The sequence below is a fragment of the Bradyrhizobium sp. UFLA06-06 genome (genome assembly GCF_054820065.1).
Window position 1 is genome coordinate 1 of sequence record NZ_JADFUD010000068.1, and the last position, 42,924, is coordinate 42,924.

At 58.3% G+C, this 42,924-nt stretch carries 33 protein-coding genes and 2 pseudogenes; 19 read left to right on the plus strand and 16 right to left on the minus strand.

Annotated elements, in window-relative coordinates; all coding sequences use genetic code 11:
* Nucleotides 1–391: 391 nt before the first annotated feature.
* From aepX to IF803_RS35690, 13 genes are all read left to right on the plus strand, one after another.
* Nucleotides 392–1,303 (plus strand): phosphoenolpyruvate mutase, encoded by a 912-nt coding sequence (gene aepX / locus IF803_RS35630; protein ID WP_461195473.1) that lies wholly within the window; start codon nt 392–394, stop codon nt 1,301–1,303.
* Nucleotides 1,304–1,531: 228 nt separating this feature from the next.
* Nucleotides 1,532–2,722 carry a pyridoxal phosphate-dependent aminotransferase gene (locus IF803_RS35635; RefSeq protein WP_461195442.1) on the plus strand — a complete coding sequence of 397 codons (1,191 nt, stop codon included), beginning with the start codon at nt 1,532–1,534 and terminating at the stop codon, nt 2,720–2,722.
* 46 nt (nt 2,723–2,768) lie between these two features.
* Entirely contained in the window at nt 2,769–3,563 is a 795-nt protein-coding gene (locus IF803_RS35640; RefSeq protein WP_461195443.1) for a phosphocholine cytidylyltransferase family protein, read from the plus strand.
* 7 nt (nt 3,564–3,570) lie between these two features.
* Nucleotides 3,571–4,176: a CDP-alcohol phosphatidyltransferase family protein gene (locus tag IF803_RS35645; protein WP_461195444.1), complete on the plus strand. Its 606-nt coding sequence runs from the start codon at nt 3,571–3,573 to the stop codon at nt 4,174–4,176.
* 208 nt (nt 4,177–4,384) lie between these two features.
* Entirely contained in the window at nt 4,385–5,932 is a 1,548-nt protein-coding gene (locus tag IF803_RS35650) for a hypothetical protein (protein ID WP_461195445.1), read from the plus strand.
* A 50-nt stretch (nt 5,933–5,982) separates the two neighbouring features.
* Complete coding sequence (locus tag IF803_RS35655; protein WP_461195446.1) at nt 5,983–6,783, plus strand: SDR family NAD(P)-dependent oxidoreductase; 801 nt, start codon at nt 5,983–5,985, stop codon at nt 6,781–6,783.
* A gap of 26 nt (nt 6,784–6,809) precedes the next feature.
* Entirely contained in the window at nt 6,810–7,943 is a 1,134-nt protein-coding gene (locus tag IF803_RS35660; protein ID WP_461195447.1) for an NAD(P)/FAD-dependent oxidoreductase, read from the plus strand.
* A 711-nt stretch (nt 7,944–8,654) separates the two neighbouring features.
* Nucleotides 8,655–9,794: a hypothetical protein gene (locus tag IF803_RS35665; RefSeq protein ID WP_461195448.1), complete on the plus strand. Its 1,140-nt coding sequence runs from the start codon at nt 8,655–8,657 to the stop codon at nt 9,792–9,794.
* Nucleotides 9,787–10,128, plus strand: a complete 342-nt coding sequence (locus IF803_RS35670) for an STAS-like domain-containing protein (protein WP_461195449.1) — start codon at nt 9,787–9,789, stop codon at nt 10,126–10,128. The genes IF803_RS35665 and IF803_RS35670 overlap by 8 nt, the downstream gene beginning before the upstream one ends.
* Complete coding sequence (locus tag IF803_RS35675; RefSeq protein ID WP_461195450.1) at nt 10,128–10,706, plus strand: hypothetical protein; 579 nt, start codon at nt 10,128–10,130, stop codon at nt 10,704–10,706. Before IF803_RS35670 ends, IF803_RS35675 begins: the two co-directional genes overlap by 1 nt.
* 328 nt (nt 10,707–11,034) lie before the next feature.
* Nucleotides 11,035–12,552, plus strand: a complete 1,518-nt coding sequence (locus tag IF803_RS35680) for a DUF2235 domain-containing protein (protein ID WP_461195451.1) — start codon at nt 11,035–11,037, stop codon at nt 12,550–12,552.
* A 365-nt stretch (nt 12,553–12,917) separates the two neighbouring features.
* Nucleotides 12,918–13,571 (plus strand): hypothetical protein, encoded by a 654-nt coding sequence (locus IF803_RS35685; RefSeq protein ID WP_461195452.1) that lies wholly within the window; start codon nt 12,918–12,920, stop codon nt 13,569–13,571.
* 682 nt (nt 13,572–14,253) lie between these two features.
* Nucleotides 14,254–15,699 carry a hypothetical protein gene (locus IF803_RS35690; protein WP_461195453.1) on the plus strand — a complete coding sequence of 482 codons (1,446 nt, stop codon included), beginning with the start codon at nt 14,254–14,256 and terminating at the stop codon, nt 15,697–15,699.
* A 909-nt stretch (nt 15,700–16,608) separates the two neighbouring features.
* Here the strand turns inward: IF803_RS35690 and IF803_RS35695 are convergent.
* Nucleotides 16,609–17,304, minus strand: a complete 696-nt coding sequence (locus tag IF803_RS35695) for a hypothetical protein (RefSeq protein WP_461195454.1) — start codon at nt 17,302–17,304, stop codon at nt 16,609–16,611.
* 115 nt (nt 17,305–17,419) lie between these two features.
* Nucleotides 17,420–17,743, minus strand: coding sequence for a Kazal-type serine protease inhibitor family protein (locus IF803_RS35700; RefSeq protein ID WP_461195455.1), 324 nt, complete (start codon nt 17,741–17,743; stop codon nt 17,420–17,422).
* 710 nt (nt 17,744–18,453) lie between these two features.
* Between IF803_RS35700 and IF803_RS35705 the strand changes: the two genes are divergently transcribed.
* Entirely contained in the window at nt 18,454–18,714 is a 261-nt protein-coding gene (locus IF803_RS35705; RefSeq protein WP_461195456.1) for a DUF3551 domain-containing protein, read from the plus strand.
* A 302-nt stretch (nt 18,715–19,016) separates the two neighbouring features.
* Here IF803_RS35705 and IF803_RS35710 read toward each other — a convergent pair whose 3' ends face one another.
* Nucleotides 19,017–20,138, minus strand: coding sequence for an aminotransferase-like domain-containing protein (locus IF803_RS35710; protein ID WP_461195457.1), 1,122 nt, complete (start codon nt 20,136–20,138; stop codon nt 19,017–19,019).
* 804 nt (nt 20,139–20,942) lie between these two features.
* Between IF803_RS35710 and IF803_RS35715 the strand changes: the two genes are divergently transcribed.
* Entirely contained in the window at nt 20,943–21,767 is an 825-nt protein-coding gene (locus IF803_RS35715) for a class I SAM-dependent methyltransferase (RefSeq protein ID WP_461195458.1), read from the plus strand.
* Nucleotides 21,768–22,212: 445 nt separating this feature from the next.
* On the opposite strand, the gene IF803_RS35720 is transcribed toward IF803_RS35715, so the two are convergent.
* The 9 genes and pseudogenes from IF803_RS35720 to IF803_RS35760 all read right to left on the minus strand — a co-directional run bounded on the left by IF803_RS35720 (nt 22,213) and on the right by IF803_RS35760 (nt 31,175).
* Nucleotides 22,213–23,274: a hypothetical protein gene (locus IF803_RS35720; protein ID WP_461195459.1), complete on the minus strand. Its 1,062-nt coding sequence runs from the start codon at nt 23,272–23,274 to the stop codon at nt 22,213–22,215.
* Between the two features lie 30 nt (nt 23,275–23,304).
* On the minus strand, nt 23,305–24,579 hold the full coding sequence (locus IF803_RS35725; protein ID WP_461195460.1) for an extracellular solute-binding protein: 1,275 nt from the start codon (nt 24,577–24,579) through the stop codon (nt 23,305–23,307).
* An 82-nt stretch (nt 24,580–24,661) separates the two neighbouring features.
* Nucleotides 24,662–25,510 carry a carbohydrate ABC transporter permease gene (locus IF803_RS35730; RefSeq protein ID WP_461195461.1) on the minus strand — a complete coding sequence of 283 codons (849 nt, stop codon included), beginning with the start codon at nt 25,508–25,510 and terminating at the stop codon, nt 24,662–24,664.
* On the minus strand, nt 25,507–26,364 hold the full coding sequence (locus IF803_RS35735) for a carbohydrate ABC transporter permease (RefSeq protein ID WP_461195462.1): 858 nt from the start codon (nt 26,362–26,364) through the stop codon (nt 25,507–25,509). Before IF803_RS35735 ends, IF803_RS35730 begins: the two co-directional genes overlap by 4 nt.
* Before the next feature lie 113 nt (nt 26,365–26,477).
* Entirely contained in the window at nt 26,478–27,656 is a 1,179-nt protein-coding gene (locus tag IF803_RS35740) for an ABC transporter ATP-binding protein (protein ID WP_461195463.1), read from the minus strand.
* 223 nt (nt 27,657–27,879) lie between these two features.
* Nucleotides 27,880–28,610, minus strand: a pseudogene (locus IF803_RS35745) (IS5 family transposase); the annotation flags it as partial.
* A gap of 151 nt (nt 28,611–28,761) precedes the next feature.
* Nucleotides 28,762–29,532: a hypothetical protein gene (locus IF803_RS35750; RefSeq protein ID WP_461195464.1), complete on the minus strand. Its 771-nt coding sequence runs from the start codon at nt 29,530–29,532 to the stop codon at nt 28,762–28,764.
* A gap of 9 nt (nt 29,533–29,541) precedes the next feature.
* Complete coding sequence (locus IF803_RS35755) at nt 29,542–30,624, minus strand: ComEC/Rec2 family competence protein (RefSeq protein WP_461195465.1); 1,083 nt, start codon at nt 30,622–30,624, stop codon at nt 29,542–29,544.
* A 338-nt stretch (nt 30,625–30,962) separates the two neighbouring features.
* Nucleotides 30,963–31,175 (minus strand): DUF2188 domain-containing protein, encoded by a 213-nt coding sequence (locus IF803_RS35760; protein ID WP_461195466.1) that lies wholly within the window; start codon nt 31,173–31,175, stop codon nt 30,963–30,965.
* A 349-nt stretch (nt 31,176–31,524) separates the two neighbouring features.
* Here IF803_RS35760 and IF803_RS35765 point away from each other — a divergent pair, with 349 nt between their 5' ends.
* Complete coding sequence (locus tag IF803_RS35765; RefSeq protein ID WP_461195467.1) at nt 31,525–32,874, plus strand: IS701 family transposase; 1,350 nt, start codon at nt 31,525–31,527, stop codon at nt 32,872–32,874.
* Nucleotides 32,875–33,563: 689 nt separating this feature from the next.
* On the opposite strand, the gene IF803_RS35770 is transcribed toward IF803_RS35765, so the two are convergent.
* From IF803_RS35770 to IF803_RS35780, 3 genes are read right to left on the minus strand one after another with little or no spacing between them, the layout of a single operon-like run.
* Entirely contained in the window at nt 33,564–35,048 is a 1,485-nt protein-coding gene (locus IF803_RS35770; protein ID WP_461195468.1) for an alkaline phosphatase family protein, read from the minus strand.
* Entirely contained in the window at nt 35,048–36,193 is a 1,146-nt protein-coding gene (locus IF803_RS35775; RefSeq protein WP_461195469.1) for an aminotransferase-like domain-containing protein, read from the minus strand. Before IF803_RS35775 ends, IF803_RS35770 begins: the two co-directional genes overlap by 1 nt.
* Nucleotides 36,186–36,698: a hypothetical protein gene (locus IF803_RS35780; protein ID WP_461195470.1), complete on the minus strand. Its 513-nt coding sequence runs from the start codon at nt 36,696–36,698 to the stop codon at nt 36,186–36,188. Before IF803_RS35780 ends, IF803_RS35775 begins: the two co-directional genes overlap by 8 nt.
* Nucleotides 36,699–37,851: 1,153 nt before the next feature.
* Between IF803_RS35780 and IF803_RS35785 the strand changes: the two genes are divergently transcribed.
* The 3 genes from IF803_RS35785 to IF803_RS35795 all read left to right on the plus strand — a co-directional run bounded on the left by IF803_RS35785 (nt 37,852) and on the right by IF803_RS35795 (nt 41,229).
* Nucleotides 37,852–39,051, plus strand: coding sequence for a pyridoxal phosphate-dependent aminotransferase (locus tag IF803_RS35785; RefSeq protein WP_461195471.1), 1,200 nt, complete (start codon nt 37,852–37,854; stop codon nt 39,049–39,051).
* Between the two features lie 35 nt (nt 39,052–39,086).
* Nucleotides 39,087–39,935, plus strand: coding sequence for an isocitrate lyase/phosphoenolpyruvate mutase family protein (locus tag IF803_RS35790; protein WP_461195472.1), 849 nt, complete (start codon nt 39,087–39,089; stop codon nt 39,933–39,935).
* 385 nt (nt 39,936–40,320) lie between these two features.
* On the plus strand, nt 40,321–41,229 hold the full coding sequence (locus tag IF803_RS35795; protein ID WP_461195474.1) for a LysR family transcriptional regulator: 909 nt from the start codon (nt 40,321–40,323) through the stop codon (nt 41,227–41,229).
* 616 nt (nt 41,230–41,845) lie between these two features.
* On the opposite strand, the pseudogene IF803_RS35800 reads toward IF803_RS35795, so the two are convergent.
* Nucleotides 41,846–42,904 (minus strand): annotated as a pseudogene (locus IF803_RS35800) (porin); the annotation flags it as partial.
* Nucleotides 42,905–42,924: the final 20 nt, after the last annotated feature.

The window sequence follows — 42,924 nt, forward strand, 5'->3', positions numbered from 1 at the left end:
CTCTAACCTTGTGGGACTGAGTAAAAATGCGACTGCCCGGCCATGATGCCTGCTGATCGGCTCTGAAGGACCGCCCCCTCGACATTGTCGGCCCCCAAACGTTCGATAGTCCGGAGGTCCGCGACGCGCAAACGGAATTATTACGCGCACAGCGGCCGAAACAAGCAAAATCGACCCAGTTTCCCTCGGTCTCAGCCAAGTTCGCGCGCATCTTGGGCCACAATTTAGGGCCCGGTCAACTACCAAACCTCGCAATTGATTCAGATGACAGACGAATGTCAACTTCACTGCGAATGTCAGCCGTTCAAGCGCCCAAGGAGTTGGCATGCAAGATCAATCCCAATCAGTTCTCGCCAATCGCCCTGATCATTCCGCTGATTCGTCTGCGGAAATGTTGCGAGCCGAGGTCTGCTCCAGCAGTCAACTCTCGTTCCTTATGGAAGCACATGACGGCCTCTCCGCCGCAATCGCCGAGCGCGCGGGTTTCAAAGGGCTCTGGGCATCTGGTCTGTCGATCGCCTGCTCCCTCGGTTACCGCGACGCGAACGAAGCGTCCTGGAGCCAACTCGCGGACGTAATCGAGCGGATCGTGGACTCGACTCGACTGCCTGTCCTCGTCGACGGCGATGGCGGCTTCGGGAATTTCAACAATGCTCGTCTGCTGGCGCGCAAACTCCATCAACGGGGCGCAGCCGGTGTCGCGCTGGAGGACAGCTGCTTTCCCAAGACGAACTCGTTTGTTGGCGATCGGCATCCGCTCGCCGATGTCAACGAATTCTCCGGCCGTCTGCGCGCGGTGAAGGATGCAGTGGCCGAAGACTTCGTTCTTGTGGCCCGGATCGAGGCACTGATCGGCGGTAAAGGGATGGACGAGGCAATTATGCGCGCTCACGCTTATGCAGACGCGGGGGCCGACGCGATCCTCATTCACTCGCGAAGGAGTGCCGCAGATGAGATCCTTGCGTTCGCACGCGCCTGGCAGAACAAGTTGCCGGTCGTGATCGTTCCTACGAAATATTATCGAACATCAGCGTCCGTGTATCGCAAAGCTCGCATCTCCACGGTGATCTGGGCCAATCACTCAATGCGAGCGGCAATAGCGGCAATGCGGCAAGTCTGTCATCGAATTATGACCGAGGAGAACACTGCGAGCATTGAGCCTGGTATCGCGACGCTTGATGAGGTCTTCGAACTGCTAAGATATGACGAACTGGCACGAGCGGAAGCTCGATATCTGCCCGGGCAGCGATGCGGGGCTTTTCATTCAGATGGAGGCATCGATTCCGTAGGACAGCTGACATGAAACCGTCTGCCATACAATGTGGCGCAGGGACTCACAATGGCACGGCAGCTCTTCAGCTAGCTAAGTGGACGGCATGCTTTGGTAGCAATTTCTCGGCCTCTCAGGGGCGATCAAAACCACCGACAAGTCAAATGAATGATGACGTCGGCTTCATGAGCAATTGTCCCTTTTGGTAGCGACAAGCTTCGTCGCAGCGCCAGTGACATGCCGGATTAATGGAGAACGCACATGTTGGCGGAGCGAACAGCCCTGTTCAAATACCCGGACACCGCTGCGGCGTGGACCGCGGCCAAAGCAGCTGCCGTGAGCGCCGAGCATATCATCGATCTGACCGCCGAAGAGATCCGGAGTGATCTAGCGCCGATGGTGCGCGAGGGCACGATCATCGCGATCAATCGCAGCATCAACCGCGACACCGAGACAGGCGCCCCGACGAAGCTCCGAGACGCGATCGCTCGCAGAATTTCCAGCGAGACCGGTCAACCCTGGTCGACGGACGAAGTCGCAGTTACGAGCGGCTCCAAGCATGCTCTCTTCAACGCAGCTATGGTGCTTCTGAATCCAGGAGATGAGGTGCTCATCCCCGTTCCACATTGGACTTCTTTCCCCGCGCAGGTCCTCTTGGCAGGCGGAGCGCCGATTTTCATCGAGACAAGAGATAACAATTACGTGCCGAAGCTTTCAGATCTGGCTTCGGCAGTCACGTCAAAGACTAAAGCGATCGTTGTCAACACCCCGAACAACCCGACAGGCACGATTTACGACTGCGAAACTCTTGCTGAAATTGCGCAGCTTGCGGCTGAGCGGGATCTCTGGATTGTGTTCGATGAATGCTATGGGGCTTTCGCCCATGCTCCATACATCCATCATCCGATCGTCTCGGTCGCTCCTGCGGCGCGTCACCGCACTCTAATCGTTAATTCGTTCTCCAAATCCCTGGCCCTGACCGGCTGGCAGATTGGTTATCTCGCCGGCCCAAAAGCCGTTATTAGCGCCGCGCTGGCGCTTCAACGCGATACGGCCTGCAACCCAGATGTCATTTCCCAGCATGCGCTGCTCCATCATTTGGACTCCGGTGATGACGCCTTCCAACAAAAACTTCAACGTCAGGTCAACGAGGCGCGAACGCTTGGGCTCTCGATCCTCTCGAGCCTGACGTCGATCCCCAAACCTGCAGCCCAGGGCGGATTCCACTTCTATCTCGATCTTAAAGGATGGCGGCAAAGCACCAAGGGGCCCGGCCCCGAATTCAACGCCGATGACGTCGTTAACGTATTACTGATGGACGCCGGTGTCGCGACAGTTTCGGGCACGATCTTTGGCGATTCCGACGGGGTCCGGCTCTCCTATGGGGTTGATCTTGGCTCGCTCGACAAGGGCTTGCGGCGTCTGTCCGCAACCTTGAACACGTGGAACTGAAATCCTGGTGGGTTCGGCGTGCTTGGGCTTGTGGAGGGTTATCACTATGCCCGAATTTCCTCTCCGCGCTATCGTGCTTGCAGCCGGCCTCGGCTCACGCCTGCGGCCGCTGACGGATCTGCGGCCAAAACCACTCGTCGAGGTTAACGGCATGCCGATCCTGCATAACGCCCTGCGGAACCTGGAGGCCGTCGGCGTCGGTGAGGTGACGGTTGTCGTGGGCTACCGCAAGGACGCCATCCAGTATGCATGCGGCAGCCGCTTCGGCGGGGTTCAGATCAACTACGTCGAATCGACGATTTTCGATCGCACCGGCAGCGCTTATTCCCTCTGGCTGGCGCGTGAGGCGCTGCTTTCAGGGGACTGCCTTGTCCTCGAGGGAGACGTTTTCTTCGAGCAAGATGCATTGCGCCGCCTGATCGGCCCAGCGAGCGATGTGGCAGCAGTAGCTCCCTTCGACAAATCGATGGAAGGGTCTGCAGTTCTTTTGTCGGATAACGGCTTCATCACAGGTTTCCGCATGAAGCAGACGGCGGCCAACATTGACACAGCCGGCCCGCAGCTTTTCAAAACTATGAACCTGCTACGATTTTCGGGCCCGACCCTCAAGGCAACAATCGTTCCAGCCCTGGACGATGTTATCGGGTCCGGAGCCAAGCAGGCCTACACCGAGGAGCTCCTTGGCTATCTGGTGGAGAGGCGCGGCCTGCAGCTTGCAGCCGCGCGATGCGATGATCTCAGGTGGTGCGAAATCGATACCGCCGAAGATCTGCGTCTCGCAGAGCGCATCTTCTCACGAGCGCATGCCGCTCGCCAATCGTGTGACCCGCGGGATCAGTGAGGTGCCAATGCTAAGATACCTTTGGGATCCCGCAAACGCCATCACAGCGGGGGGGCTTGTTTTTTCTTCCGCCAGCCTATTCCTCGCCTTGTCCGGGGACCTTGAGCTATCAGTGGCAGTGGCTCTTTGGGCTGTCCTGGCAGATCACCTCGACGGAATCGTGGCCAACCGCACGCCGAACCGCGACCCGGACGTTGCAAGAATGGGCAAGAGCCTGGACGGATTCGGGGATATTATCTATGGAGCCGTCCTGCCCACGGCAATTGTGATTCAGCTCAGCCACGCTTCCATTCTTTCCCTGGCGACGGCCACTGCCCTGCTCCTGACGGGAGCCATCAGGCTTAGCTATTTTGCAAATTTCGGCCGATCGTCGGACGGGCGCTTCTTGGGTGTGCCTTTGTCGTACGACGTGCCGCTCATGGCTCTCTTGTTCCTTTTACAGCCGTTGATCGGAGCCGAACTATTTGAGTGGCTCGTGAACGTCTGTTTCCTGCTGCTTGCCGCCGCTCACGTGGCGTCCATTCGCGTGCCGTCACCCAGCCCGGCAATGTATGCGGCAATCAGCATCTTCGTCGTGGCGTCTTCAGCCGCCTTAGCCAGCCGTTCTCTTTGACAGCCATGGGCAGATTGTCGCGCTACGTGAAGGTGGGCATGATCCGAGCAACTGGCAGGGTTCCTGGCCGGACCTGCTATATTCGGGTCCAGAGCCGCTTGCCTGAACCTTGCTTCTTTCTGAGGTCCGAAACAGCCCGGCATCACGTACTTGGTCGCGAGATACTTATTGTCGAAGCGATGATCGTACCTGCACCGAGGTGGCTGGCATGACCATCCGGCCTGAACTCTTGCAGCGCCCCGATCTGCGTCAACGAGAGCACGAGCGAGGCTGGATCTTTCGGGAAATCGGCGTCGAGCCGTTCATTCAATGCGCCGGTGTGCGCACGTTATATGGAGCAAGCAATCCGAGTGACGAAGTCATCGCGGCCATGAACGCGGCTGCAGAGGCATTCGTCGACATGGATGAATTGGCTGAGGCTGCAGGTCGACGGCTCGCTGAACTCACTGGCGCCGAATGGGGTGTGATTACCGCCGGCACTGCGGCGACACTGGCGCTAGCCACTGCGGCGTGCATCGCCGGAAACAATCCGGAATTGATGTTGCGATTGCCGGAAACATCGGGGCCGCGCAAGAAGGTATTGATCCCCTCTGATCAACGGTTTTCCTATGAACAGGCAATCCGTATCGCAGGCGGCGAGATTGTGAGTGTTGCCACTGTAGAAGGGCTTGCGGAGGCATTGGACGGAAGCGTCGCGATGATCTGCCTGCTCGGCCGCATGGATTCAGCGTCCGCTTTGCCATTGAGCGCAGCCGTCCCTCTCGCCCGTGCCAACGGCGTGCCGATTCTCGTCGAGGCCGCCGGGCTTTCGCCAGAAACGCCTGATCGCTGGATCAAATGCGGCGCCGACCTGGTGGTTTATGCGGGCGGCAAATATATCCGAGCTCCACAATCCACTGCGATCGTGCTCGGTAGTGAACGGCTATGCAAGGCAATCTGGTGGAACGGAGCGCCTCACCAGGCCTTCGGCCGAGCGATGAAGGTGGGCAAGGAGGAGATTGTGGGTGCTGTCGTGGCACTCGACCGCTGGATCAATTTTCGAACTGCAAAACACGACCGTGACCAGTGGCTTCCGCGCTTAAAGCTGATTGAGGCGGAGCTCAATTCCCGGCCCGGCGTCAGAACTGAGGTGCTGTCCTGGCCTGGTTCTGTCACAGCAGTTCGGCTCAAGGTGAGCTGGGACGAGAAGGTCGTTCCATTCAGCGCCGAAGATCTTCGGCTTGCGCTCTTACGGCAGCGACCACGGATTCTTATCCACGATTTTTGGTCAACGCCGACCTCGATCGTGCTTGACCCCGTCAATCTCGGCGATGACGAGGCGGAGATCGTCGGCCGTGCTTTGGCAAGCGCATTTCATGAACCGCGGTGCATTGCTGAACGACCTTCACCGCTTCGGGCAGAAGCCGACGTCTCAGGGAGTTGGCGTATCGAAATTCAGTTCCTTCATGGCTCGGCGACACATCATCTCGATCTTGAGCAGAACGAGATGCTCATATCAGGCGTTCATCACACCGGATCATCTTCCGGCAAGCTTTCCGGAGAGATTCACGGCGACCATGTCCGCTTCGAGGCTGCACACGAGCAGGTACCGATGTCCCTGTTCTATGGCTTCGAGGGCAAGGTCGCCGAAGATGGCACTATCAGTGGAACGGTCCAGCTCGGTGGCAGCGCCAAAGAACATCTCGGACCAGTTTTCAAGGGCCAATACGGTTCGGCGGAATTTCATGCATCGCAACGTTCGCTCAATTCCGGATAGCTCGACCAAGGTCATGGATATTATCGCGCCGAAATCCAAGGGAGATTCAAATGAACGTTCGGACGATCGAAGTGGGATCCCAGCATCCGTTGAGCTTGCATGGCAAAGTGGCGTTGATCGTTGGCGGCTACGGAGCGATCGGCACAACAATCTCCGAAGTGTTGACCCTTGCCGGTGCGACCAGCATTATTGCGGGACGAAATAGAGACCGGGCGTGGGCTCTGGCCGCTGAGTTGGCCACGCGAGGCTTCTCTGCGCATGCTATCGAGCTGGACGCGTGCGATGTCGGCGCGGTGCATGCGCTCTCTGCGTCCTTGAAGCAACAATATGGTTCTATAGATATTCTGGTGAACTGCACCGGCTTCAACAAGGAGCAGATGCTGCTTGAGGTAACGCCGGAAGCCTTCGATGAGGTCTATTCCAGGACATTGCGTGCCGGAATGTTTCTCTCCCAGGCGGTCGCTGCTCAGCAATTATCCGCTGGAAGAGGCGGGAGTCATATTCATCTTCTTTCCGTGCGCTCATCGCTTGGCTTCCGAAACCGCGGCTATAGCGCCTTTTGCGCCGCCAAAGGCGGGCTCGCCGTATTGTTGAAGCAACTGGCAACGGAATTGGGGCCGTACGACATCACCGTAAATGGTGTCGCACCTGGACTGGTACGGACGCAGAAGAATGAAAAAGCCTTCGATGACCCGGCCGCATTCAAGCGAGCCACGGTGAACATCCCGCTTGGGCGATTGGCTACGCCTGAGGATGTCGCGGGAGCTGTGCACTTCTTCGCGTCTTCGCTATCAAGGTTCGTGACGGGCCAGATTCTTCGCATAGATGGCGGGCTGACCGCCAGTACATGAGCAGACTTTCCAGGAAGGAGGAGCCGATGAAAATCGGAGTCGTCGGGGCTGGTATCATTGGCAGCTCCATTGCTTATCACCTTGGGAAGGCCGGTGCGCGTGTGACCGTTTTCGATATTGGCGAACCTGGCAACGGCGTCTCCTCCACATCGTTTGCATGTCTTAATGCGTTTGGGCAAGCCGAAGCCGACCTGCCGCTTAGGCTCGACGCTATCAAGTACCACAGCATGATCGCTCGCGACGTCGGAAGCGAGCGCCACCTCCACACGACTGGAACGCTGCGGCTCGCTTCCTTTGGGAATGATGCTGCAAAGCTCGAACGGAATGCCAAGGCCCTTTCCAAGTACGGAAGTCAGGTGGAGTCCATTTCACCGGCCGCCGCGGGTCGCCTTGAGCCATCTATCAGGACCGAATCGGCCGCCAAAGCAGTTCTTGTTCCGGAAGAAGGATGGGTGAATGCGGGAGCGCTATGCCGGGCTCTGATAGACCGCTCTACCAAGCAGTTTGCGGTTCGGTATCGGCGGGAGCGAGTACTAGGTCTTGAGAGCCTTCAGTCACAGGCACGACTGCGCCTTACGACAGGAATTGAGGTATTCGACTCCCTCGTGCTGGCGGCCGGCAATGACACCAATGCACTGCTCACGCCTGCCGGGTTCACCCCACTTAGATTGACAACGGCACCTGGACCGCTTGTGGACCTCTCTTGTTCGCTGGGCTCGCAAGGCGTGCGACGGGCTGTCTACGCCGACAAGCTCCATATCAGGCCGGGCGACCACGGAGGGCTTCTGGCTGGCGTCGCTGCGGTCGCTGGTGACGCCCCCGAGCACGAGCGAATGGAGGAGGAGCGCCGTTCTCTGATTAGCTCGGCAAGCCAGTGGATCATGAATTTCGCGGAAATGGGACAAAGATGGACAGTTGGTGTACGCCCGATGCCGGCGGATGGTCGGCCGATGATTGGCGCTCTCGACGAAGACCGCACCGTATACGTTGCGGTCATGCACGGCGGAATAACCCTTGGTCCGTTAGCAGGACGCCTCGTCGCGTCTGAAATAGTGGAAGAGAACGAGGCCATCGAGCTAGGCGCCTATCGGCCGAGGCGATCAATTGCGCAAGATGCCGATTGGCGTAAGCAACCGCTGCCACCAGACCGTTCAACGTAGCCACGGAAGCGCTGGAGCAGGATCATGGATACGCATGAGAAAGCTAGAGGTAGTGGTCAGCCGAGCATCGACTTATCGGCAGCCGCCGCCCACAAACTCGGAGACGTTTGTCTCAGGGCGGCATCATGATCGAAGGATTACTGGCGGCGTGCTGTGCGCCCGAATGCCGCGATTCCGGGATCGTAGAAATCGAGCGAAAGCTAAAATGCCTTGAGTTTCCTTGCCACAAAATGCGTTCAGACCCAACCGGCTCCTGAAGCCGACGCGCGGCCCAAGCCCGGCAGAAATGCCATAAGAGCAACGGCAACGGGCGCCCTTCACACTCACGTCGCGCAACCGCTCGGCAAAGCGTATCGCGACGAAGACGAGTGGATTGCGAGGCTAGCCTCCTGCCCGGCGCGGCTCTCCCTCTCCCAACCTGCTCGACCCCATCCGGATCCTTCACAAGCCCGGCGCTTCCGGCTTCTTGCGTTGATGGCATCAACAGCTTCTTCTGCTCGCCGGTTGCCTTGAAAATTCTTGGCGCCCACTTGGCCCATGTGTCCCCACCTCGCCGCCCGGGGAACTTGTCTCCGACTGCAACAAGGATTGGCAGGAAAACGGTCGAAAAGCCCACGTTTTGGGAGGCTCTAGGAGGGATCGGATTGCGCGGACCGGAACGCCCCTATAAGGCGAACAAGCGCGGCGTTCGCGCAGGTAATCCTCCGCTAGATGAAACGCCTCCGAAGCACAGCCAAGATTCAAATCGTCCGCGCGCTGCGGCGTCGGGAGCGGCGCGAGCGACGGCGCCGTTCCCTTCTGCATCTTCGAGCCCTGGCTCGAGCCAATCGTGTAGCGGAGCTGAAGGTTTATCGGGCCGAATTCGAGGCTCAGTTTCGCGTCGAGGCCCCTGAGCAGCAGGCCCGTGTTCCTATTATGATCCCCGCCAAATTCTCGCTCCGCGACAATTATGCACAGAGTGTGGCGGCGATTGAAACCATTCGCGAACTCGTCCTCAACCAGCGCACGCCGGTTTTCCTGTACTTCGATCACCTCAGAGAGCTAGAGCCAGCAGCGGCGCTTTTGCTCGTTGCAGAGGTATTTAGATGCCGCCAACTCCGGATTTGGCGGGGCGGATCTTCCGTGGTCGGGAACTACCCATCGGACAAAAACATCTTCTTTCAATTGCGGGAGATGGGTTTCTTCAAGGTGCTGGGCCTTAATGGGATTGACGAGATGCTCGACGCCCGGCCTCGGGGCGAGCGCCCCCACTTCCTTCGTTTCCTCAGCATGAACTCCGTTCATCCGCAGCTGGCGGCCGACTTCTGCGATCTGGTCGTTCGGAGCGCATTCAAAATGACCGACCTCGCAAAGAACCGCATGGTTGCCGCGCTGAAAGAGGCCATGGGAAATGCACACGAGCATGCCTACGTGATGAAAGGGGATTACGATGTGATGCCGCGGCGATGGTGGTTGGCCGGCTACCTTAACCCTGTTCACAAAGAGATGATGGTGCTTATCTTGGATCAAGGCGTGGGCATCCCCAGGACTTTGCTGCCAAACGCCTTCGAAGCACTCACCGCCATTATGAACATGACCTGGACGCCGACCGACGGGAACATGATTGCTGCAGCGACCGAATTGCACCGGACTTCCACCGCCCAACCTGGCCGCGGGCGGGGCTTCCAGGACATGAAGCGCTTCATTGACACCTGCGATGACGGAGAATTGCGGGTCTGCTCGAACCGGGGCGTCTACACCTACTCGAAGCTAAATCAAACCATCTCAGATTTTCCCACCTCGATCGGGGGAACTCTGATAGAATGGCGGATCAGACACACGGGATCTGCGTTGGAGATCCAGGATGAGTGAACGCAAAATTTCGCTGGCTCAGGATTTCAGCCGCCATATCGGGCCACGCTTCATTAAGCAAGGCCCTTTCAGTGGAGAGAAGTTCAGGAAGGTCCTCGTCGCCGAATTGAAGAAGAATGACGTGGTCACGGTCGATCTCGATGGCACGACCGGGATCGGCTCGTCCTTTCTGGACGAGGCATTCGGTGGGCTCGTCTTCGCCGAAGGGATGACCAAGGCTGACGTCCGGCGCCGCGTTCGCGTCAAGTCGGATCTCGACGAGAGCTATCTGGCGACAGTCAACGAAGCGATCGAGCTCGCTCAGTCGCCGAAGACGGCAGCGCATGCCCACTGATGGCACAGCCGGTCACGATCAACATCGGTCCCGGCTCCCAGACGCAGACCTTCACCATTCAACTGGAACAACGTCCTCCCTCGTGGACGGATTTTGCGATTTACGCCCCGACTGTGCCCGGGCTAATGGTTGCCATTCTGGGATTGTGGGTCGCTCACAGATTTGCAGTGGCGCGCGACCGCAGGAAGGAAATCGTCGACCTCAAGGAGTTTGCGAAAGATGCGCTGACCGCCGCCCAGGAAGCCTGCGTGGCGGCGTGGATTGCCTCTCCCGATGAGACGCGGGTCGAGAAGGTCATGGCTGCCAAAGGCAAGCTTCAAGAGCTAGGCATCGCCGCAACTGATCTTCGCCGGCGAACGAAGCAGGGTTGGATCACAGATATCCGACACGTGTTTATCGACTGTCCCCTAGCGATCAACATCGTTCACGACATCGCGCGACTTCGTAACCTGGTTACAAACGATCCCTTCGACGACCCTCAGCGGCAGGCCGACAATGCCAAGGCCGAGGAAATTTCTGCGGTTGCCAGCGAAATCAGAAGTCGCATCGACTCGCTGTTCTATCAGCTTTACCCCTGACGCTGACGCGTGACGCGAGTCATCCACCTCAGGCACAAATGGGGAGCGGGCCGCCTCGGCGAGCGAACTTGGACAGGCGCCATTCGGTCAGACCCGCCCCAGATCCTTCTCTTCCCAGTGGCAATCGTTCGGCCCTCAGGGCGCTGATCAGTTCTGGCGCTCGCGTGCCTCGTCGTGACTATCGCTTCTGCAGATAGTCACCCGAATGTTGCATGCACGTAGTCGCACGATGCGCAGGATTTCACCCTTTCGTTGGTCAAGACGCGCATTTCTCGCGCGCGTCCATGATATGGATAGCTATTGACGCGCTTTGGGGGAATGGTGTGCGATGCCCAAGAATATCGTGATCTTCTCGGACGGCACAGGCCAGGCCGGCGGCATCAAATTCGACGAAGCCCGGACGAACGTATACAAGCTCTATCGGGCGTGCCGCGTAGGCCCGGACACAAAGGTCGAACCGGCCGAACAGGTCGCCTTTTACGATGTCGGACTTGGCTCAGCATCCGATGGTGGTCACTTCAAAATCGGCTGGATGCGTTGGCTCTACAATCTCGCCAGCATGGCGACGGGGCTCGGCATCACGCGGAACATTGTCGACTGCTATGCGGCAATTATCAGCCTGTACGAGGAAGGTGATCGCATCTATTTGATCGGCTTCAGTCGCGGCGCATATACAGTGCGCTCGGTTGCGGGCGTCATGTCATCGTGCGGTATCCCGCGCAACCTACCCGACGGCTCCCCGTTACGCCGCGATCCGAAAAGCATCCATAAGCTCGCCGAGCACGCGGTAAAGAACGTCTATCAGTTCTGCCCGTCTTATAGCCGCAAGGATACGAAAGGCTACCGTCAATTCCTGCTTGAAACCCGCGACGCGATCGCTGCGGAGTTCAGGAAGAAACATGGCAGTTCGCAGACAGCAGGCCGCACCGAGCAAGCGAACGTATTTCCATACTTCATCGGTGTCTTCGATACGGTGGCGGCTCTCGGGCACAAGTATCTCGGGCCGGCGCTGGTGGTCTTCGCGATCGCGCTCTTGTTCGGTCTGAATTGGGGCGGCAGCCTGCTCGAACCCGTTTTCCCTTGGGCGGGGCTCGCCGTCCGGATCCTGAGTTACCTCGGGGTCGCCGCGGCGGTAATCGCCTTTATCATCAACTATCTGAAGATTGCACCGCCTCTGCCGGGTTATAGCTTCTGGAAGCGAATGCTGACGCTGCACCTGGCACCCCCCAAACACAAATTTTATGACACCACGCTCAACAGGAATGTCGGCTACGCCAAGCATGCGATTTCGATCGACGAGAACCGCGCTGATTTCAAGAGAGTGCCTTGGACGCCGACGGCAGATAAGGAGGACGAGCGCGACGCTCTGGGCAACCTTTACTTTGAGCAGGTATGGTTTCCCGGCGTCCATGCCGATATCGGCGGCGGCTACCTGGAAAACCACGCTCGTCTGTCGGATGTTGCCCTGAACTGGATGGTTGCGGGCGCATCCCTGATTCCACATGGGCTCAAGCATGACGGCAGCGTGTTACGGCTTTCGCCTGATCCCGCTGGTCCCCAGCACAACGAACAGGCGAATGGATTTCTCAGGGCCGGCGTGCGTTACCTCCCGGTGGACCCGAGAACAGGCCAATCCGCCTCACCTATGCACAAGTCCGTCTACGAGCGCTTTGCGGCCGGTTCGGTCCTGCTATACGATCGAATAGGAGAGTATCGCCCGGACAATATGAAGGCCCACGTGGACTTCAGGCACTACTTCGATCAAAGCACGGCGCAGCCGGCCAAGTACGTCGCTGACGATCTCGAACTCAAATGGGAGAAGGCCAACCATGTTGGCCGCCTATAGACCGCGCCTTCATGCTCACCTGCCGTCATGGGCCTTCAAGTTCACGAATTTAGACCACCGGCCAATTCGATCGCCCATGAGCAGCAGCTGTCATAAGCATGTCTTCGGCGCCGTTCGGGTGGAGCGGCTCTATTCGGCCACTTCGCGTTCCGATCAACGAGCGGCCGGCGCCTTCGCTGCAGTAACGAAATTCAGCGCATTGACGCGTCCATGCCTCCAGGTGTTGGGCAACGGCGTTGATGGGCCGCCGGCGACGTCAACAAGTTGCGGGTGATCCGATCCTGGTTAGCGCAGGCTTCACTTGCGGCATCGCCGTGGCAACACCCGCGAACGATACAGCTCCCTAGTGCCCAAAGGAGATTGCAATGCCCGACTCAAATTCGGTGGCACTGATCGGCCTGACCTTGACCGCGGCTGGTTCGATCTTCGGCCTCTATCGGTATTACATGAACAGCGCGCAGGCGAACTTGACCCGACAGCGCGAGCGCGCGTTGGCGGCATCCGAGCAAACCAAGGATTTCTTTGAAGACGCTGATGTACGTTTTGTCATGCGTCTGTTGGATTATGGGAACGCCCCATTTTGGAAGGAGGAAACGCTGAAGGGCCAGATCTTCGACGTGCGTGAGCTGCCCATAGCGCTGGCCGTCCACTGGAAACGGCAGCAGTCCGAGCAAACTGAAACGAATGTATTCACGGACCGAACTCTTGCCGTCCGCTCCGCCTTCGACAACTTTCTGCTCTGGTTGGAACGGGTCGAGCATCTCATACGCCACGATGTCATTGGAGCCGTGGGTTTCGGCGAGCTCTTCTCGTACTGGCTGGTCCTGCTCGGCGAAATTCCGCACCCCTGCGACAAGATCAATCATCTCTCAAATGCGGATCGTGCCGCGCTTTGGGAGTACATCCGAGCATATGAATTCAATTCGGTCGTTCGCCTATTCGCCAGGTACGGTCGCGCCGGGCCGGTTGGACAGGATGGGTTCGTTCCTCGCAAGACAACTTCGAAAGAGAACGTCTGAACACGCGTGCCGTGTCGGCCTTCTTTCGCCGAAACCATCATCTCAAAGCGCTTCGAGCGAAGCGGCCAAAGGTGCGAAGCAGCGGTACGATGGGAGGGTGTCCGCGGGTAGGCGCCGTCCGGCGTTGATCGCGAGCCCCGCAGATCGACGTCGCGTGCGATTCTCCCGTGCTGTCAGGAAGACGCAATGCCGGAGTTCATTTTCGTCTGAGCATCCTCCGACGATCCCGGTGTAAGCCGCTGGTGTATCGCTTGATACCAAGCATCTCGGGAACGCTGTTCTTCAGCGACGAGAATTGAGACGACGTTGAGCGGCGCTTGTCCCCCATTGCCCGGCAGTGCGAATATTGTCGTGACCTCCTCATGCGAATAGGAGCCGAGGAAACTAGGGACTGCAAGCGCGCGATTTCATTGCAAGGCCGGGGGCGTCCATCTCCCGTGCTTTTTTCACGCCGGTTTACCCACCACCGCGCCATTGAGCTTCGGCCTTGACACGATCAACACGGGTCACGCCAGGATTTTGTGCATAACTCAAACGTCACGGCCGGTCCTGCTCGCTCGTGCAGACGGGTACAACTACTATTTAAGGTAGTTTCACTGTTGCATTTTCTTTTCCTTATTGGAGATGGTCGTTGCTCGAGGTTGCAAACGCTGCTCGCATGGTCGTCCGGCGGCAGACCCCAATGGGCCTGATCGAAGTGATCACACTCATCGCTTGTCTTCTCGTAGTTGGCCCATCCAAAGCCGTAGCACCCGATGGTCGGCCCGAACAGGCAGCAACGACGAACGGCGGTGAACCAGCCGGCAAGAGCAGCGCGCAAGCGCCGGCAAGTATAAAAGACGCCGCCAGGGCGGCGCGCAAACCAGTTCCCGATTGCGCGGGCGGCGAGGTTTTCCGAAAGCTCGCCAACACGGCCAACAGTCCGGCGATCATCTACAACGCTAATCTGGTCCCTGCAGGCAGTCTGGTCGATTTCGGGCTCACCAGTTCACTGGACTCGGACGCCCACTATTTTGCGCTCATCGTTGATGATGACAGCTCGCCCCATGATGACAGCCGGCATGGTGCGCGTGCACGCAGAGCCGGTGAGACCGATGATTTGGTCGCACGGCGTCTATTGTCCGCCGGTGACACGATTGTTTCGGTCGATATCCCCGCAAGTGCGGCCGGGTTTTGGACTAAACGCAATTTGTATATCTATCAGTGTGATGCCACGCGAAGGCCGTTCAATGTTTCGTACCTGCCGGTCTATATAAGCCCGCTTACCTCGAGTGCGGTCGTCGCCTTTCTGATCGTGATCGCGGCTTATTTCATTGCTGCGAAGGCTTTCATGCGTGTATCCGGCCAATCTCTGCGAGGCGCACAGGCCTGGAATCCTATCCGCATCACAGCAGGTCCCGACAATCGCGGCAGCCTGTCGGCCTTCCAGGTGTTCTTCTTCACGATCTTGGTGTTTGGGATGCTCGCTTTCGTGCTGCTTCGGATCGGTATCCTGTCCGACCTGTCGACGACCGTTCTGCAGCTACTTGGGATTTCCGGTATCGGGGCGGCGATGGCCAAAGGAGCGGACTCGACAAAGACCGCTATCGATCCGGCCAACGAGGCATGGCTTTTGAGCAGGGGATGGTATGACGGGCCCGCTGTGCGCGCCGCGGCGCAGCCAACATTCTATGACCTGATCTCGAGCGATGGCAATTTCGACGTGTACCGCTTTCAGAGCCTGCTGTTTACGGCAGCGGTCGGAGGCGCCCTCTTCGTTGGCGGAATCTCGCAGCTGTCGTCGTTTACGGTGCCTCAGAACATCCTCGGTATTCTGGGACTGAGCCAGGTCGTCTACATCGCAGGCAAGCTTGTTTCGCCAAGCAGCGCGTCTCAACTCAACGCCGTCTTGACCGATCTGCGGACCGCCGAAGCGGAGTTTCGCGAGGCCGTTTTCAACGCTTCCTCGACTTCCGGCCCTCCGGCGAGCCCGGCTGCGATGACCATGCAGGGCGCCATTGATCGTTTTGGCGCGGCTGCTTATGCGAAATATCTCGAGAAGGCTAAAGGGGCGGCAAAGCTTTTCACAGATTTTGCCGGGCGAGCCGTCGATCGCCAGAAGCTCGAACCCTCGCTTGGCAGCACCTAGATCATGATGCGCTTCCACGGAAACGCATCACGATCTCATCTGTTTGTTTGAGCAGGATCTTTTCGGAAAACCGGTGTCCACTTTTCCGGATCATGCTCTCGTACTGCGGATTCGCGGTCCCCCAAGATAGCCGACGGGCAGGACAGCCAGTCGGCCCGGACGGCTCCAATTCAGGGCGACTTTCAGGATTGAGGTTGTGGCCATAGGTGTGACGGATGGGGGTTCATTCCATTGCCGAGCAATGCACGCGGCGGTCACGGATGGCGCGGCCAGGCGCGCTGGGGTGCATGCATGTCATCGTCACGCGGCGCCGCGGTCTCGGCGCCTGCACCTTTGCAATGCGAGGATCCGGCGCGGAGAACTTCGACGAATGCGATCCCGTCGCGCTCTTCTCCGACAGCCGGATCATGCCGCGTCCGATACGATCAATCCGGCAAAGATCGATTAGGCCGGCCCGCAACAGCCACGACCGGCGAGCTGAAAGATCTCACTGCTCGGCGTTACTTTGCTACAATGCTTGCTTGATCGGTCTACCAGGTCCTGCAGACCAGACAACGCAGCACGGCAAGCTGGAACGCGCTCATATGTTCGAGCACGATTGCCCGTCGCTCTTCTATTGCGCCGCTGGGCACGTGGGACCGGTCTTAGGCGCGATATTCGTCGCTCCATCTTCCTCTGCGGCGCAGCGGGTGGGATACTCTTTGACCATCCCGTTCTTGGTTCCGCAATGTATGATCTGCGGGCAAGTGGATTTCTCCTGAGCGATCCTGATGCGCGACAATCTATCGGTGTGCTGCTCAGCAGACGCAAAGCCAATGCTAAACATGCTGATAGCGAAGATTAGGGCCAACCTAGGACGAATGAACATAGCTCTCTCCCTCAATGATATGCAGATCAGAATGGACGCGCCTACCACGGGAACGGCCAAGGCAAAGGCCAACTTGCGTTTCGCGCGGCAGGTGCAGCAAGCGCTTTTTTCTTGGAAGCCAGTTCGCCAATAATGGACGGCGCTGTTTCAGGCGTGATCAAATAAGAGAAGCCGAGATCCAGCGCTTTCTGCAGGTCGGAAGATGCAATCTCGTAGGCGTTCACGCTACCCGTGATCGATCCGCACAACTGTATGTGCATCAATCCGTCAGTGGTCTTCTTTTGACTGACAATCGCAATTCCGGCGCGTGTGAGTTCCTTGGCCATCTCGTCAAGCTTGATTCCACTGCCTTCGACACAAAGGATGGTACCGTCATATTTATAGACAACCGCAGTCTTTGATTCGAATATCCATAGTCCAAACTTCGCTGGACCAACAAAGCCGCGGCGGATCTTTTCCCAATCGGCCTGGCTGATCACGTAGGTGTTGGCCTGCCCCGTCGGAGCCCCACACAGTTGCATGATCTTGAACGGCAACTGCTTCTTTTCTTGGCTAATAACGTGAGCTCCAAGACTTTCCAGCACGGCTTTGTCTTGATCGAGAGTACGGGCCTCCCCTTCGTTGCATTGTAAACTGCCATCGGGGCGATAAACGCGAAGATCGGCAGCAACGGCACAATTCGCCGCTCCAAGAAATAGAAGTGCACTACATGCACCGATTATCTTTGCTGAAATCATCTTGTCCCCTTCCGCGAAGAAAACTTTTGACAACGATCGTGGCTGCGTGAGCCACGCAAATCTATTGAAGGTTACCAAGGGCGGACACGCTTCGTTGATGAGAGGCTGATCCGCATCAACAGCTTCCGTCGCTCTTCTTGCCGACGTGCTTCTTCTGCCGCTCGCAATCGTTGTTGTAGGTTTTTCCGTCGCAACCGCAGACTGGGATCAGCGATTTTGCACGCGATTGCGGACATAACTTGCCGACCTTGACGCATACGCCCGATGCATCAGCAAAGCCACACTGGCCTGGCGTCGGATCGCACCAAAGTCCGCGATCACATTTGATCCCGCCGAAGCCGCCGCACGCCTCGCCGACTTTTGCAGCTTGCGAGGAAGCAGGGACACCAAAATAGACTGCGAGGAACAACACGAAGAAAGGTATACCCTTGAGGGACATCTGCGACGCTCCGTGCAATGAATAAGAAGCTCCGCCCGCCCACTTATGAGTGGAGAGCGCTCACCAATTTGGCTGTTATGCGCAAGAAGATCAGAATAAGTTTTTGCCTAAAGGCAATGAGACCAGTAAGGAACCAGCAATTCTCAAGATAGTGGCAGCATACGACAACTACCTGGGGTTTGTCATGTCCATTTTTGGACTTTTCGCAAATTTCGAAAACCCGCAGGCTCGGCGCCAACTGGCGGGCCGCATTTACGACGGCTCGATCCTGTCTCGTCTGTAGAATAGACGAAGCTCCCATTTGATTGGCACCAGAACGCCCCTCACTCAGCTCAAGGTAAGCGCAGCAGCTACGACCGCGGTATACCTGCGAACCGGATTGCAAAAGCCGCGGTAAAATGCGTCATCTCATTACACGCGGATGGAATAATGCTTAGTTGCCGCCCTTGGCGCACAATTCCTGCCAGCATTGCAAGCAGCTGATCCTCTCTCTTCTCCCAAACCGTCCAATCAATGATGTTGTTGCCAACCTCGCACCACTGATTGCGGCTCCTGGCTCGCTCGAGCCTGCTCGCCTTTGCCTTTAGTCGAAGGAAACGCGCGCGCACGCGGCCGGACATTCGCTCTTGACCAAGGTGTGAATGTACAATTCGTACGGTTTGAGCTTCAATAAAGTTATAGGTAATAAGATTCTTGGTACGGAGGCTTCCATGCGCTACCTTCAGCTCATCATTGCCATCGCAGTTTCCGCCCTGGCCGGCTTATCAACCGCCGATGCTCGAAATCGTTCGGAATACGTGCTGCCCGCCATACAAGACACTTATTGTCTGCAAGGGCGCGCGTGGGGATATCCTGGCACTTGCCAGTTCTCCACCTATGGCCAATGCATGGCCACAGCATCTGGTACAGGCGGCTATTGTCATCTCAACCCAGTTTACGCCTTCGAGCAACAGCGATGGCAACAGCGCTGATGGGCCAAGGTCGCTAGTCGGCAAATCGAAGACCAGGCTCGGCTCAGGCCATCCGTTCGGGTTCGCGCGCCGGCGACACTCCTGAACCGGGCCGTGTCGTCTATCCTGGATGACTACGGCATGAGCTTTCGTTCGATCGGCATGCATTCTACATCGCGGCCTTCTCCCCGCATCCGTTGAATCAGATCCGAGCCCCGCGCTTTGTGCCGCATTTCAGGTCTAGGCAGAGCGCTCCTGCTCATAGTTTGCGAGATCGAGCCTGGATGTGCCGATCTCCGCAACAATCTCCGATTTTCGGAAGGCTACATATTCTCGTTCACAAGAGGCCTGAGCGCTATCAAGGCTTCTCCAAGGCTGGCGCGGGTTTCAGGGCTACCCAGGACGATGCGAATGGCCTCAGGGGAGCTGGCTTCATCGACCGCGAACATGCTTCCGGACCGAACCAAGACACCGGCCTCGGCTGCCGCCGCGACAAAGCTCCGCTGCGTCCATCTGCGCGGAAGCGCCAACCACATGTGTAGTGATTCCGGTTTGGTCAGGTAGGTTGCATGAATGAACAACCTCGCGGCCATTTCCTGTCGCGCGACCGCCTCATTGCGTACAGCGAGCAGTACTTTCTCGGCGGTGCCATCGGCAATCCAGCTTTGAGCGACCAAAGCGGACAGCGGCGTGACATGCCAAGCCGAGGTCGTCTGAAAGCGATCAAACGCGCTTGTGGCCGCCTGAGCGGAGGGCATCAACAGATAGGCAATCTTCAAGCCGGGGCCAATGCACTTGGCGAGGCCTGCGGCGTACCAGGTGACGTCCGGGGCCAGCGCGCTGATCGGGGGCGGCGCTTCCGGTGGAAGCAGCCCGTAAACATCGTCCTCAATAATCATGACGCCATATTGCCTCGCGACATCGGCGAGCGCGAGCCGCCGTTCATGCGACATCGTGATGGTGGTCGGGTTATGAAGTGTCGGCGTAAGAAACAATGCTTTGGGAGTGAGCTTTCTGCACGCATCCTCGAACGCCTCCGGCGCCGCTCCGTCGTCATCCATCGCGATGCCCCTGACGGAAATGTTCAAGAAGCCGGCAATCCGCCGCACCCCGTAATAGCTCAAGCTTTCCGTCAGCAGCACGTTGCCGCTTCCAACCACGTTGACCAATGTGATGAGGAGGCCACTCTGAGTACCGTTCGTGACGATGATCCGGTCAATCGACGGCGCAGCCCCGAAGCGCTTCGCTAGCCAAGCCGCTCCAGCTTGACGATCAGAATCAGTCCCTCGAAAGCGATGATATCTCAGCAGTGCCGCGACATCTCCTCGTTCAGATATCTCAAGCAGCGTTCTCGACAACTCCACCCCTAACCATTCTGGGGTCGGCGGAGTGGTTCTTATAAGGCTGATTGGCTCCCCATGTCGGCGACTGCCAAGGATATTCATTTTGCCGGTTCCAGTTAAAGTACGCAGTGCAATGAGACAACGCTATGCTTGCCAATTCAAGGACATCCACGTTGGCGCGCGCGGCCGAGACTCGCTGAAGAGCGACGTCACATGATCTCTCGAAGGCGAGTATGGTCGAAGAGATCTTCATGCCCCACCGAAGCGATCCACGGCCTCCCCTCACCCGCTGACGGTCCGCAGCCACGCTGCTCAGCAACACCAAGATCAATTTCTCCTCCTCTCCTCCCGCGGCCGGAGCCCTCTCCCCACCAGGCGCGAACCACTGCAAGGCAGCGTTGATCCACCAAGATGATTGGATCGACAGGGTTGCCGGCCGAACGTAAGCGCCGTTTTGGACTTCGCTGGCGCGCTCGGTCGAAACTCGCCATAAATGAAGCAGCTCCCGTTCCAATCAACGACCAACGTGGGTAGTTGATAAAGATAAGAGTGTGTGAACGATTGAGACGACGAACGCTGTGGCTCTGCAAGAGACAAATTCGCCACTTCCGCCGTTCGACGCAACTTTGCTGTCGGGTGATGCGCTTGTAATAAAACCAGGACGCTCTTCATGTGCAGCCCCCGGCGAGAACAAACAACTCTTCCTAGAGCGCTAGCTCTAACGGCCATCCGGCGAGCAACAAATTTGTCGCGGAAACACCCCCAATACCCGAGACAACCGGATCGGGCTCGCACATCCAAGTGCCGCAGCTGTCCAAACGGCGCCCAGGACATCCTCGCAGGATCTGCGGCGCACCCAGCCAAGCGGGCTTTTCTCGTTCCGCACCAAGCGGTCGGAGGTGAGCGATGCGCCGTCAACCGGTAGATACGCACTCTGCCTACACTGGGCTTGCTGATGCGTATGACAGTTATCGGCCGCATTATCCGGATGAACTCGTGAGCTTCATTGCCGAGCGCGTGAAGCTTGCGGGACTTTGCGCTCTCTCTGTGCTCGATATCGGCAGTGGCACGGGACTCTTTACAAGGCAACTGGCGAGGCTATTGCCCCCTTCTGCTAACATTACGGGTCTCGAGCCGAACGCCGATATGCGTCGGAAAGCCATCTGCGGATCTGCGGGCATCGAGAATGTCAAGCATATGCCAGGCAGCGCAGAACGGCTTCCAGCTGAGAGCGGAACTATTTCTCTGGTGACAGCCGCGAGCGCAGCGACGTGGTTTGATCGACCCAAATTCTATACGGAGGCAAACCGGGTCCTGACCTCATCAGGGCTTATTGCGGTGCTGATGATTCGACGGGATCTGGATAGAAGCGCGATGCTTCGAGATTACGAGCGTTACCACGAGCAGTACATTCCCGGTTTTGTGATCGGCGGATTTGAGGGCAGCGACGGACGCTACGCACCCGTGAATTTCGTGCATGAGCTCAAATCATCGCCTCTGTTTCGCAAGGTCCGCCATTTTGCACTCTATTGGGACGACTATTTAACGTGGGAGCAGTTCGAGGGCCTGAGTCTATCCCGTAGCGATACCAAAACGATTATTGAGATCAACGGCCTCGAAGAGACGATGAGGTGGCATCGCCTGCTCTTTGAGCGATATGCTGCAATGGATGGAACGGTCGAATTTCCATGGTCAGCAGAGGTGACAATCGCCCTACCCGTTGCTCAGTGACATCTTATGCGCGTCGTGCGCACCAGCAGCCCCAGAAATCGGTAAATTGCAGCGGACCGCTTGAGGCCGCGCTTTGGATGCCGCCTGCTCCTGCTTTGTCGTTCAATCACCCGCGAGCACTGCTATCCAGAAGCCACGGTTGCCAACAAGCTAACGGAGCCCTTCTTTCGATCTTCGTATGACTCGCTCGGCAATAATCCGTCATGGTGAATGCCAGCAAGCACCTTAGTTCGATCATTGCCGCAAGCGAATGCAGCTTAACAAACACCGCATATAGAGGTCAGCGTTAACCCACATGAGAGCGCGCCGAAGCAAAGCCGCGCTCGCTGCTCGACGCTTGCATCGACAGCAGCAACTGCGACTCGAGATTGAGAGACTGCTCCCCGTCGCTTCCGCTCGAACATTGTCACGAATTCGAACGCGCGGGCTACGCTCAAACTGATCTTTACGAGCAGCTTCTCAGTTCCACCTCGACAGCGAGCGTTTCGGCATGAAGTGCAAGAATTGCCTGCGCGGTGGCGTGGGCTCCCTTCGCGCCAACGAAGAAGAAATGCCCCCCAACAGCCTCTCGCGACAAGCGCTTCGGCAGCGACTCGACGAGTGACCGAACCTTATTTAGAGCACTGGGAGCGAATGAGGCGGCGCGAGCCGCGATCACGTTCGCGTTGAAGAATGACCAGTTGGCCTGATCCGTTAACAGGTGCCGCCCATCACTCGATGCTGTCGGAATGATGGCCGCGCACAGCGGAGCACCTTGAAATTCCATAGCCAGCACATCCCTCGCCGCATCCGAGAGCGAATGTTGCATCCGCCCATTGCGCCAGCGGAGAGCTTCACCATGCAGATTCAACGGCGAGCTGCCAACAAACTCTCTAAAGTACACCTCAGAAGGAATAATTGATCTCCCCTCCAGGTGATCCTGTTCCGACAGAGAATCCAGCCAGGATCGGTTGAGCGGCGTGCACTCCCCCTCGGATAGAGCAAGGAAGGATCGAAAGCCATGCGCCGACAGGGGTGTTTTCTCGAGATTCACCGGCGAGAGGCCTGGAAGCGGAGGCGTTGCCGCAAGGCTTACGAATGCCTCTATGGCAATGTTTCTGCTGGAAGCCGTCGCGGCCAGACGTGAAATAAATCTACCGGCCATACTCCAGCCAACGACCAGGATACGCGGCTTTAGCTCCCATGCATGCAGCTTTGCCGCCACCAAATCGATCAAGACTTCTGACCAGGCTGTGACATCCAGTCCACAAACAGGAGAGTTGAACACGGGGTGTTCGATCGGAGGTGATGGCACAACCAAATTGTACCCCATCGACGTTAGCCAATAGGCGAGAAAATCCCTGGGATCGCCGTCAGGATAACCATAAGAAATCCGCCCCAGATGACCACCGCCGGTCAAGAAAAGCACCAAGGCGCACTCCTTTCTTCCCGGACGGCTCCATTCGATATACGGGATGGCGCAAGCCAGCCCATAGCTTTCATCCGGATAAAGGCCTGCATTGACCATCGCTGCTGTTCGCTTGCCAGGCTCAAACACTCATTTAAGGCCGAGAAGCTTTCGCGCCTGCGACGCCATTGCTTGGAGCCCTGCTTCAGGTGACTTCTGGAGTGTGATGACAGAGCGCATAGCGTCCACGATGACCTTGGTGACTTTTGCCGCGTTCTCTCCTGGAAAAGCGTACCACCCGCGAAGAATGGGTAGCTGATCGAGGCTCGCTTTATAGTTGGCATTCCTTGCAAAGTGGTCGGAGAGCTCCGTTGAGTCGCGGGTCCCGAAGTCGTTCGCCGGCAGCCATCCGGATTTGAGTGCTACAATATTCTGTCCGGCTGGCCCGCTCGCAAACTTCATGAATTCCCAGGCGAGCTTCTGTCGCTCCGGTTTGGTCGCAAACATCATTGCGATCGATCCGGCCGCGGGAAGCATCCCGTTCGGTGCCATCAGCGGAAACCTGGCGACAGCAAGCCTGAATTTATCCTTGCTATCCTGTTCGAAACGCAGCTGATTTGAATTTGAATCGAAAATGATGCCGACCTTCCCGGCGACAAACAGAGAACGAGCCTGGTCTTTCGACATGTCAACTGAAGCTTGTCCCGATTCTCCGATCCGTTTGATGATGTCCAACGCTTTCAGGCCTTCCGGCCCATCAAAAGCAATGTTGCTTTCATCGGAATTCATCATCGTCGCATTTTGACTAAAGAGCAGAGCGTCCCAGAAAAAGTCCTCACTATCGTATTGGAAAATAAGTCCGACATTCCCTTCGCCCAGCTTGGTGATACTCGAGCCAAGTCTGATGATCTCGTCCCATGTCGTCGGGAGGCGTGAAGGATCGCCGCCAACTTTGGCGAGGAGGTCGAGATTGTAGAAGGCGACAGGCTCGGCGACGCCGAAGCCTAGCGCATAGCTATCCCCCTTGGATGCCCCAATTTTTTCAACAGCAGGAGAAAGCGCTTTTCGGCTGTCACTCATGTCCGCATTCAGGAATTGGCCGAGCGGAACAGCAAGGTCTCGATCCGTGTAGATCCGCAGACGATTGGCGCCCTGGAATGACACGTCCGGCAACGAGCCTGTGAGCGAAGCGCGCAGAGTTGCCTGGACGAGATCGTCGTAACCTCTGGTCGAATTATCCAACTCGACTTTGACGCCGGGATGTTCCTTCTCGAAAGCTCTCGCGAGTTCGACCCACATCGCGTTAAGGTCAGAGGATGCTGCGGTTACCCTTAACGTCCTGCCGTCCTCTGCGTTTGCCGGACTCATGATCGCACCGACAAGGGCTGTAGCGACGATAATCATTTTCAAAGAGGGCGGCCACATCTGGCTTTCTCCATTTTTGGAAATATTCGGGATTCCTCGCCGCAGCGAATCCTATCGTCGCACGCTAGGCTTTGAGGCGCTGTTACTTGATCGCCCCTTCCGCCAAGCCTTCGACGAACCAACGCTGTGCGGCCAGGAACGCAACGATAAGAGGCAGAACGACAAGCGTTGCTGCGGCCATGAGCGGGCCGTAGTCGGTGCCCGCCTCCTCGCTCTTGAAGACCGTGATTCCGAGCGGCGGCGGCATCAGCGATTGATCGTGCACCGCAATCAGCGGCCAGAACAGATCGTTCCAATGCGAGACGATCGAGAAAATTGCGAAGGCGATCACGGCGGGTAATGCCATTGGCACCATGATTTTCCACACGATTGCTATTTCGGAGAGGCCATCGAGCCGCGCTGCATGAACGACGTCGTCCGGAATGGTCTTAAAGAACTGCCGGAACAGGAAGATGCCGAACGGCGAGACCACATAGGGCAAAACGAGCGCCGCATAGGTGTTCAGGATGCCGAGCTTATAACCGAGAATGAAGAGCGGCAGGGAAAGCACCTGATGCGGCAGGAGGAGCCCGATCAGCACCAAGCCGAAGAGAGCATCACGGCCGGCAAAGCGGAGTTTGGCGAGTGCGTAGGCGCACGGCGCACAAACAAGGATTTGCAGCGCCAGGATCAATGCGCAGATCATGATGCCGTTGCCCAGATAGCGCGGCAACGGTGCCTGGGTCACTGCCTTTGTGTAGTTCTCGACGCCGTAGAACTGGTAGGGCCAGAACGAAAAGCTGGTCCGGAAGATCTCTCCCGGTGGCTTGATTGACAGCGACACCATCCAGACGAAAGGCACGAGGATGAGCGCGCCGGTGGCGAGCAGAATGGTATGCCGGAAGACCGCGGACGGCGACAGCAGACAAGTGAAAAGCGCTCTGGTGCTCATTGGTAGTGCACCTTGCGATCCATGAGGTGGGCCTGAACGAGGGTGAGGGTCACGACGATAGCCAGAAAGACGACGGCGATCGCGGCGCCGTATCCGGTGCGCAGATACTCGAAACTCTCTCGATAGAGCGTGTAGAGGAGCATTTCGGAGGCGTGGCCCGGGCCGCCTTGGGTAAGCACTTTTACTGTGTCGAACGAAGCGAACGCCCTCAGCGCGACGACGATGACGACGAACATCGAGACCGGGCCGAGCATCGGCAGTGTCACGGTACGCAGGCGGTCCAGCCACTGGTCAGCACCGTCGACATCGGCCGCATCGTAGATGTCCTTAGGGATGCTCTTGAGGCCCGCGAGGAATAGCACCATCGCGAAGCCGAGATTGTGCCATACGCCTATTGCGGCGAGTGTCGGCAGAACGGTGCGCTCGTCGCGCAGCCAGTTGGCGCCCGGCATGCCGATCGCAGACAATATCTGGTTGACAAGGCCGATGGTCGGATGCAGCAGCGCCTCCCAGGCGATCGCCATGGCCGACATCGTCGCCATGAAGGGCAGAAAGTGAATCGCGCGGTAGAAGGAGCGGCAGGACTTACCACTTTCGATGAGGAGAGCGATCAAAAGTGCGAGGCTGACAGTGCCCGGCACGACGATCAGCAAGTAGATGGCTGTATTGCGAAGTGAGGACCTAAAGCCCTCGTCTGCAATGATCTCGCGGAAGTTATCGAGGCCGACAATGGAGAGCGTCGGCGCGCCGAACTGCCAGTCGGTGAATGCGATGACGAAGACGCCGATCACGGGCAGGCAGTAGAGCGTGAGCAGAAGGAAGATTGACGGCCCGGCCAAGATCCAGGCCGCCATGGCTTCGCGAAGGCCTCGTCTGGGCGCCTGGGCAGCGGCGGGACATCGAAACGTCGACGCACCACTCCTCGAGGAGAGTTCGTGGCAGGTGCCGGAAATCGCACGAGGCCCTCTCATCGAGCGGCCTCCCGAAGCGGCGTGACCGATGCCCGGCTAAATTCCATTTGCCCGCGCAAACGCCGTCCATCGGACGTAAAGAGAAGCACCCGCTCCGGCCTGATACCGACGTGCAAGGTCTGGCCGGGGGCGATACGCGGCGCGTATTCGGCCGGAAGTCTTGCGACCAGCGGCTGGTCGGGGCCTGCCAGATCGAGATGGACGAACAGATCGGAGCCCATATGCTCGATCATGCGAACCGAACCAGTCAGCGTGCCCTGCCCGCCCTGGTCGGCGAGATGAAGGGCCTCCGGGCGGATTCCGAGGCTCAGATGCATACCGGGGAGTGCAGCGGCATCGACCTTGAGGGTCGATCCGGCCACGTCGATGAGCCCGTGTTCGCGCATCGCGCCCTCCAGAATGTTGATCCTGGGCGAGCCGATGAATTCTGCGACGCGCTTATCGGTAGGATCGCCATAAATGTCCTGCGGCGGAGCGACCTGCAGCAACTCGCCATCAAGCATCACCGCGACGCGGTCCGACAGCGTCATGGCCTCGGCCTGATCATGGGTGACGTAGACGAAAGTTCCCCCAAGACGCTGGTGCAGCTCCTTGATCTCCGCGCGCATCTGCACGCGCAGCTTGCTGTCCAGGTTGGACAGCGGCTCGTCCATCAAAAAGACAGCCGGATGGCGCACCATTGCTCGGCCGACTGCCACGCGCTGGCGTTGGCCGCCGGAGAGCTGTCCCGGTTTTCGAGTCAATAGATGGCCGATATCCAGGGACTTGGCGGTGCGGGTGACTTCCATGTCGATTTCGGCAGCGATCCGCGCCCTTCCTGGAAGCAGACGGCCGACAAGGGGAAGCCTCTGGATGGCGGTGAGCCGCCGCATCCGGAGTGGCAGTGCAATGTTGGCGGCGACCGTCATATGCGGATAGAGGGCGTAAGACTGGAACACCATTGCCACGTCCCGCCGCTTCGGCCTGAGGCCATCGACCACCCGTCCGCCAATCAAAATCGACCCGGCATCCTGCACCTCGAGCCCTGCCAGCACACGCAAGAGCGTTGACTTGCCACACCCGGAGGGTCCGAGCAGCGTCAGGAACTCACCATCTGCTATCGAGAGCGAGACATCACGCAAAACAGGCATCGGGCCATAGTTCTTCACGATGCCGTCAATCGATACCGATGCCATCGCCGTTACTCCCACATCGTGAACGCGTTGCTGAGCACGGCGCTGAGATCGCTCAATCCCGTTTGGGCGTGTCCGCTGTTGTGTGAGACGTTAAAAGATCGGACTACTACAGCCGGATGACGACCATCGAATAATTCGATGTGAAGTTACGCGCATGCGATGATGTTTGGTGCTCCAAGACGAATGTGTCGAAGAGCAAATAGGGCATGGATTCATTAGCCCAGAGCCATAGCCTGATTGAAGCGAGCCGGGCGAAGGGGGCCGTTGGCGGCAAGTTGTCGTGAGGCGCCGCCACACGACGACATGCTTTATTCTGTTGAGGAACCGCTCGCCCCCATTGCGAGCGCGATAAAGGATAAGGACAAAAATAGATCGGCTCGCTGGGATGGCTTTTGGGCGGGATGTTTACCCAAGCGCCCTTCTTCATGGCAAGTTCTCTAGTCCAACCGGTGTCATAGCCACGGCCGGCAAGCAGCATCGATCCCGGAGGCGAGACAGGAGCTTTCTAGCAAGCCGATTGTCGTGAGCTTCGCCCGGTGTCAGCGCAAGCCGGACTGGCAGGCCATGTGCATCCACGAGCACATGAATCTTACTGGTCAATCCGCCCCGTGACCGTCCTCTGGCTTGTCTTCTATTCCCCTTGACGCAGGCACCGTGCCTGATGCACACGGACAATAGACGTGTCGATCATTTGCACGGCGGTGTCATGTGCGCCTTGCAGCGCGTTCATAATCGTGGCCTACATACCTGCGCGTCGCCAACGAACGAACCGGTTGTAGCAGGTCGTGTACGGAGCGAATGTGCCGGCAGGTCGCGCCACGGCGCCCCGGATCGCAAGACCCAGAAGATACCGTTGAGAACACGACGGTCATTCACCCGGGGTACGCCCCGCAGCTTGTTCGGCAGCATTGGTTTAATGGCAGTCCACTCCTCGTCAGTGAGTTCGTAGCGCATGAATCGCTCCTCAATCAGGGGCTCGAATCACCGCTTGGAGGCCAGCTCAACTTTGGTCGCTATCCGCCCGAAAGTAGAGTACTATGCTCACTTGGAGTTTTGGCGTTCATGACCCATAGCCGACTTTCGTGAGCTCCGTGCGGCATCTTTTTCACAGGCTTAGCTTGTCGCACGTTGCAAGCAACCCTTCAGCATATTGCTCACCGCCCGATCGAACCCAGCTGTCCCTGACGACAAACACCCAAGCAAGGATACCGATGAAATCAAAGATGGTGGCGCCCCAGACAGGCGGCGTGCCAGCAGCCCCGATCGCAGTCAGAGCGGCCCGCAGAGACGGGACATCAACGTTTGCCGCAACTTGCATCCAAATCGCAAACAACGACGCGATAAAGGCAAGCCCCACGGCAAGCAGCGCTATCGGCTTCATACCGCGCATATTGCGGCGAAACCCATATTGGGCATTCTCTTTGTCGACTAGCGGAAAGCCCTTGCGAACGCGCTCTTGAGCCATTTGATCGCGGAGTCGTAAGCAAGGTCTGTGGTGCGCGGATCCTTCTCTTCCTGGGACAATGTTGGCAACGCCAACCCCGGCACGTTCTTGGCGAGAAACGCATGGTAACGACCGCGCGTGTGCGGGTCGAGCCGGCCGCTGTGGCGGAGCAGATAAGTAGTTGGCCATCCCCCCCCATTCGCTCAGCAAGCGCGTTTCCACGATCTTTCCTCGGGTACGGGCCAATGAACTCAGCCAATAGAGCAGCCCGCAAGAGGAGGCGATCGTAAGCAGGGTCGAGCCGATGTTGGACGTTATCAGTTCAGGAAACCACGCCAATGCCGTAACGAGCGGCGCAAAGATGGTCAGCATAGCCGGAAACAGCCGCGCCTGTCGGCTGTAGCTGTCGAGCAATGATTTGATATCCTCCATCTCCGACGCTCAATCCTCCTGCTCTTCGGGATATGCCACCGGGATAGCGGCGCCCCAGCTCCGATGCGAGGCAGATCCTCCTCGGATTCGCACACTACAATTCTCCGTTGTGAAGACACTGGCGCCTCGATGATACATGGCGCGCACAACAGACTTGCGGGGATGATCCAGGTCCGCCTTTGCTGAACTGACAAGCGCTGTAAACGTCGCGGCACTTCCCTGCCTTGGCAACCGCGGTCCCAGCAGTTCGTCCAACAGCTCAGTGTTGACGTTATGCCGGCCGCCGTGGTGCGGGACTTGGAAGCGATCAATGCCAGGCAAATTCAGGCCGGCGAGGGATGCATAGTCGATGACCTCGCGCAATCCTGCGCGCCCCGTGTCGCCAGTGAGCAAAATCTTGTTGCCGCTGAGATAGGCGTACTGAACGACACTCATTTCGGTTTCATTGCTCGTCTCGCCACCGGGAAAATACTCCGCACCCCAAGCGGCTTTGACAAGGGCCGCGACGGTCTTGGCTGCGTCGGCGAAGGCACGACCAACCGACGACAAAATCCTCTCGTCGAGCGCGACCGGTGTTTTGTCGGACTCAACAACGAGATCGAGGAAACGTGTCCGCGTGGGAGCCATTACACGAAAGGCCCCGATCACTGCGCCCTGAAAGGGCTCGTAGATCGGAACGCCCTTCTTGATCGCAATGTCCTCAAGCGCCGCGAGATTACTGTAAGAAGACCGCAACGAACGCCTAAGGTTATCGACGTTAGTGTAGTTCTTAAAGCGAGGCAGCAGCTCTTCGGCGTACGCCCAAGGGCGCAACATCCAAAGGGCGCCAACGCTAAAGTGTTCTAAAACGGCCCGAAGCCCTACGGCGTGGTCGCCATCATTGTGCGTCGCGACAACGTGGTCAATGAAGGTCGGCCCACCGTAGAAAGTTTTGATATGCTTGACCACGGCATCACCGGTTGCCTGGAAACCACCGTCGAGCGACGTGGATGTTCTGAATGCCGTTGACCTCGTAGCGAAGACAGATGGCGTCGCCGCTGCTCTTGGCTTCAACGTCCAGAAAGTCGATTTCAAAAAAGTCCGCCAAAACATTGCTCCCGATATAAGCTTTAAGTTCGATGGAATGTGGTAGCGTCAGACAAGAATGCAACGTATGCGAGCTCCACGATCCGAATTTATGCTGGCCGGAGGGGCGGACATGGGCGTATGGCCCTCTAACGCAGTGAGGACCATTCACCAGCCCTGAGACCGGTAGAATCAGCCCCGCAGGGAGCGGCGCTGATAGCGATAGCCCTAGGCAGACGTGGGCCCCGAGCGCCTCCGCGAAGGCGGCGATATGCCTTGCGTGAGGGATCGTTACTCAACGGGCCGGAGACGAAGTAGCGCCCGAAAGCTCGGCGACGCCCAAAGCCCGGTCGCAGACACGCCCTTCAAGCCTTTCGCCATTGGTCGGGCTTCCCGGCATTGGTGTGCTTTACCCGTTCAACGATCGGCTTGTGACCGGGATTCAGTTCTCGAGCGCGCTCGATAGCTTCGCGTTGGGTCGCCAGCACGTCACTTGCGCGCTCGGAGCCACCACGGCGAACCGCGTAGTCACCCTGATCGCGGCGCTCAACATACATCTTGTCTTTATTATTGCTCATCCTGAAACCCCCTAGGTTGCTAAACCTCCAAGATGGGTATTTACGGCTCTGCGATAAGAGCTACACTAAAAAAGATTCATCTTGCCTTTGCTCGACTCGGGGTTGCGTGTGCGATTCGTGGATGGACCGGGGGATGTGGAGGCCCGTGAAGGCCACGACTAGGACATTGGAGAGCGATGCCCATTGTGAACATCACCTAGCCAGCGGCCCTTGTGGGCTCATGGCCCGAAGGCGAAATCATTGGATGCGCCTACTCCAAGCAGCCGCTTTTATGAGTACGCGCCCTAACACTACTTTGGCAGATTGTTGGATTTCGGCTTTTTATTAGGATTCCCGAATCAATTTTTCAATGATTCATGGGTGGTCGGCTCTTGGAGGGCTGACCATGGCGGAATGGGAAGACGAACTCGAACGCTGGCTGATGCCGTTCTTGGACCGGTTGGGTCATAAGACGCGGCAGCGGATGTGTCCCCTGTACGTTGCGGGATTGATCGGTCCTGGCGATCGCAAGAGCGTTCAGCCGATGGCAGAACGCCTCGCAACCGGCAACTACGATCAGCTGCACCATTTCATTGCCGATGGTGTCTGGGACGCGTCAGCGCTGGAATCTGAGTTGCTCAACCAGGCCGACCGGCTTGTCGGCGGCAAGGATGCGGTGCTGGTTATTGATGACACCGCGATCCCGAAGAAGGGTGAACGTTCGGTTGGTGTTGCAGCTCAATATGCATCGGCTCTCGGCAAAACGGCAAATTGCCAAACGCTGGTGTCTTTGACGCTTGCGCGAGGTGAAGTGCCGGTGATGGTCGCGTTGCGTCTTTTTCTACCCGACAGTTGGACGAGCGACCTGTCTCGTCTAAAGCGCGCTCGCGTGCCGGTCGAACACCGAACGGCACGGTCCAAGCCGGAAATTGCTTTGGCCGAGATTGACCGCGCGATGGCAGCCAACGTGCGCTTTGGATGTGTGCTGGCGGATGCAGGATACGGGCTCAGCGCACCGTTTCGACAAGGGCTAACGGCACGCGGGCTGGCCTGGGCCGTCGGCATCCCTCGGCATCTCAAGGTGTATCCGGTCAATGTGAAGCTCATTTGGCCGATTACCAAAGTCCGCGGAAAACCACGAAAGCACCACGTACCAGATATCTTATCGATTGCGGCAGAACACATGCTGGCCAGCGCCAAATGGAAAACCGTGAGTTGGCGCAGCGGGACGAAAGGTCGGCTGAAAGCCCGATTTGCTGCTCTCCGTGTCCGCACCGCCGACGGCCCTCCGCAGCGGATTTGGGACAAGGGTCAGCAGCATCTCCCAGGCGACAAGGCCTGGCTCATTGGCGAGCAACGAGCCTCGGGGGAGAAGAAATACTATCTCGCCAATCTCCCTGCGGCGACGGATCTGCGCACACTGGCCGCCACTATCAAGGCAAGATGGGTTTGTGAGCAGGCGCACCAGCAGTTGAAGGAGGAGCTTGGACTTGATCACTTCGAGGGGCGATCATGGCAGGGTCTTCATCGCCACGCCCTGATGACAATGATTGCCTACGCCTTCCTGCAACATCGCCGCCTCGCATACGCGGGGCGGAAAAAAAAGAATCAACGGGCCTCCGCCTCAGCCAACCATGCCCGCCGTGCGTCACGCCATCGTCGATCTCATCCTTCGGCCACCGTCTCAACGGTGTCCATACTGCCGAAAACAAATCCTTGAAAAACACCGGCCCAAACAGGTTCTGCCAAAGTAGTGCTAACCAATACAATGGACACTTCAATGGAGATCATAATTGAACAGGCGTGCCCCGTGTGCGACCTCGGAAGAAGCGAGAGTTCTGATAGGCCAGATCTCGCGGCGCTGGAAAATCCATCTCGGCTCGATGCAGTCCGAGCACGTGAGCGCAACCGCGAATTGACCCAGGTCAGCTCGGCGCCTGCCCGTCCACTCGCCGGGCAAGGGACGGCGATCCTTTGCACCCCGCATTGCAAACCCTTCAGGCACTCTTGCGACACAGGCAGGGCCCTGATTCACTGGTTCATTGTCCATCACTCCTGTTCAGCCTCGGCATGCCGATCACGCGCGCTTGCACCATCGGGCGCATCAGGCTCCTGGGACATCTGTGATGATCAACCGCTCCGCGGCGCCAAATACGGCGCTGGCCTCGACTGACCGTGCTGCGCCCGATCCCGCCGCCAATGGTCGGCCGGAGGCGAGGTGTTCTTCCAGCAAGGCTGCGCGGCACGAGCATGAAGCGTAGCGTTGCCAACGCCTCAACTTATTCCCGTCCCTGCTCTTTCCCCCCGTTGGTCTCAATGACGCCTTTGCTCAACGAAGCAAGGGCAACATCTGACCTACCCGCGTGATCCGCAAAAAGCGCGTTTCGCTGACCTTTTGGGCCCGCTACTTCAACAGGAATTCCAACCGCCGGCAATGTAGCAGGCGGGGCCGACATGCTCGCGCCGGAGCAACTGCCGATAGTCTCCAAGACGCGTCTCGAAAATCTCCTCGCGTACAGGACTCTCGAAGGCTTCGGACGGCCGCAGCAGTTCATGTAGAACCCGTCCGCTCATCGTCTGAGGTGCTTCAATGCCGAGCAGCTCCAGAATTGTCGGCGCGATATCGCAAATGCCTGACGCAACGAAAGATGCGCATCCGGCATTCGGAAACGCTGATCCTGCGACGAGGCCGACTGCCGCAAGCTCATTCGGATGGAGCCCGCCGTGAAGGCCAAGACCCGCCCGGCGGTCATTGTCATAGAAGGTGCCGCCTACGAGACCGAACGGGTCTACGGTATCGTCGGCGCGGAAGGAAAACGCGACGTCCGGGGCACGGGGATGGTCCGCAAAGATCAGGCGATTTGAGAGGCTCCCGGCGGCGATGCCGTTGACGTCGTCCTTCGCACGCGTGAACAGCGGCCCGCACCACGGCTCGGATGTCATGGCCGTAACCAGCCGCGCGACGTTCGCCTCCTCTGGATTGTCAAGATAGAGAGCACCAACCTGGCCGGGCACCACCACCACATCAACATCGGCGGACGGCGCCGTACCGGGGTTGAACCCTGCCGCACGAAGACTATTGGCGACTGAGATCCGCGTATGGCCGGTGATATGACCGTGGTCCGAGATCGCGAAAATCTGAACCCCGGCCTGCCTTCCCTCGGCCTGCCACCAATCGAGCACGCGACCGAACTGGCGGTCGCAATGGGCGATGATGGAGCGCGTCGCCTCGGCACCCGTGCCGTGGAAATGTGAGGTGACGTCCGGCTCACCATAGGAAAGGATCGTCACGTCGGGACGATATTTCGGCCAAACGACGTCGAGAAAGGCGGATGTAATCCAATCCTGTCCGGTGCGATCGGGCTCGGCTTTGGGTGGAGCTGGAGGCAATGGGCCGACACGCCTTTCGATCTCGGTGAGCACATCGTCTGGCGCACAGGCCTCGCGAAAATGACCAGACAGACGGATATGGCCGAAATCCTCGGCCTTGTGGTGGAACAGCCTGGTGGTACCCGCTGTATTGGTGGCAAGCACAGCAAGGCTCCGCCCGTTCGCCGCCAAGATCTCGCCGAGCGATGGCGCCGAATAAAGCCGGCCGCAGCTCTCGACATCGAGCCGGCGCAGCAGAACCGCATCGGACGTGTCGATGTAGCGCGGCGGGCTCACGGCTCGATCGAGATATTTGTTACCGACCATGCCATGCCGGTCGGCCGTGGCGCCGGTGACAAGGCTCGGGAAAGCGGATCGGGTTTCGCTCGGAAAGATGGTGCGATGCTTCGCAAGCGTCACCCCGGCCGCCTTCATGCGCCAAAGATGAGGGGTCAATTGCGGGGTAATGAGGTCGGGGCGCAAACCATCAAAGCTCGCGATAATAAAACGGTGATCGCAAGACATCAGCGAACGCCCACCATAGCCCCTGAATTACGAGCCTCTTGGAGAATACCTCCCACCACAGCCATAGCCGCCTCCAATTCATCGCGGCTCTCGGGGCTGCCGATGACAAGTCGGACATGGTTGAGAGGCAACTTCGGATCAGTTGCAAAAATCCGCCCTGGCCGGATGGTGATATTTCTTGAAGCGCATTGCGCAACCAGTTCGTCCTGATCGATGATCCCCTCAAGATCGAGCCAGAGGAAAAGCGCATCCGGCCGGGTCCGAAATGAGAGGCCATTGAGCCATTTCGTGGCAATCCTCTGTCTGGCGGCCGCCTCTTCTCTGACGCCGGCTACGATCTTTTGCATCGAACCGCTGGCGAGCCAGAGGTTCACCAGTTCGACGGAGAAGGGCGCGGCAAACCAGGTCGACATGCCATGGAAGCGGTCAAGCGTTGTTTGCGCCGCCTTGCCATGAGGCGCAACGAGGTAGCCGACCCGAACACCAGGGCCGACGCATTTGGCAAAACTTGTAATATGCCATGTCATCTCAGGCGCCAATGCGCCAAAGGGAGCTGGAACGCTCTGCGCGAGCACTCCATACACATCATCTTCGATGATGCTCACTCCATATTGCCTTGCGATTTGAACGATCCGCTGCCGCCGCTCGAGCGACATGACAATCGTGGTCGGGTTGTGGATGGTCGGCATCAGAAAGAGCGCCTTCGGCGCAAATTTGCGGCATGCCGTCTCGAACGCCTCGGGTTCGGCGCCATCGTGATCCATCGTTATTGTTTCTGTCCGGATGCCCTGAAGATGCGCATGCTTGCGAAAGCCGTAATAGGTGAGCTCCTCCGTTAAGATGGTATCGCCTCGCGCAGCGACTGATGCGAGGGCAAGAACCATCGCACTCTGGGCCCCATTGGTGAGGATGATCCGTTGCGGATCCACAGCCCTCCCGAAGCGCAAGGCCAGCCACTTCGCGGCATGAGCTTTGTCCGCTTCTGTTCCGGAAAACCGATGTTGTCTTACGCTGTTTTGGATCTGCGTTGAATCACTGAGTGCACGCAGGCTCTCTCTGACTGTCTCTTTCAGGTTCGGATAAGCTGGTGGAGTTGACCGTTCAAGGCTGATGGGCGCCGTTCGGGCCTGATGATCTTTAAACATGTTCTTGTTCCGCCGTTTGCGATTGGATCTGTGGTGACAAGAGGCTCGAGAAGATCGAGCGGTGCGGCGCATCAGAGATCGTGCTGGGAACGAGTGCCGGCGAACAGCAACGCCCGTCACCATCTTCCTGCGTCGCGATGAACGATCTGCAGACAAGTTCGCCGGCGGGTTCATGGCCCTGCGTGGAGGCAATGAAAGCCTGAAATAGCGCGGTCCGGCGCGACACCCTTAATGGAGCGCTCGCATTCGTGGCCCGCAACTGCTTCGCCAGCAGTTCTTGGCGTGAGCGCGCTGGGCTCACACTTGCACGGCGCGCAACGACATGAATGCTTGGCCAGCAACGTGCGGCAACAAAAGCCAATGCCGGGCCGGGTCGGGGCAGGATGAGCATCGCAGTCGACAGCCCGATGGCCGCTGAGATCAACATCACGATCCGACCTTGCCAACTGAAGAGGCGTACGAGCCGCGTAGTCGAACAGATGCTGCCGACGAATTCAGGTTCCAATCGAGCTCTTCCATATCGTCACGAAAAGTCGCAGCGAACGAGAAGTATTCCACTTCTCTCGTCTCATCGGCCGCCGACAGTTATCAGCTTCAAAACCCGGCCTGCTACAGTTGGATGACAGCCAGCGAATAATTCGATGTAAACTAACCAAATATGCGATACACCCCAGGACGAGATGTCAAAGGGCGCTGCGGCTCGAAGCAAAGGGATCCCTCCGAGAGATCGGCCGCGAAGAAAGTGCGGGCTTGCTGCGAATGGCCCGGGCCTGCTTATGCTCGTTAAGATCAGGCGCAGCGCCCTATCTCGCTCGAAGCCGATCACCCGCGCAGTCGCAACAATGCACGTCCTACCGTCCGTCAACCCCTCGCCGGCTTTCCGCTTGTCCCGCAGATGCTGGTAAACCGTTGAGTGCTGTACTATTGCGACAAGATGGATGCGAACTGCTCGCCCGTCGCGCCCAATTTTCGATTGTTACCAATCCGAGGTTCGTTCAAGATCTTCAGTCGTTCCCGTCGAATAGGATAGGACTGCAAACCAACTCATCAGCTCACCATGCATGTACACGACCACTCATCATTTCATGCGCCGGTCAATGCGAGCCTTTGGGCTGATGTCCTTCAGTCCATTGAGGCTTCTACGACTTGGCGGAATCTGACCTGCCTGGACGCAGCGCAATCGCCACCAGCGGCTTGCGTGCGGCTAGTGCGCTCCATCTGTCGGTACCCATTGCTCTAGCCGGTGGCGCCTTCCCACATATCCGCCGTGAACATGCAGAGCGAGCAAACCGAGCTGGCGTGCGCCGGCGCGACAAGATCGATCACGCCGACTGATGATGTTCGAACTTCAACAATCGCCTCGCAGAGGTTCACCCCGACGCGCTTTGCCGGCGTTTCCTCGCCGTACGCGGGCACGTGGGCTGATAGGCGGTATCGAGTACCGAACCGAAGCGGCTGGCCGCAGCCTCAATGTACCGCGAGCCTTCCATCGCCGTCTGGAGCGCCCGCAGAAGCGGCAGGTCCGACGGATGCGGCAATCAAGCATCGCCACTTTCGATTGTCTCATGCAAAAACATGATCGTGCGGTTGGTTAGACTGTTTGGGAGCGGGTAGGAACCGCAAAGAATTTGTCCTCCCAAGTCCGCAGGTCCTCCATCTTGTCTCTCATTGCAGAGCGCCTCCGCGCCGTCCGCCCCTCTGAAACCAAAGCCATGACAGCGCGTGCCGCCGAACTGCGCGAGCAAGGCGTCGATGTGATTACGCTCAGTCAGGGCGAACCGGATTTCGACACGCCAGCCGCTGTTTGCGAAGCCGGCATCCGGGCAATCCGCGACGGGCGGACGAAGTACACTGCGGTCGCAGGGCTTACGCCGTTCCGTCAAGCGATCCGCGAGAGCTTCAGCCATGACCACGGGCTCGATTACGCTCTGGAGCAGATTACGGTCGGCTGCGGTGCCAAACAGGTTGTGTTCAACGCGCTCTTTGCCAGCCTCGATCCGGGCGATGAAGTTGTGATCCCGACACCGTGCTGGGTCTCCTATCCCGATATGGTGGCGCTCGCCGGCGGCAAACCGGTTCTCGTCGCCTGCGATGAGCTCGATGGTTTCAAGCTCCGTCCCGAGGCGCTGGAGGCTGCGATCACGCCGCAAACTAAGTGGTTGATGCTGAATTCGCCGTGCAATCCAACCGGTGCAGTCTACAGCCGAAGCGAGTTGCTTGCGCTCGCCGCGGTGCTGCGGCGCCATGCGCACATTCATGTACTGTCGGACGACATTTATGAAAAGCTCACCTATGGCGCCGCGTTTGCGACCATGGCCGCTGTCGCGCCCGACCTCTGTGAGCGCACCTTGACCGTCAACGGCGTGTCCAAGGCCGATGCAATGACTGGATGGCGCGTCGGTTACGGGGCGGGGCCTCTCCCATTGATCAAGGCCATGAACCTCATTCAGGGCCAGACGTCGTCGCACACCAGCTCAATTTCGCAATACGCCGCCATTGAGGCATTGTCTGGCGGCCGGAATCATATCGATGAATTCGGGCGCGCCTTTCTCGAACGCCGCGACCTCGTGATCGGCAAGCTGAACCAGGCCGAGGGCTTATCGTGCCGGGTGCCGGACGGAGCCTTTTACGTTTTTCCCTCCTGCGCGGGCGTCATCGGCAAGCGCACACCCGGCGGCAAGGTGATCGAAACCGATACCGATTTTGCCATGTACTTGCTCGACGCATTCGCCGTGGCCGTCGTGTCCGGCAGCGGCTTTATGGCCTCGCCCTACATCCGTATTTCATATGCCTCCTCGCTCGAGGACCTTACCCGCGCCTGTGACCGCATCATCGACGCCTGCGCGGCCCTGTCCTGAAAGATCTGTCAATGCCCCCGGCCAAACGTCTTCGCATGCGTCTATCCGAAACCGGCCTCCTCCACGTCATGGCTGCCCATAGTCCGCTGTCAGCGATTCTTGCCGAAGAAGCCGGATTTGATGGCCTGTGGGCCTCCGGCTTTGAGCTGTCGGCGCTTTACGGCCTGGCGGATATGAGCCTGATCTCGATGACGCAGCATCTGGATATGCTGCGGGCGATCGCCGGACGCACGACGCTACCGATCATCGCCGACATCGACACGGGCTCCGGCAACGCCATCAATGTCATCCATGCTACCGGCGAATATGAGCGCGCCGGCGCCAGCGCCGTCGTCATCGAGGACAAGACCTTTCCAAAGGTCACGAGCCTTGCGGCCGATGGGCGCCAGGAACTGCTGCGGATTGAGGAGTTCCAGGGCAAGATCGAGGCTGCCATCGCGACAAGACGGGACCCCGATTTCCTCGTCATCGCCCGCACCGAGGCCTTGATCGCAGGTCTTGGCGAAGCCGAAGCTCTGCGGCGCGCCCACGCCTATGTGGAGGCCGGCGCCGACATGATCCTGATCCATTCGAAAAAGAAGGATCCTTCCGAGATCGAAAGCTTTTCGCGTGCCTGGACCGGATCAGTGCCGCTCGTGATCGTGCCGAACGCCTATCCGGATCTCGACGCCGAACGGGTCAAGGCGCTCGGCAATGTCCGAATAATGATCTACGGCAATTACGGCATCCGCGCTGCTGCAACTGCCATGCAGGAAACTTTCCGGCGGATCATTGCTGACGGTGGCGTCCAGAACGCCCACAAGGACATTTTGCCGGTGGAGGAGATTTTCAGGCTTCAGAAGATGCGCGAGATCAAGGCCGCTGAAGCCCGCTTCCTTCGCTGAACGCTGTGTTCTGATCTTTCCGCAACTCACGCGATCTTGAGGCAATACTTCGCGACCAAGCACCGCACAGGCCCCATCCACAAGCTTTGGGACGATTAGAGTAAAACGGCTTTATCCTCCAGCGAGCTGCGTCCTATCGACGGCGAGACCAGTGATCTCGCCGCGCCAACGGCCGCCATCTGAAAACGCGACCGCCGACGATCAATCAATCCGCAAAATCAGGTCGTACGGAGCGTACAGAAACGCGACTTTTTCCCTCGACAAACTGTCGATAGGCAGTACTCCGGCTGCACACATCGAAAAATGTGATGGGGCATTCGCCCTTCGTTGGCAATGGCCTGCCAAAGGCAACTAGCGGGCTTCCCAGAAGCGACCGGAGCAGATGATGGCTGCCGAACACGATGAAGTGCCCCTCAATGCAATCCGGGCGTTTGTGACCATTGCCCGCGAGGGAAGCGTGACACGTGCAGCCAGGACATTGGGAACGACACAGAGTTCGGTCAGCCGCTACCTGGCTGTGTTACAAGACTATCTCGGTACTGACCTTGTGGAACGGCGAGGCCGGCGGAGCGAATTGACGGAATTCGGCAGGCTTTTCGCGAACACCGTTGCCGAACCGCTTGACACAGTGTGCTTCACCGCCAAAAGAATGCGGCGCCGGACGCAAGCGGACGGAAACCGGATCGTGGTCCGCACCTCACTTTCCACCTTCGCCTACTCCTTTCTGATTCCAAATCTGCAGACGTTCTCCACTGAGATGGGTGGCGTCATCGTGGACGTGATCAGTTCATTGTCTCCGCCGACGTCCTCCGACGATTTCGACATCTTGATTACCCGTGATCTTTCCGTCATTGAACCGGCCGACGACTGGGAAATCTATAATGAGACGGTCGTATGCGTCGGCTCTCCAAATCACGTCGCGGGAAGAGCCCTCTCAATCGTCCGTTCAATGCCAATTCTCAACATCACCTCCCGGCCTGATATACTGCCGACATGGCTGAGGGCGATGAACCTGACCGCCAGGGATATCAAGTCGGGTGCGCGATACGATCACAATTACCTTGCTCTGCCCGCGGTCATAACCGGCAAATGCCTTCTGGTGGCGCCGGAGATTCTTGTCGGCGACCTCGTGCGCGGGGGCGTTCTGCAGGTGATACCGGGATCGCGTACACCCAGTGGCATGCAATATCGGGCCTATGCAGTCGATCGCAGTGACAATCCTGAAATTGCCCGCGCCTTTTGCCGGTGGCTCGCTCGGCTCTGCAAGAAGGCCGCTGTTTTGGAAGCAGGCTAACGCCGCATCGAGCTTATGACTGAAGACGGGACATCAGGTGTTCTCGGCGAAGCCGCACCCAAAGATAGCCGGATTGACGCGCCCTTTGCGCAACAGTGCCGCCACACGGGGCCGGATCCGCTCCTTGCTATCAGATGGCAGGCGCCCAACATTGCCCCCGACGTGACAGCCGCGCCCAGCTCCAGCAACCGGTGCGAGCGAAGTGCGTCCAACCAACCTTCTTGGCGGCTACCCATTTGATCACCAGTAAACAACTAAATGGCTTCAAGCTGCGAGGGGCAGCAGCTGCGCGTCGTGTCGACGCTCCCGTGCAATCTGTCATGTGAGGACGGTGCAATCAGACTTGTAGTCTTGGGCGGACCTGCGCGCGCCCATGCGCGTTGCATTGAGGAATGCGCAAGGTCTCACGCGTTCTGGAGGGGCTTCGTGCTGAATGCGAACGCGCTCAACGGTCGCGCCGAAACACGCGAGCTGATCTCCAGAAGGCCTCCGACGCGCGTCGGAGGCCTTCCCAGGAAATTTTAGCACGGTGCTAGCCGCCAGGCCGAGGGAGACTGCCTCGTACCTCGCAAACCCTTCCTGACGGATATTTCCTCCCGCCGTTCCTGAAGGGATCTTACCAATTGCGCTGAATGCGCAGCAGCATACTGAACGCGCTCTGGTTCTTGAGTTCATATACTGCAGCAGGCTTGGCGACTGCCGCGACCGCCGGCGCCGCAATAGTGCCAGAATATTTCTGATCGAGGAATGTGGCGAACAGATCCGCGGAGAATGTCAGGTTTCTGACCGGCGTCCAGCGCGTAACCGTGCCAACCGCAGCAATATTGAAGTCGGGGTTGCAAACACCTGTCAACCCGAGTGCGGCCATGCCAGCGCTGCCGCAAATCTGAGCCTTGGCCGCATCGGTGTAGCGAATAGCGGCCCACCCGCCGTAAACCGCTGTGTTCCAATAGGGATCCCAGTTATGAATGTAACCACCGTTGAAGCCGTACGTCGTGGTCAACTGAAAAGCCGTGCCAGTTGCCGCCGTCGAGCCAGAATAGATGGCATCAGCAACGCCGGCGAAACCAAGGCTCTGATACGCATCGGCTCGGCCAGTGCCCCCATACATCGCCCATGCGGTCGGGATGTTTTCCTGGATGCTAAAGCTGCTGGCACCCTTGGTGTAAGCGGCCTGCAAATTGATCGTGTCCCCCGCGCCGGTCGGGACATTCTTGATCGATAGCGCCAGCTGACCGGCCCAGCCCCACTTGTCGTCGGCGTGCCCGGTGACTTCGCTCCCACCATAGTACGCCGCATGGTTGTTGTGCGCCGCGGCCGATGCCTGGAAGAGGCCCCAAGCCTGGTCGATCCGCATCATGCCGACAATATCGGGAGCCACGGTGCCGCCATAACTCTGCGATCCGTAAGCTCCCGTCACGATGCCGGCGGCCGTGGCATTGGTCGTATTCCAGATATTGGTCTGGTAATAGGCAGTTGGATCCTGCGCAGAAACCGTCGCCGTGATCCCCTGACCGAAGTCAGCGGTATAGCTAAACTGGTTGACCCCCGAGGCATCGCCGCCGCCACCCGGCAGGCCATCGAAGAAGTTGTTGGCCGGGTAGTTGGTCCAGGGAGCGCTGAACTGGGAGACCGCCTTTCCCATCGTGAAGCCGGCGAATTGGATGAAGGCATACCCTGTCTCTTATACACATC

Excerpts from the sequence above, each read along its gene's own strand:
- aepX (WP_461195473.1), top strand. The coding sequence starts at position 392 with ATGTTGCGAGCCGAGGTCTGCTCCAGCAGTCAACTCTCGTTCCTTATG.
- IF803_RS35635 (WP_461195442.1), top strand. The coding sequence starts at position 1,532 with ATGTTGGCGGAGCGAACAGCCCTGTTCAAATACCCGGACACCGCTGCG.
- IF803_RS35640 (WP_461195443.1), top strand. The coding sequence starts at position 2,769 with ATGCCCGAATTTCCTCTCCGCGCTATCGTGCTTGCAGCCGGCCTCGGC.
- IF803_RS35645 (WP_461195444.1), top strand. The coding sequence starts at position 3,571 with ATGCTAAGATACCTTTGGGATCCCGCAAACGCCATCACAGCGGGGGGG.
- IF803_RS35650 (WP_461195445.1), top strand. The coding sequence starts at position 4,385 with ATGACCATCCGGCCTGAACTCTTGCAGCGCCCCGATCTGCGTCAACGA.
- IF803_RS35655 (WP_461195446.1), top strand. The coding sequence starts at position 5,983 with ATGAACGTTCGGACGATCGAAGTGGGATCCCAGCATCCGTTGAGCTTG.
- IF803_RS35660 (WP_461195447.1), top strand. The coding sequence starts at position 6,810 with ATGAAAATCGGAGTCGTCGGGGCTGGTATCATTGGCAGCTCCATTGCT.
- IF803_RS35665 (WP_461195448.1), top strand. The coding sequence starts at position 8,655 with ATGAAACGCCTCCGAAGCACAGCCAAGATTCAAATCGTCCGCGCGCTG.
- IF803_RS35670 (WP_461195449.1), top strand. The coding sequence starts at position 9,787 with ATGAGTGAACGCAAAATTTCGCTGGCTCAGGATTTCAGCCGCCATATC.
- IF803_RS35675 (WP_461195450.1), top strand. The coding sequence starts at position 10,128 with ATGGCACAGCCGGTCACGATCAACATCGGTCCCGGCTCCCAGACGCAG.
- IF803_RS35680 (WP_461195451.1), top strand. The coding sequence starts at position 11,035 with ATGCCCAAGAATATCGTGATCTTCTCGGACGGCACAGGCCAGGCCGGC.
- IF803_RS35685 (WP_461195452.1), top strand. The coding sequence starts at position 12,918 with ATGCCCGACTCAAATTCGGTGGCACTGATCGGCCTGACCTTGACCGCG.
- IF803_RS35690 (WP_461195453.1), top strand. The coding sequence starts at position 14,254 with ATGGGCCTGATCGAAGTGATCACACTCATCGCTTGTCTTCTCGTAGTT.
- IF803_RS35695 (WP_461195454.1), bottom strand. The coding sequence starts at position 17,304 with ATGATTTCAGCAAAGATAATCGGTGCATGTAGTGCACTTCTATTTCTT.
- IF803_RS35700 (WP_461195455.1), bottom strand. The coding sequence starts at position 17,743 with ATGTCCCTCAAGGGTATACCTTTCTTCGTGTTGTTCCTCGCAGTCTAT.
- IF803_RS35705 (WP_461195456.1), top strand. The coding sequence starts at position 18,454 with ATGCGCTACCTTCAGCTCATCATTGCCATCGCAGTTTCCGCCCTGGCC.
- IF803_RS35710 (WP_461195457.1), bottom strand. The coding sequence starts at position 20,138 with ATGAATATCCTTGGCAGTCGCCGACATGGGGAGCCAATCAGCCTTATA.
- IF803_RS35715 (WP_461195458.1), top strand. The coding sequence starts at position 20,943 with ATGCGCCGTCAACCGGTAGATACGCACTCTGCCTACACTGGGCTTGCT.
- IF803_RS35720 (WP_461195459.1), bottom strand. The coding sequence starts at position 23,274 with ATGGTCAATGCAGGCCTTTATCCGGATGAAAGCTATGGGCTGGCTTGC.
- IF803_RS35725 (WP_461195460.1), bottom strand. The coding sequence starts at position 24,579 with ATGTGGCCGCCCTCTTTGAAAATGATTATCGTCGCTACAGCCCTTGTC.
- IF803_RS35730 (WP_461195461.1), bottom strand. The coding sequence starts at position 25,510 with ATGAGCACCAGAGCGCTTTTCACTTGTCTGCTGTCGCCGTCCGCGGTC.
- IF803_RS35735 (WP_461195462.1), bottom strand. The coding sequence starts at position 26,364 with ATGGCGGCCTGGATCTTGGCCGGGCCGTCAATCTTCCTTCTGCTCACG.
- IF803_RS35740 (WP_461195463.1), bottom strand. The coding sequence starts at position 27,656 with ATGGCATCGGTATCGATTGACGGCATCGTGAAGAACTATGGCCCGATG.
- IF803_RS35750 (WP_461195464.1), bottom strand. The coding sequence starts at position 29,532 with ATGGAGGATATCAAATCATTGCTCGACAGCTACAGCCGACAGGCGCGG.
- IF803_RS35755 (WP_461195465.1), bottom strand. The coding sequence starts at position 30,624 with ATGTTTTGGCGGACTTTTTTGAAATCGACTTTCTGGACGTTGAAGCCA.
- IF803_RS35760 (WP_461195466.1), bottom strand. The coding sequence starts at position 31,175 with ATGAGCAATAATAAAGACAAGATGTATGTTGAGCGCCGCGATCAGGGT.
- IF803_RS35765 (WP_461195467.1), top strand. The coding sequence starts at position 31,525 with ATGATTCATGGGTGGTCGGCTCTTGGAGGGCTGACCATGGCGGAATGG.
- IF803_RS35770 (WP_461195468.1), bottom strand. The coding sequence starts at position 35,048 with ATGTCTTGCGATCACCGTTTTATTATCGCGAGCTTTGATGGTTTGCGC.
- IF803_RS35775 (WP_461195469.1), bottom strand. The coding sequence starts at position 36,193 with ATGTTTAAAGATCATCAGGCCCGAACGGCGCCCATCAGCCTTGAACGG.
- IF803_RS35790 (WP_461195472.1), top strand. The coding sequence starts at position 39,087 with ATGCGTCTATCCGAAACCGGCCTCCTCCACGTCATGGCTGCCCATAGT.
- IF803_RS35795 (WP_461195474.1), top strand. The coding sequence starts at position 40,321 with ATGGCTGCCGAACACGATGAAGTGCCCCTCAATGCAATCCGGGCGTTT.